Source organism: Tolypothrix sp. VBCCA 56010 (genome assembly GCF_050875635.1).
Classification (GTDB): Bacteria; Cyanobacteriota; Cyanobacteriia; order Cyanobacteriales; family Nostocaceae; genus Hassallia.
This window is the reverse complement of sequence record NZ_JBPAOH010000050.1, coordinates 1-44,855: the sequence shown is the minus strand read 5'-3', so window position 1 is coordinate 44,855 and position 44,855 is coordinate 1. Positions and strand designations below refer to the sequence as shown.

50 protein-coding genes and 1 pseudogene are annotated in these 44,855 nt (G+C 42.0%); 30 read left to right on the top strand and 21 right to left on the bottom strand.

All coding sequences use genetic code 11. The features are described from left to right. Positions 1–1,040 (top strand): annotated as a pseudogene (locus tag AABK37_RS18400) (WD40 repeat domain-containing protein); the annotation flags it as partial. Between the two features lie 24 nt (positions 1,041–1,064). Here the strand turns inward: AABK37_RS18400 and AABK37_RS18395 are convergent. Next, complete coding sequence (locus AABK37_RS18395) at positions 1,065–1,187, bottom strand: hypothetical protein (RefSeq protein ID WP_432552988.1); 123 nt, start codon at positions 1,185–1,187, stop codon at positions 1,065–1,067. 74 nt (positions 1,188–1,261) lie between these two features. Between AABK37_RS18395 and AABK37_RS18390 the strand changes: the two genes are divergently transcribed. The 5 genes from AABK37_RS18390 (at position 1,262) to AABK37_RS18370 (ending at position 3,215) form a co-directional block, all read left to right on the top strand. Further along, a complete protein-coding gene (locus AABK37_RS18390) occupies positions 1,262–1,636 on the top strand; it encodes a hypothetical protein (RefSeq protein ID WP_432552987.1) in 375 nt (124 codons plus the stop codon). Positions 1,637–1,675: 39 nt separating this feature from the next. Further along, positions 1,676–2,125 carry a type II toxin-antitoxin system VapC family toxin gene (locus tag AABK37_RS18385; RefSeq protein WP_432552986.1) on the top strand — a complete coding sequence of 150 codons (450 nt, stop codon included), beginning with the start codon at positions 1,676–1,678 and terminating at the stop codon, positions 2,123–2,125. Positions 2,126–2,138: 13 nt separating this feature from the next. Further along, positions 2,139–2,408 carry a hypothetical protein gene (locus tag AABK37_RS18380; RefSeq protein ID WP_432552985.1) on the top strand — a complete coding sequence of 90 codons (270 nt, stop codon included), beginning with the start codon at positions 2,139–2,141 and terminating at the stop codon, positions 2,406–2,408. Between the two features lie 247 nt (positions 2,409–2,655). Further along, positions 2,656–2,925, top strand: a complete 270-nt coding sequence (locus tag AABK37_RS18375; RefSeq protein WP_432552984.1) for a prevent-host-death protein — start codon at positions 2,656–2,658, stop codon at positions 2,923–2,925. Between the two features lie 8 nt (positions 2,926–2,933). Then, positions 2,934–3,215 carry a type II toxin-antitoxin system RelE family toxin gene (locus AABK37_RS18370; RefSeq protein WP_432552983.1) on the top strand — a complete coding sequence of 94 codons (282 nt, stop codon included), beginning with the start codon at positions 2,934–2,936 and terminating at the stop codon, positions 3,213–3,215. A 226-nt stretch (positions 3,216–3,441) separates the two neighbouring features. On the opposite strand, the gene AABK37_RS18365 is transcribed toward AABK37_RS18370, so the two are convergent. The 6 genes from AABK37_RS18365 to AABK37_RS18340 all read right to left on the bottom strand — a co-directional run bounded on the left by AABK37_RS18365 (position 3,442) and on the right by AABK37_RS18340 (position 9,716). Continuing rightward, complete coding sequence (locus AABK37_RS18365; RefSeq protein WP_432552982.1) at positions 3,442–3,705, bottom strand: BrnA antitoxin family protein; 264 nt, start codon at positions 3,703–3,705, stop codon at positions 3,442–3,444. A 282-nt stretch (positions 3,706–3,987) separates the two neighbouring features. Further along, positions 3,988–5,577 carry a B12-binding domain-containing radical SAM protein gene (locus AABK37_RS18360; protein ID WP_432552981.1) on the bottom strand — a complete coding sequence of 530 codons (1,590 nt, stop codon included), beginning with the start codon at positions 5,575–5,577 and terminating at the stop codon, positions 3,988–3,990. 248 nt (positions 5,578–5,825) lie between these two features. Beyond that, positions 5,826–6,794: an NAD-dependent epimerase/dehydratase family protein gene (locus tag AABK37_RS18355; protein WP_432552980.1), complete on the bottom strand. Its 969-nt coding sequence runs from the start codon at positions 6,792–6,794 to the stop codon at positions 5,826–5,828. Between the two features lie 257 nt (positions 6,795–7,051). Beyond that, positions 7,052–8,062: an NmrA/HSCARG family protein gene (locus AABK37_RS18350; RefSeq protein WP_432552979.1), complete on the bottom strand. Its 1,011-nt coding sequence runs from the start codon at positions 8,060–8,062 to the stop codon at positions 7,052–7,054. A gap of 366 nt (positions 8,063–8,428) precedes the next feature. Beyond that, positions 8,429–9,487: a uroporphyrinogen decarboxylase gene (hemE, locus tag AABK37_RS18345; RefSeq protein ID WP_432552978.1), complete on the bottom strand. Its 1,059-nt coding sequence runs from the start codon at positions 9,485–9,487 to the stop codon at positions 8,429–8,431. Between the two features lie 67 nt (positions 9,488–9,554). After that, a complete protein-coding gene (locus AABK37_RS18340; RefSeq protein ID WP_432552977.1) occupies positions 9,555–9,716 on the bottom strand; it encodes a hypothetical protein in 162 nt (53 codons plus the stop codon). A gap of 23 nt (positions 9,717–9,739) precedes the next feature. Between AABK37_RS18340 and AABK37_RS18335 the strand changes: the two genes are divergently transcribed. From AABK37_RS18335 to AABK37_RS18310, 6 genes are all read left to right on the top strand, one after another. Further along, entirely contained in the window at positions 9,740–10,486 is a 747-nt protein-coding gene (locus AABK37_RS18335) for a hypothetical protein (RefSeq protein ID WP_432552976.1), read from the top strand. Positions 10,487–10,529: 43 nt separating this feature from the next. Further along, positions 10,530–12,596, top strand: coding sequence for a S9 family peptidase (locus AABK37_RS18330; protein ID WP_432552975.1), 2,067 nt, complete (start codon positions 10,530–10,532; stop codon positions 12,594–12,596). Positions 12,597–13,040: 444 nt separating this feature from the next. Beyond that, positions 13,041–13,874: a DUF4058 family protein gene (locus AABK37_RS18325; RefSeq protein WP_432552974.1), complete on the top strand. Its 834-nt coding sequence runs from the start codon at positions 13,041–13,043 to the stop codon at positions 13,872–13,874. 82 nt (positions 13,875–13,956) lie between these two features. Continuing rightward, the gene (locus AABK37_RS18320) at positions 13,957–14,316 is read left to right on the top strand and encodes a hypothetical protein (RefSeq protein WP_432552973.1); all 360 of its coding nucleotides are present in this window, start codon (positions 13,957–13,959) and stop codon (positions 14,314–14,316) included. Beyond that, positions 14,316–14,657 carry an HNH endonuclease gene (locus AABK37_RS18315; RefSeq protein ID WP_432552972.1) on the top strand — a complete coding sequence of 114 codons (342 nt, stop codon included), beginning with the start codon at positions 14,316–14,318 and terminating at the stop codon, positions 14,655–14,657. The genes AABK37_RS18320 and AABK37_RS18315 overlap by 1 nt, the downstream gene beginning before the upstream one ends. Continuing rightward, the gene (locus tag AABK37_RS18310) at positions 14,548–14,880 is read left to right on the top strand and encodes a hypothetical protein (RefSeq protein ID WP_432552994.1); all 333 of its coding nucleotides are present in this window, start codon (positions 14,548–14,550) and stop codon (positions 14,878–14,880) included. Before AABK37_RS18315 ends, AABK37_RS18310 begins: the two co-directional genes overlap by 110 nt. A gap of 2 nt (positions 14,881–14,882) precedes the next feature. Here the strand turns inward: AABK37_RS18310 and AABK37_RS18305 are convergent, their stop codons facing one another. Together AABK37_RS18305 and AABK37_RS18300 are read right to left on the bottom strand one after the other, a co-directional pair. Further along, complete coding sequence (locus AABK37_RS18305) at positions 14,883–15,971, bottom strand: S66 peptidase family protein (RefSeq protein WP_432552971.1); 1,089 nt, start codon at positions 15,969–15,971, stop codon at positions 14,883–14,885. Positions 15,972–16,019: 48 nt separating this feature from the next. Then, complete coding sequence (locus AABK37_RS18300) at positions 16,020–17,084, bottom strand: glycosyltransferase family 4 protein (protein ID WP_432552970.1); 1,065 nt, start codon at positions 17,082–17,084, stop codon at positions 16,020–16,022. Positions 17,085–17,277: 193 nt separating this feature from the next. Here AABK37_RS18300 and AABK37_RS18295 point away from each other — a divergent pair, with 193 nt between their 5' ends. Beyond that, positions 17,278–17,655 carry a VOC family protein gene (locus AABK37_RS18295; RefSeq protein ID WP_432552969.1) on the top strand — a complete coding sequence of 126 codons (378 nt, stop codon included), beginning with the start codon at positions 17,278–17,280 and terminating at the stop codon, positions 17,653–17,655. A gap of 15 nt (positions 17,656–17,670) precedes the next feature. Here the strand turns inward: AABK37_RS18295 and AABK37_RS18290 are convergent, their stop codons facing one another. Both AABK37_RS18290 and AABK37_RS18285 read right to left on the bottom strand, forming a co-directional pair. Next, positions 17,671–18,804 carry a peptidoglycan-binding protein gene (locus tag AABK37_RS18290; RefSeq protein ID WP_432552968.1) on the bottom strand — a complete coding sequence of 378 codons (1,134 nt, stop codon included), beginning with the start codon at positions 18,802–18,804 and terminating at the stop codon, positions 17,671–17,673. A 210-nt stretch (positions 18,805–19,014) separates the two neighbouring features. Beyond that, a complete protein-coding gene (locus AABK37_RS18285) occupies positions 19,015–20,097 on the bottom strand; it encodes a DMT family transporter (protein WP_432552967.1) in 1,083 nt (360 codons plus the stop codon). Between the two features lie 662 nt (positions 20,098–20,759). Between AABK37_RS18285 and AABK37_RS18280 the strand changes: the two genes are divergently transcribed. Next, positions 20,760–21,062 (top strand): hypothetical protein, encoded by a 303-nt coding sequence (locus AABK37_RS18280; RefSeq protein WP_432552966.1) that lies wholly within the window; start codon positions 20,760–20,762, stop codon positions 21,060–21,062. An 88-nt stretch (positions 21,063–21,150) separates the two neighbouring features. Here AABK37_RS18280 and AABK37_RS18275 read toward each other — a convergent pair whose 3' ends face one another. Continuing rightward, entirely contained in the window at positions 21,151–21,567 is a 417-nt protein-coding gene (locus AABK37_RS18275; protein ID WP_432552965.1) for an aspartyl protease family protein, read from the bottom strand. Between the two features lie 503 nt (positions 21,568–22,070). Continuing rightward, entirely contained in the window at positions 22,071–23,717 is a 1,647-nt protein-coding gene (locus AABK37_RS18270) for a Ppx/GppA phosphatase family protein (protein WP_432552964.1), read from the bottom strand. 375 nt (positions 23,718–24,092) lie between these two features. Between AABK37_RS18270 and AABK37_RS18265 the strand changes: the two genes are divergently transcribed. The 6 genes from AABK37_RS18265 to AABK37_RS18240 all read left to right on the top strand — a co-directional run bounded on the left by AABK37_RS18265 (position 24,093) and on the right by AABK37_RS18240 (position 27,049). Beyond that, a complete protein-coding gene (locus AABK37_RS18265) occupies positions 24,093–24,974 on the top strand; it encodes a 4-hydroxybenzoate solanesyltransferase (protein WP_432552963.1) in 882 nt (293 codons plus the stop codon). Positions 24,975–25,184: 210 nt separating this feature from the next. Then, entirely contained in the window at positions 25,185–25,448 is a 264-nt protein-coding gene (locus AABK37_RS18260; RefSeq protein WP_432552962.1) for a DUF3303 domain-containing protein, read from the top strand. Positions 25,449–25,608: 160 nt separating this feature from the next. Next, a complete protein-coding gene (locus tag AABK37_RS18255) occupies positions 25,609–26,019 on the top strand; it encodes a nuclear transport factor 2 family protein (RefSeq protein WP_432552961.1) in 411 nt (136 codons plus the stop codon). Positions 26,020–26,100: 81 nt separating this feature from the next. Continuing rightward, complete coding sequence (locus AABK37_RS18250) at positions 26,101–26,325, top strand: DUF433 domain-containing protein (RefSeq protein ID WP_432552960.1); 225 nt, start codon at positions 26,101–26,103, stop codon at positions 26,323–26,325. 61 nt (positions 26,326–26,386) lie between these two features. Then, a complete protein-coding gene (locus AABK37_RS18245; protein WP_432552959.1) occupies positions 26,387–26,632 on the top strand; it encodes a hypothetical protein in 246 nt (81 codons plus the stop codon). A 90-nt stretch (positions 26,633–26,722) separates the two neighbouring features. Beyond that, the gene (locus tag AABK37_RS18240; RefSeq protein WP_432552958.1) at positions 26,723–27,049 is read left to right on the top strand and encodes a YnfA family protein; all 327 of its coding nucleotides are present in this window, start codon (positions 26,723–26,725) and stop codon (positions 27,047–27,049) included. On the opposite strand, the gene AABK37_RS18235 is transcribed toward AABK37_RS18240, so the two are convergent. Further along, on the bottom strand, positions 27,026–27,166 hold the full coding sequence (locus tag AABK37_RS18235; RefSeq protein WP_432552957.1) for a hypothetical protein: 141 nt from the start codon (positions 27,164–27,166) through the stop codon (positions 27,026–27,028). The two genes, AABK37_RS18240 and AABK37_RS18235, sit on opposite strands and share 24 nt — an antisense overlap. Positions 27,167–27,175: 9 nt before the next feature. Between AABK37_RS18235 and AABK37_RS18230 the strand changes: the two genes are divergently transcribed. Beyond that, positions 27,176–27,664, top strand: a complete 489-nt coding sequence (locus AABK37_RS18230; protein WP_432552956.1) for a TIGR00725 family protein — start codon at positions 27,176–27,178, stop codon at positions 27,662–27,664. Positions 27,665–27,820: 156 nt separating this feature from the next. On the opposite strand, the gene AABK37_RS18225 is transcribed toward AABK37_RS18230, so the two are convergent. Both AABK37_RS18225 and AABK37_RS18220 read right to left on the bottom strand, forming a co-directional pair. Continuing rightward, complete coding sequence (locus AABK37_RS18225; protein WP_432552955.1) at positions 27,821–28,213, bottom strand: hypothetical protein; 393 nt, start codon at positions 28,211–28,213, stop codon at positions 27,821–27,823. 744 nt (positions 28,214–28,957) lie between these two features. Beyond that, positions 28,958–29,638, bottom strand: coding sequence for a Uma2 family endonuclease (locus tag AABK37_RS18220; protein WP_432552993.1), 681 nt, complete (start codon positions 29,636–29,638; stop codon positions 28,958–28,960). A 259-nt stretch (positions 29,639–29,897) separates the two neighbouring features. Between AABK37_RS18220 and AABK37_RS18215 the strand changes: the two genes are divergently transcribed. Then, positions 29,898–30,173: a hypothetical protein gene (locus AABK37_RS18215; RefSeq protein WP_432552954.1), complete on the top strand. Its 276-nt coding sequence runs from the start codon at positions 29,898–29,900 to the stop codon at positions 30,171–30,173. Between the two features lie 285 nt (positions 30,174–30,458). Here the strand turns inward: AABK37_RS18215 and AABK37_RS18210 are convergent, their stop codons facing one another. Both AABK37_RS18210 and nuoB read right to left on the bottom strand, forming a co-directional pair. Further along, positions 30,459–31,511, bottom strand: coding sequence for a class I SAM-dependent methyltransferase (locus tag AABK37_RS18210; protein ID WP_432552953.1), 1,053 nt, complete (start codon positions 31,509–31,511; stop codon positions 30,459–30,461). A gap of 129 nt (positions 31,512–31,640) precedes the next feature. Beyond that, on the bottom strand, positions 31,641–32,333 hold the full coding sequence (gene nuoB, locus AABK37_RS18205) for an NADH-quinone oxidoreductase subunit NuoB (protein WP_432552992.1): 693 nt from the start codon (positions 32,331–32,333) through the stop codon (positions 31,641–31,643). A gap of 408 nt (positions 32,334–32,741) precedes the next feature. On the opposite strand from nuoB, the gene AABK37_RS18200 reads away from it, so the two are divergent. From AABK37_RS18200 to proB, 7 genes are all read left to right on the top strand, one after another. Next, complete coding sequence (locus AABK37_RS18200; RefSeq protein WP_432552952.1) at positions 32,742–32,942, top strand: hypothetical protein; 201 nt, start codon at positions 32,742–32,744, stop codon at positions 32,940–32,942. Between the two features lie 253 nt (positions 32,943–33,195). Further along, positions 33,196–34,449 (top strand): GNAT family N-acetyltransferase, encoded by a 1,254-nt coding sequence (locus AABK37_RS18195; RefSeq protein WP_432552991.1) that lies wholly within the window; start codon positions 33,196–33,198, stop codon positions 34,447–34,449. A gap of 199 nt (positions 34,450–34,648) precedes the next feature. Further along, entirely contained in the window at positions 34,649–35,077 is a 429-nt protein-coding gene (gene ruvX, locus AABK37_RS18190) for a Holliday junction resolvase RuvX (RefSeq protein ID WP_432552990.1), read from the top strand. Between the two features lie 136 nt (positions 35,078–35,213). After that, entirely contained in the window at positions 35,214–35,786 is a 573-nt protein-coding gene (locus AABK37_RS18185) for a DUF3727 domain-containing protein (protein WP_432552951.1), read from the top strand. Between the two features lie 62 nt (positions 35,787–35,848). Beyond that, complete coding sequence (mltG, locus tag AABK37_RS18180) at positions 35,849–36,901, top strand: endolytic transglycosylase MltG (protein WP_432552950.1); 1,053 nt, start codon at positions 35,849–35,851, stop codon at positions 36,899–36,901. Positions 36,902–36,957: 56 nt separating this feature from the next. Then, positions 36,958–37,506: a YqeG family HAD IIIA-type phosphatase gene (locus AABK37_RS18175; RefSeq protein ID WP_432552949.1), complete on the top strand. Its 549-nt coding sequence runs from the start codon at positions 36,958–36,960 to the stop codon at positions 37,504–37,506. Between the two features lie 254 nt (positions 37,507–37,760). Beyond that, complete coding sequence (proB, locus tag AABK37_RS18170) at positions 37,761–38,870, top strand: glutamate 5-kinase (RefSeq protein WP_432552948.1); 1,110 nt, start codon at positions 37,761–37,763, stop codon at positions 38,868–38,870. 110 nt (positions 38,871–38,980) lie between these two features. Here the strand turns inward: proB and AABK37_RS18165 are convergent, their stop codons facing one another. The 3 genes from AABK37_RS18165 to AABK37_RS18155 form a co-directional block, all read right to left on the bottom strand. Next, on the bottom strand, positions 38,981–43,138 hold the full coding sequence (locus AABK37_RS18165) for an AAA domain-containing protein (RefSeq protein ID WP_432552947.1): 4,158 nt from the start codon (positions 43,136–43,138) through the stop codon (positions 38,981–38,983). A gap of 362 nt (positions 43,139–43,500) precedes the next feature. Continuing rightward, on the bottom strand, positions 43,501–43,839 hold the full coding sequence (locus AABK37_RS18160) for a type II toxin-antitoxin system PemK/MazF family toxin (protein ID WP_432552946.1): 339 nt from the start codon (positions 43,837–43,839) through the stop codon (positions 43,501–43,503). Beyond that, positions 43,826–44,050 (bottom strand): CopG family transcriptional regulator, encoded by a 225-nt coding sequence (locus AABK37_RS18155; RefSeq protein WP_432552945.1) that lies wholly within the window; start codon positions 44,048–44,050, stop codon positions 43,826–43,828. The genes AABK37_RS18160 and AABK37_RS18155 overlap by 14 nt, the downstream gene beginning before the upstream one ends. A gap of 161 nt (positions 44,051–44,211) precedes the next feature. On the opposite strand from AABK37_RS18155, the gene AABK37_RS18150 reads away from it, so the two are divergent. Continuing rightward, positions 44,212–44,769, top strand: a complete 558-nt coding sequence (locus AABK37_RS18150) for a helix-turn-helix transcriptional regulator (RefSeq protein ID WP_432552944.1) — start codon at positions 44,212–44,214, stop codon at positions 44,767–44,769. Positions 44,770–44,855: the final 86 nt, after the last annotated feature.

Here is a 44,855-nt window from a genome sequence, read left to right as displayed (position 1 = left end):
GTCCCGACGGCAAAACCTTAGCTTCTGCAAGTAATGACAAGACTATCAAATTGTGGAATCTCGCCACTGGTAAAGAAATTGCCTCTCTGACTGGGCATCAAGAAAGCGTCAGCAGCGTCGTCTTTAGTCCCGACGGCAAAACCTTAGCTTCTGCAAGTTGGGACAACACCATCAAATTGTGGAATCTCGCCACAAGAAAAGAAATTGCCTCTCTGACTGGGCATCAATATTGGTTCAACAGCGTTGCTTTTAGTCCCGACGGCAAAACCTTAGCTTCTGGGATTTGGGACAAGACCATCAAATTGTGGAATCTCGCCACAAGAAAAGAAATTGCCTCCCTGACTGGTCATCAAGAAAGCGTCAACAGCGTCGTCTTTAGTCCCGACAGCAAAACCTTAGCTTCTGCAAGTAATGACAAGACCATCAAATTGTGGAATCTCGCCACAAGAAAAGAAATTGCCTCCCTGACTGGTCATCAAGAAAGCGTCAACAGCGTCGTCTTTAGTCCCGACAGCAAAACCTTAGCTTCTGCAAGTAATGACAAGACCATCAAATTGTGGAATCTCGCCACAAGAAAAGAAATTGCCTCCCTGACTGGTCATCAAAGTTATGTCAACAGCGTCGCTTTTAGTCCCGACGGCAAAACCTTAGCTTCTGCGAGTTGGGACAAGACCATCAAATTGTGGAATGTCGCTACGGGTAAAGAAATTGCCTCCCTGACTGGTCATCAAAGTTATGTCAACAGCGTCGCTTTTAGTCCCGACGGCAAAACCTTAGCTTCTGCGAGTTGGGACAAGACCATCAAATTGTGGAATGTCGCTACGGGTAAAGAAATTGCCTCCCTGACTGGTCATCAAAGTTATGTCAACAGCGTCGCTTTTAGTCCCGACGGCAAAACCTTAGCTTCTGCAAGTTTGGACAAGACCATCAAATTGTGGAGTTTAGATTTAGATGATTTACTAACGCAGGGTTGCAACTATCTCAAAGATTATCTCGCTACCCGCGATCAGGTGCGTCAGGAAATTTGTCCGAATCAATGAAGGAAGGGGAAAGAGTGCGATGGGTCAACCGCCACCTTTGGCGATAAGCGTTTTGGTGTTTTGGTTTGGAATGCGATCGCGTTTGTTGGGTTGATGGGGGAGAGTGCGATCGCATTTGTTAGGGTTTGTGGGAAAGTGCGATCGCATTTGTGATGTTGTGAAAGCGCTACAATAAATGCAACTTCATTTACAATTAAAGAAAATATACGTAAACAATCGTTATGAATTCCTTCTCATCTGTAACACCACAAATTAAAAACCAAGACAATAGCGAAGTATTAGTAAACGTTATTGTTAAACAAGGTAGTGATGGGAGAACAATTGCGATCGTTCCAGGTATACCAGAACTACAAGTAGAAGCAAGCGATAAAGCAACAGCCCTAAGCCAAATTCAGCAACGACTAGAAACCCATTTAGCAGGAGCAGAAATTGTTTCTTTACCTGTAAAATTGCCATCTCTTGAGCGGAAAAATCCTTGGTTAGAAATGGCTGGAGTTTTTAAAGATGACCCACAATTTGAACAAATGCTCGAAGCTATTGAAAACTATCGACACGAATTAGATAAAACTATAGAAGATAATTTATCGCAAGAGTAGGATTATATTTGCTTAGGTATAAATCAGATGACGCGATGGGTGCTTGATACTGATCATATTTCCCTACTACAACGAGGTAATCCAGTTGTTATTAGTAAAATAGCTACTATTAACTCCTTAAAAATATCAGTAACAGTTATAACTATTGTTGAACAAATGTACGGTCGTTTAGATGTTATCAAGCGAGCAAAATCAAAACAAGAATTAGTTACAGCTTATGCTTTATTGAAAGAAACATTTAATCGGTTATGTCAAGGGAATATTCTTGATTTTGATGAAGCCGCATTTGATATTTATAACGAATTACGTGCAGCAAAAATTCGTATTGGTACACAAGACTTAAGAATTGCAGCCATTGCACTTTCTGTCAGTGCTACAGTGGTAACGCGCAACCGTAAAGATTTAGTTCAAAGTTCCTGGTTTGAAAATTGTGGATTGGTCGATACCTTAAGATTTTTCACGATTAGCAACCCAGCTAAGTCAAATTAGGAGTTCTCAAAATATGCAAAAGTCAAAAGTCTTTGTAGATTTCCATAACGCTGATGTTCAAGGTCGCTTACGCCTTAATTGTATTGGTACGATTGAGGATTTAGCTCATCAGAAAATTTGGTTGCAAAATGGTCAAGAAATAACGCTTTATAGCGAAGATTTAGAAGTAGATGGAATTGTTCAATATTCTACAACAGAAAATCTGTGGGTAGCCGTTATTGATTGGGACAACATAAAAGAGAAACAAGATGTGTTGGTAAAAGAAGACGAAGTTGTTATTTAAAAAAAGAGACTCACATTAAACATTATATTCCAGCGCATAAAGCGCTCGCATTTAGGTTAGTTTGGAGAGAATGCGATAAGCTTCGCTTAAGCCTTCGGCTATCGCGTTTAGTAGAAGTTGAAGGATTTATGCGATGCGGAAGCCGCCACCTCCGGTGAACGCGTAAATTTGAATATTTTTTAGCAACTAAAAATATTAATGATGTACTTGTTATAATCACTTGATAAGCATTTAGGAAAGCTTGAAAATGCGCCAATTTCGCCTTGGAGACATCCAAAATCCCCACAGTGATGCTTTAGAACAAGCTGCGACGGAACCAATCGTACTGACAAGTGAATCACAAGCTAGCTATGTAATTATGTCGGTGGAAAATTATGAGCAATTAATAAATCGAATTGCTCAATTAGAAGATTTAATTTTAGGTCAACAAGCACAAATGGCTGTAGCTAATTCTCAAATGGTTGGTTCGGAGATTTTTACCGCAGAACTTGAACGTTTAGCAGCGCTTGATGACTAATTCATAGTATGGCAAAGTTAGACGGTTTAGAGACAGTTCTCGATTTTCTCAAAGGTTTACAACCTAAAATAGCTGCCCAAATAGCGAAAAAAGTAATGTCGCTGAATGTTGACCCCTTACCCGCAGATTATAAAGAATTAACTGGTTATCCAGGATACTATCGCGTAGATTCCGGAGAATACCGTATTGTTTACCGCTTTGATGTAGATGCAGATTTGGTGGAGGTGATTTTAGTCGGTAAACGTAACGACGATGAAGTGTATAAGCAACTCAAACGTTTACTAGGTTAGAGATTTTCAGAGTGAAGCTTGCGCGACGAGAGTCATTCGCGTTTTGGTTGTTTCGGAGAGAATGCGAAGCTTGCGCGACGAAAGTCGTTCGCGTTTTGGTTAGTTTGGTTTGGAGTGCGATGTCTAACGACAAGCCGCTGTGCGTCTACGCATTTTGGTTGTTTTGGAGAGAGTGCGATACGGCTACGCATTTGTGATGTTGGGATTTGTGCGATTATCCTACTCATTAACCCGCATATTTATCTGACTCAATTCTTCGCGCACAACTCGCCGTAAAATTTCCTCGCTCATGTTCCCGACGCTGTTGCACATATTCACGCAACGCATTATTTATCAAAGTCTGATAGTTTCCACCACCCGCAAGATGAACTTGTTCGCGAAACCAGGTCAAAATATCATCATCTAAGCGTATTGTAATCCTTGTTTTACCTTCGGCTGTAGGCTCAATAGCTCCACGTTTACCTTGACTAAAATCATACTCAGTATCCATGATTTATTCCTCTTCCTCATACTGATCATGTTTCGCTTCTCCAATCTGCCTGAGTGCAGTTTTATAATCTTCAAGCGGCATAATATCGTTTCACAGTTCCAATCGTGATGTAAAGTATGGAGGGCGATCGCTCTTTATCGAAAGCATGATTGCGGATAAAATACCCTACAGGCTATAAGCCTGATGCTATACGAACAGAGCTTACCTGCGTGGGCTAAAAATTGTAGCCTGCGGAGGCAGGCTTTGTTTGTATAGCCGCACCCTTCTAGGGTGTCGGTGCTTTTATTTAGATGCTACTGCCTCAACTTTTGCCTCAATCGCCTGATACGGCTTTTCTGCACCTTGGGCTAAATACTCAGCTAACTGAGATTCAATTTGATCGCGCACAATTTGGCGATATTCAAAGAAATGTTCGATATGAGCGCAAGCAGAGAGGTAATGCTCTAAAGCTCTTGGGTTACGCTTGATAATGCTAAACAAATGATGCCAGAATTTCCAGCGAGTTTCGCGTTTGATTCCTTGTCGCCAGATAATAATTAGAAATGCTTTCACAAGCACCAATTCTGGCATCTTCGCAGGTCGTGTCCAACTCGGACCACCCATCATCAGAAAGCAGCGATAGGTGCGGTCTAAATATTTAACAGGGTCGTATAAAGCACAAAACGCTTCAATGTATTCTCTGGCAATATCTTCTAGAGGACGGGTGGCGATAAAGTTCATCAAGGTAGTTTGATTGATGTTGCCGTCTTGGTTTTCGCGCAGTCGTCCTTCTTTTTTCAGGCGATGCCACAAAGCTGTATTGGGTAGCGCTTGCAACATCGCGAAGGTAGTAGAGGGAATCGCCGCTTGTTCGGCAAAACGGACAATGCGATCGCCTGCACCTGCTTTTTCGCCATCAAAGCCGATAATAAACCCAGCCATCGGGCGCAATCCAGCTTTAATAATGGTTTGTACTGCATCAGTTAGCGAACTGCGAGTATTTTGAAACTTTTTCGTTAGTTGCAGACTGTCTTCATCTGGTGTTTCAATTCCCAAAAATACAGCAGCGAAACCGCACTCAACCATCAACTCCATCAATTCTGGATCTTGCGCTAAATCAATTGAAGCTTCGGTGTCAAACGCGAAGGGATACTGATGTTCTGCCATCCAAACTTTTAACTCTTTCAGCAACAATTTAACGTTACGTTTGTTGCCGATAAAGTTGTCATCCACCATGAACACACCACGGCGCCAACCCAACTTATAAAGGTAATCTAATTCTGCTAAAAGTTGTGCTGGTGTTTTAGTACGCGGTTTGCGACCATAAAGAACAATGATGTCACAAAATTCGCATTGAAAAGGGCAACCCCGCGAAAACTGAACTGACATCATGTCATAAGCATCAAATTCTAGTAAATCGAAGCGGGGTATCGGTGTAGATGTTACATCCGGTTTTTCGGTAGCGCGAAAAACGCCTGATGTTTCTCCTCGCTTAATTGCATCGATAAACATTGGCAGAGTAATTTCTCCTTCATCGAGAATGAGAAAATCTGCGCCTACTTTCTCAACTTCGTGGGGTACGGAAGTTGGGTAAGGACCACCCACCGCAACTAATTTACCACGTCTTTTTGCTTCTTGAATTTGGTCGAGTAAATCTGCTTTTTGCACAATCATAGCGGAGAATATTACTATATCCGCCCATGCCCATTCTTCTTCAGTTGCGGTGCGAATGTTGCGATCTACAAGTTTGAATTCCCATTCTTGCGGCAAAATCGCTGCTACTGTTACTAAACCTAAAGGTGGTAATAAAACCTTGCGATTAACTAATTCCAAGATTTTTTCGTATGACCAAAAGGTTTTGGGAAATATAGGATACACTAGTAAAATTCGCATGTAGTAGAAATCCTCACGTTATGGTTATTTTTTTAACTGTAATTAATGTAGCTAAAACTCAGAGTAATTGACTGGTTGTTAGTTTTATTTTGTTTTAACAATGATTTATGAGACGTATTAGCGATCGCCTGGTTCCTTATTTATATATATTGGTATGATTTGTTACTAGTAAAATATTGCTCCCTCAGGCTGGAAGCCTGGGGCTATACGAACCAAGCCTGCGAAGGCAGGCTGAATTGAGATTATTTTTACACAGAATTGGTGTTAGCAGGTTTAACACCACTAATTTTCAAAACATCGCTCATGGTGGCGCAGTAATTTGGTAAGCCGAAAGTAGCGGGATTAATGGCATTTTTGTAAATAAAATGGCGATAATTCATGCAAAATCGACTCCAAGCATCCATTTGAATGCGAAATACAGCGATTATCACATTAGCTAGCGATAAAGATAAGGGAATGCGAAAGATTATTTTTTTACCAAGATAAGCGCAAACATCTTCAATTGCTTTATTTACTGTTAACTGCGTTTGACCTAAAACCAATTTTCGCGATTGATTTTCTTTCGGTGGATTATCTATTAAATATCGCACGACTGTGGCAATATCTCGCCCGTGAATAAAGTGGAAACTACCGTCTACTTGCAAAAAACGAATTAAATCAACATATTTTGTAACTTCTAAAATTCCTGGAGAAATATGAGAATAAGGTTTGTCAGTTTCGCCACCTAAAACTAAAGTCGGAAAAACTGTGGTAACTTTGGGTGCGATCGCTAATTTCGGTACTTTATGTAAACATTCGTATTTAGACTTAACATAATCTATCCCTATTTCCCCAGCTTCCTTTAATGGTTGTTCGTTGCGACCCAAAACGCTAGCGGTAGAAAAATAAATCACCTGTTCGCATCTATCTGGATCTAACAAACTCATTAATTCTAGAGTTTTGTCTACATTAATCTTAAATGTGTTGTCTCCACCCCAAGCCGTCGCCGTTAACACCGCAGTATCAATTGTTTTCAGCAAGTCTGCAAACAAGCTAATTTCTTGCATATCACCTTGCAAAATTGTGATACCAGGACGTGCTTGAGTATCTACTTGCAGTTTACTTGGGTTTCTCACCAGCAAATACAACTCGTGATTCGTCTCTTTAATTAAAGCTTCGCTTAGGTAGTGTCCTACACAGCCACTTGCACCAGTTACTAAAATCCGCTTCTGGCTCATAAATATTTTTTAGATTGTAGTTGTTAAATAGCTTAACTATTTTGAATGCATATCTAGCAATTAACAACTACAACAACTTACTCACCAGGTCGGGACATAATAGACATCGACCACTCTTTTATTATGCGTTATCTGAAATTCTTGTAGAGACGTAGCACTGCTACGTCTCTAGATTACCAATACCGACGTTATAAGTGCCAGCAGTGTTGAAAGTTTGACACTTTAATATAGCCTGTTGCACTTGCAGGGCGATCGCCTTACTTGCTTCCGGTCATGGCATCTTTCTGCACTTGTGATGGTTCACCTCGCCAGCCTGTTTTCTTCACCCACTGCTCAAAAGTCATTAAATCAGGGTGAATTTTTCGCAGCGATTCGCGATCGCGTGGCATTCCGTACTCGATGCAAAAACGCAGCATGTTGATCACATCATGCACATTTGTCAATCCAAGCGCCGCATATTCTTCTAAAGTCATCGGACGGTACTCGGCAGGAACGCCAGATACGCGCTCAAGGGTGGCGGCGATTTCTTGGAATGTCAAACTATCACTACCGATCGGCAGCGTTCGACCACCCCACTCGTCTGGATGGGCAAACACATAAGCAGTAAAGAAGGCAATATCATCGAGTGCCACCATTGACCATTGTGCATCCGCTAAGGGTAGCCGGAAAATAACGCCTTCACGACCATCGCTTAATGTTCCTTGTTCGGGCACAGCAAATTGCTTGACATTCTCGATATAAGGAAGCGTCACAAGCACTGTGACATGTCGCGAATACCAACCATCGGCTTCTTGACGCATAAATTCGTCGGATCGTCGCCAGTTAATTTCATGCTCGACCGCTGCTTTTGCATCAAAGTGGGGAACCGGGATACGACCGTGTGAGAGTGTGACACACGAATCGAGTGAGGAATAGACAAAGTGCTGCACTCCCGCTTGGCGGGCTGCTTCTAGCATTTGTAATCCTTGTTCGCGTTCAGTCGTCACCATGCAATCTTGCCAAAAATTCGTGTTGCAAAATACTCCATAGATTCCTGACATTGCGGCTGCAACACTGGCGGGATCGTTGGTATCTCCTTTGACGAGTTCAACTCGGTTTCCGTTCGCTCCCATTTCTAAAAGTTCTTGAGCATGAGAGCTTTCGGGGTTTCGAGTCAAGGCACGGATGCGCCAGTTGTTTTCATCCGCTAGCAGACGGCGAACAATCGGGCGTCCCATCGCTCCTGTAGCTCCAATAACAAGAATTGTGCGTGCTGTTTGTTCAGGCATAATAATTTTTATTTCGCTTTTATGTGAAATTCTTAATTCTTGGTACAGACGTTCCGGCGGAACGTCTCTACAAAGGCGGGTTTTAATGTTATAATAATTTGTCAAAATTTACAATTTATACTTCAAATCAGCAACGCCAGAATTTTTATTGGTAACTTTATTCTGCAAAAAAGCTTTATAGGTCTTGAATCAATGCTTTAGATTATTCTTCGGTAGTGAAATGTTTACAGAAGCGCCATTAATTAGATTAATTGACCGAAGATTCTAGCAATAGTAATTAGTGAAGATAATCGCTAATGGATAATCGTTAATAACTAATCGCATCACCATTAGTCATTAACAATTACCCATTAGCGACAAAGAACGTTAAGTAACCGCTGTTAAACTCAGTTGTTTTGCTGTTTCAAAGAAGAAAGCGACATTTTCTTCTGGGGTTGTGGGTAGCACACCATGACCAAGGTTGAGAATATGACCCCAATTACCAGCTTTGCGAACGGTATCATAAATGCGATCGCGAATAAATGCTTTGGAACCAAACAGCACACCCGGATCGAGATTTCCTTGCACTTTGACTTCTTTGCCCAATCTTGCCCGTGCATCTGCCATGTCTACTGCCCAGTCTACAGTGACAATATCCGCACCGGATTTTCCCATTCTTTCCAGCACACCTGCACTACCGCTAACTAGCAGAATTAATGGTGTATCTGGATGAGTTTGCTTGACTTGCTCAAACACTCTTTGTTGATAGGGCAAAGCAAAAACGTCATAATCTTGGGGGCTGAGTTGACCCGCCCAAGAATCGAACATTTGTACTACTTGAGCGCCGCAGTCAATTTGGTAGCGGGCATAAATAGCGATCGCATCCGCAAATTTTGCCAGCAATTGATGCAAAACTGTGGGATCGGAGAACGCCATATTTTTAATTACGGAATAGGTTTTAGAACCTTTTCCTTCCACAGCATAAGCTGCTAAAGTCCACGGTGCTCCGACAAAGCCCAACACCGTTGATTGATTGTTGACTTCAGCACGCAACGCCTGCAAAATTGTTTTAATAAATGGCAGGGATGCTTCTGGTTCTAAAGGACGCAATTGATCGATTTGGGCTTGAGAGCGCAGGGGTGATTGAATAATTGGACCTTTGCCTTCTGCAATGTCCATTTCAATACCCAAACCAGGTAGAGGCGTGACAATATCGGAAAATAGAATTACTCCATCGGGCTGGAAAGCTCGCCAAGGTTGTAAAGAAATTTCAATCGCTACTTCGGGAATTTCCGAGCGATCGCGAAACGAAGGATACTTTTCGCGTAAATCTCGATACGCTTTCATATATCGTCCAGCTTGACGCATCATCCATACTGGAGGACGATCTAACACTTCACCACGAGCAGCTCGTAGGAGATGAGGAGCGCTTAAGGAAACACCCATTTAACACTTCATCCTAAGTCGTTTTTTTATGCCACTGTTTAGCTTATCATTCTCGGATTACGCTTTTTCAGGAGCTTGCCGGAAAAGAGGAGGGGGGGAGGGGGAGATGGGGAGAGGGGGAGTGGGGAGTGGGGAGTGGGGAATGGGGAGTAGAATAAATTTTTCCACCTGTAGGGGTGGGGTTCCCCCACCCTTCCCCATTACCCATTACCAATTCCCAATTCCCCATTCCCAATTCCCAATTCCCCAGATATGCAAACGGATAATTCTGATTTTACCTTGACTTCAAACGATTCTCAGCGGCAATTGCTTTTGATACCGCGATCGCAGCGCCAAAGCTTCTTTATCCAATTTTCGATTTTGACGCTTTTAGGATGGGTGGTAGGTGGAATTGCCAGCATTGCTTTAGAAAAAACTATTGTCGAAAGGATACCACCAAGCATTTTCCAGCAACATCTGACGTGGTATTCTTTGGGTAAAAGCTTCAGCAGTGATTTAATTTTTGCCTTAATTTTTGGCGCAGATCAAGCGATCGTCGTGCGGCAATATGTATCCGGTTGGTTGTGGCTGCTGGCTACCAGTTTCGGTTGGCTGATTGCCAATAGCGTTTCTACAGCGTGGATAAGCTACATTAGTGCGATCGCTGCATCGTCAAATTTAATATCTCCTAATCAAACTGTTATTTTGGGCATTTTGTCAACTTTTTTATATATTCTTTCTGGCATTTGGCTGGGGTTTTGCCAATTTCTTGTATTGCGACGTTACACAAAAGATGCTTGGTGGTGGACTTTTTTACCCTCAGTTTCATTTTTCTTCATCAGTATCTCGATTTGGTTGCTAACGAAAGTGCAAGATTTTATTCCCGAAGCAAACCAGACTCAGATATTGTATTTGAGTGGACAAGGGTTAACTGCGGTGATTCTGGGAGTTGTACCTGCCATTGGGTTGTGTCGGCTGAAAAAATCGCGCCACACTAATGGTATTTCTAGTTCATCATAACTAGGAGTGTAATTGCTGCACATTGAGATCGAGGTAAAAAAATATGAATAAAGATAACCGTTTACAACATATTGTGAACCCACCGATTGCTGAGAAACAACCGCAAGTTTTGGAGTTACACGGCGATCGGCGAATTGACGATTACTTTTGGCTGCGCGATATCGACAACAATAAGGCGATCGCTTATCTGGAAGCCGAAAACGCTTATACTGAAAGCATGATGCAACATACTGAAGCTTTGCAAACAAAGCTTTATGATGAGATGTTGGCGCGGATTCAAGAAACTGACTTATCAGTGCCATTCCGCAAAGATGATTATTACTATTATTCTCGCACCGAAGAAGGAAAAGCTTACCCGATTCACTGTCGCAAAAAAGGTAGTCTCGACGCAACAGAAGAAGTGCTTCTAGACCAAAATGAACTAGCACAAGGGCATGAATTTTTCAGCTTAGGTGTATTTCAAATCAGTCCCAATCATCAAATCTTAGCTTATTCAACTGATACTAGCGGTTCGGAACAATACACCCTTTTCTTTCTTGACTTGAACACATTTGAGTTGTATTCCGAAACTATACCGGAAACTTACTTCTCTTTAACTTGGGGAAACGATAACCAGACAGTATTTTACACCAAAATCAACGCGGCAAATCGTCCTTATCAACTATTTCGCCATACTTTACAAACACCGACAACTGAAGATGTTTTAATTTACCACGAGCCTGATGATACTTACAATTTAGACTTGGGAAAAACCCGAAGTGAAGCATACATCTTGATGATTTTGCATAGCAGCATCACCACGGAAATTCATTATTTAGATGCGAATAATCCTACAGGTTATTTTCAGATAATTCATCCACGCACTACAGGCATGGAATACGATGTTGAACATCACAGCGATTATTTTTACATCGTTACTAACGATGAAGCAACCAACTTTAAATTGGTGAAAACCCCCATAGCAACGCCGAATAAAGAAAATTGGCAAACTGTAATTCCCCATCGCGAAGATGTGATGCTATCAGGAGTAAGTTTGTTTGCCAATCATTTGGTAATTTCTGAAAGAAAAGCGGGATTGCAAACTGCAAGAGTGCAAAACTTATCTACAAGTAGGGAAAGTAATATTACTTTTCCAGAACCTACATATACCTTTTATGAAGGAAATAACCCAGAATTTAACACAAATATTCTCCGCTTCAATTACACATCTTTAATCACACCGTTATCTGTGTTTGATTACGACATGGAAACAGATAAGCGAGAGTTGAAAAAAGAAACGGAAGTTCTCGGTGGATATGATAAAAGCCACTATAAAAGTGAGTGGCTGATGGCTACGGCGAAAGATGGAACGCAAATCCCCATATCTATTGTTTATAAACAAGGAATCAACAAAGATGGGCAAAATCCCTTGTTTCTTACAGGATATGGTTCTTACGGTTATTCTTACCCGGTAACGTTTTCATCAACTCGATTAACGCTGCTAGATCGGGGAATGGTGTATGCGATCGCTCATATTCGCGGTGGCGAAGAAATGGGACGAAAATGGTATGAAGACGGTAAATTTTTGCAGAAAAAAAATACCTTTACAGATTTTATCGCCTGTGCAGAATATTTGATTGGCGAAAAATGGACACAAAGCGATCGCCTAGTTATTTCCGGGGGTAGCGCAGGTGGTTTATTGATGGGTGCAGTCATAAATATGCGTCCCGATCTTTTCAAGGTAGTAGTTGCTGATGTCCCATTTGTAGATGTCGTGACTACTATTTTAGATACTTCATTGCCTCTTTCGGCGATGGAATGGGAAGAATGGGGCAATCCCAACGACAAAGTTTATTACGACTACATGAAATCTTACTCGCCTTATGATAACGTTGAGGCGAAAGATTACCCAGATATACTCATCACTGCGGGCTTAAATGATTCTCGCGTGAAATATTGGGAACCAGCCAAATGGACAGCAAAATTAAGAGAATTGAAGACAGATAACAATATTCTCTTACTCAAAACTAACATGAGCGCCGGACATGGCGGTGCATCTGGGCGTTATGAAAGCTTAAAAGAATTAGCTTTTGATTACGCCTTTATTTTGGATAGGTTGGGATTGGGATAGAAAGACAAGGAGGACAAGGAGGACAAGGAGGACAAGGAGGACAGGGAGACAAGGAGACAAGGGGACAAGGGGAGCCAGCGCGTTGCGGAGGTCCCCTCCGTTGTAGCGACTGGCGTGGACAAGGGGACAAAAAGAATAATTCTTTCTCCCCATCTCCCCCTCTCCCCATCCCCCCCTCTCCCCATCTCCCTTGTCTCCCTCATCTCCCCCATCTCCCCCTCAGTGTAGTTGCACAAACTGGTTTGGATATAATTAGTTAGTACCCTAGTAGTCTGGCAAGTCAACTTTGACGGGTAAATCAATTTTTCAATCTCTCTTCTTTTCCTCTTACTTCGTGTACTTCGCGTCTTTGCGGTTCGTTCTTTTACCCCTCAAACTTAGTCTGCCAGACTACTAGCACCCCTATGTATTCTCGGTAGGGTGTAATTTTTTTGAGGTGCTGTAATGGCTTCATTCTCCGAGTTCGATAGTCCCCTATCTCCGGAAACCGTTAATACGAGGGCTGTTTCACCATTTCCAGGAATGAACCCATATTTAGAAAATCCACTATTTTGGTCAGAAATTCATAATCTTCTCATAGCAGCAATTTTCCGGAAACTGAATCCTCAATTGCGCCCAAAGTACAAAGTTGCGATTGAAAAGCGAGTATATCAAACAACAGATGAAGATTTGCTTTTGGTAGGTGTTGCAGATGTAGCACAGAATATAAAAATGCCGTTACCAGAATTAGCGAGTGTTGCTGTTGCATCTCCAGTGGTGGAAGCTGTGACAGTCGATGTTACGATGCCGGAAACAGTTAAAGAGACTTACTTAGAAGTGCGAGATGTAGCGACGCAAGAAGTCGTAACTGTAATTGAAATCCTTTCTCCTAAAAATAAACGTTCCGGAGAAGGACGAAATGCCTATGTAAAAAAACGGTTACAGGTGTTAGGAAGTTATACGAATTTAGTTGAAGTTGATTTGCTGCGAGATAGTAAGCCACAGCAACTACAAAATAATATTCAAACTGACTATAGGATTTTGGTTAGCCGTGCATCCAAGCGTCCCAAAGCAGATTTATACGCCTTTAATTTGCCAAATCCGATACCTTCTTTTCCCTTACCTTTACGTGAAGGCGATACAGAACCATTACTTGAAATACAAACATTAATTAGTGAATTATACAACGAAGGTAACTATGATTTGGTAATTGACTACGCTCATGAACCTGTACCTGCCATGTCAGTAAACAGTGCAGCTTGGGTCGATGAGCTTTTGAAACAGAAAGGATTAAGGTAAGTCCTAATACAATACCATCAAATATTTCATCCTATTAGCTACAGTTATACAATTGAGAAACAAGCGACTTTGAAATCAGAACATGACAAAAGTAGCAATATTACCTATATTTGATGCTAGCGGTGAAAGGTCTTATCGTGCGATCGCAAAAGACAAGGAATCTATTGGCAAAACTCCGGGTCAAGCCTTAGATGCTTTAACTGCTCAATTAGGTGAAACTGAATTTAGTGCTTTACTTTTGCTTCAAAGCTTTCATCCTGACGAGTTCTTCAGTGTCGAGCAGCAAAAACGTTTATCTGAGCTAATGGATTTATGGCGGAAAGCACGCGATGAAGGACAGTCACTCTCGCAAAAACTGCAAACTGAGTTAGATGGTCTTGTCGAAGCTGAACTGAATGCTGCTACAGCCCGAACAGCATCTTTAATGGAATCAGCAAGTTAATGAACCGTTACTACACGTTGGTTGCAGACTGTGCTAATCATCGCTGTGAATATTGTCATGCACCCGAACTTGTGTTTAACTTTCCATTTGAAGTCGAGCATATCATACCAATTAGTAGGCAAGGCGCAGATTCTGAATTTAATTTAGCTCTTGCTTGTCGCTCGTGTAATCTACTTAAGCTCATCCCACCCCGCGCGTGGAGTGGGATTTCGCGGGCATGGGGAATGGGGCATGGGGCATGGGGAAAAATACCAATGCCCAATGCCCAATGCCCAAAATCGGCGGACGACGGTTCATCCCACCCCGCGCGTGGAGTGGGCTTTCCCGCCGATTTTCTGTAAAGGAAATCGTGTTAGTGAAATAGATCCTGACTCGAATATCGAAGTTCGTTTTTTCCATCCAAGACAAGACCAATGGGATAATCATTTCCAAGTAGATACTACATCTGCGATGATTGTGGGTACAACTGAAAAAGGAAGAATAACTGTTGATTGTTTAGAGATGAACAGTCAGCCACAGATGATGGCGCGACAACTATGGATTCGTTTGAACTTGTTTCCGTAATCTTAATCTGTTACCGATGCTTTTACACTTAAAATACCTTCATCTGCATCCAAAGTTGCCATAACCCCGACTGGTAAAGCAGCGTTCGGTGCTTCGTGACCGAATGGTAAATTAGAGACAACCGGAATATTTAAATCGCTCAAGCGATCGCGCAAAACTTCCTCTACACTCAAGCTAGGAACATCAGCCGGTGCTTCACATTTCGTAAAGCTACCCAATGCAATTCCACTAACTTTTGATAAAGCTCCACTCATCCGCCATTGTGTCAGCATTCTATCAATGCGGTAAGGTGCTTCTGTCACATCTTCAAACGCCAAAATCACATTATTCAAATTCGGTTGAAATGGCGTATTTAATAGATGAGTTGCTACCGTCAAATTAGCCGGTAATAAAATTCCACTTTTCACACCCCCACCCCATCCAGAACCTTTTAAAGAATCAATAGAACGACCTTCCACCCAATCGAACAACCGCTGAATTGACCAATCTGGCTCTGATGATAAAGTTGTCAGCACAGGTGCATGAACGCCGGAAATTCCCGCTTTCTCCAAGCTCCACAATAGCGCAGTGATGTCAGAAAAGCCGATTAGCCACTTGGGAGGAGTGGGGGATGGGGGGAGGGGGGGAGTGGGGGGAGATGAGGGAGATGGGGGAGATGAGGGAGATGGGGGAGACAAGGGAGATAAAGAAAAATTGCTTCCTTGTCCTCCCTGTCCCCCTTGTCCCCCTGTCCCCCTGTCCCCCTGTCCCCCTGTCTCCATCTCCCCTACTCCCCAATTCCAATTTTCCAAAATGCGGGTGCTACCGAAACCACCTCTAGCGCAAAGGATACCGCGACATTCTGGATCTTGCCATGCTGCTGCTAATTGCTGGCGGCGGGTTTCGTCTTTACCTGCTAAATAGCCCCATTTATCATCTATCTGGGGAGATATTTCTACTTTGTAACCACGCGATCGCCAAATTTCCACCCCGCGTTCAAAGGTCGCAAATTCTCGCAAAGCACCGCTAGGCGCAATTACTCGCAGTAAATCACCAGGTTTGAGAAAAGGCGGAACAATTTTAGATTTAGAATTTTCGATTTGAGATTGCATTAATAATTATCTAGTTGTCAACAACAAAGAGCAATTACCTATTACCTATTACCTATTACCTAAAATCGTCTTGAACCATTTTTCAAAGCGCGAACCTAAAGCTTCTAAAGAAAATTCAGCTTCTGCGTCAGCGCGACAAGCTTGACGGTCAATTTCACCGATACGCTGTGTAGCATTTACTAACTCAGAAATGCTATCCGGTTCTACCAAAAAGCCAGTTTTGCCATCTTGGATAATTTCCGCTGGTCCACCGCGACGGTAGGATATTACAGGCACTCCACAAGCTAAACTTTCAATTACGACATTGCCGAAAGCTTCTTCCCAATGGGGTGTCATTAATAATGCCTTACACTCACGTAATACCTGCTGCATTTCATTCGTTGATAAAAATCCCAGATATTCAAAGATATCATTTGGGTAATTTTCACGAATCTGCTGCCAGTATAATTCATCTTGAATTTTACCCATAATTTTTAAGGGAATTTGGGTAATTTGCGCGACTGCGACTGCATCTTCTAAACCTTTTTCCGGGGAAATGCGACCTAACCAGGCTAACTGTTGTTTGGGGCGTAAGCAAAACTGATAAAGCCCTAAATCAATACCACTACTCAAGTAATGTAAGGGTGGGGTTAACTGAGAAAAAGTGATAGCTTGAGAGGCAGTATAAAAGCCAATAGTGCCAGGAAACTGCTTTGCCACTTGTACAATCATTTGGTCAAGGGCATCGGAGAGTGAACCCATGCTGACAAAGTGAGCAATAGGACGATTGAAAAAAGGTGTCAGGTAAAATGGCAACCAATCGTAAGCAAAATTTACAATCAAGTCATAATCAGTTTGAACCTGACGAGCATAATCCCACATATTTGCCAAAACAGGATTTTCTGGCATGATAATCGGGTCTGTGCGTTCTTGGCTTTGGGCAATAATCTGTAAATTACCAGGAATTTGCACTAAAGGTAGATTATCCCATGTCGAACCTGCGGGAGCGACAATTTGCACTTCATGACCCCGCTGAATCATTTGTTGAGATATATTATACAGGGTTAATTCCACACCACCGCCCAGTCCAGTGCCAAGGGGTCCAACGGAAGTGGAAACGAAAAGTAATTTCATGGGTTTGGTAGAAGCATTTAACCTAATTAATAATTATTAATTCATAATTCACGCATTAAAGAGGGTTTGTACCCGATGCGGTTTATTTTTGCAAAGTATTTTTCATAAATAGGAGCGAGGATTGTTATATATAATTTCATTACACAACTTTGATGAAAATCCTTCAGCATAGCTGCTTTTATAGTGAAGATTTATGTTTGACCATCTATCCCTCGGAGTCAGTAATTTACAGCGCAGCATCAATTTTTATAACGTTGTACTTGCACCATTAGGCATTAAATGCTTATTTAACTTGCCTTATGTTGCAGCTTATGGTATAGATCGCCCGATGTTTTGGATTGGTAATCGAGGTGAATTAACCGAGATTTGCCCCTCGTCAGGTTTTCATTTGGCATTTGTGGCAAGCGATCGCGCAGAAGTAGACGCTTTCTATGCAGCAGCAATGGAAATTGGAGGTAAAGACGATGGCAAACCTGGATTGCGTCCGCAATACCACCCCAATTATTATGCAGCATTTGTGATTGATCCTGATGGTTATCGCATCGAAGCCGTATGTCACAATCCGCAGTAGAATAAATTTTGAGCGTTACTCTTGCGAATCCTCCTCTTCACTCTCTTCACCAGATGACAAAGTGCGGATACGATTCATTTGTGAAAGAGCATAACGCGCTGTTGCTTGCACCTCAGCATTCGAGTCTTCCGTTGCCAAACACAACATCTGACTAATTTGAGCCATCATATCATAAACGCGAGTCAAGTCACGGATGGCATTTTGCCGCACTTCTGGACTTTCATCTTGCAGTGAAATTGCTAAAGCACGATTCATCGGTTTAAGTGTGCGCGTACCAATTTCTGCCAAAGCTGCTAAAATTAAACTGCGTTGTTGAGAATCAGCGTCAATCATCACCTCCATCAGTGGCTGAATTGCGCGGGAATCTCCCTGCTGTCCCAAATCCCAGATAGCTTTGCGTCGTTTCGTCAAGTCTGGACTGCGTAAGTCTTTCATCAATTCCTCAACGATGTTAACTTTCGCCAAACGGGAAGTTTTTTCTAGTGGTAGTACTTCTGTAGCAGGTGGTGCAGTTGCTTCTTCTGCATTGGTTATATCTGCTGTGCTGTCCAACGGTAACAAACCAGGAACCGGCTTTGTCTGAGATGGTGTCAAAACTTCAAAATGAAAGTTTTCCGATTGAACTTGTTTGACTTTTCTCGATTTCTTAAGCAAATAAAGCACTGCACCAAGACTGCCTAAAATTCCCACACCAACCAGCGACCACCATAATAAATCTTTTTGCGGAGATGCCTTGGTACTTGCTTTCTCATTTTTTGGGGTAGGAGTGGTAGCAGCAAGGGATAATGATTGCTTTTGCTTAACTGCTGTCAGCAGACTTTGTTTAGTTGTCGCACCAGCAATACCATCTGTTATCAAGTTTTTTGCTTTCTGAAATTTAGAGACGGCAAGTTCAGTGCTTTCGCCATAATCTCCATTTACCACACCGTTGTAATATCCTAACTCTTTCAGTTGTTTTTGCAGTGCCTCGACTTCTGCGCCTGTACTGCCAAGTGCGAGAATAGAAGAATTGGCTGTCTGTGTGGAATTGGTTTGAGACAGTTTAAATTCCGGTGCTTGGTTAGGTGGAACTGTGCTTGCGGGATTGGTGTCAAATGCCAAGCAAGTCAAACAGGTAATTACCAGGATGGAGGAATGGCGTAGCCTCATATCGAACATTCGCAGCCAGAAGATACATTGGAAGTTATGGATATAACAATAACTTGGGCTTGGCTTAATGTTAACTTTTATCTTGACAAAAATATCTTGAAGAAGCTTTAAAGGTGATGAAAATTATGATAAGTCAGGAATTCGCCTATTTTCCCCGGTTAGTGGTCAGCATTCAGATAACAGTATAATTGCTGCTACAGTCTTCCTTAATTAGGGCATAATTTCTGGTTCAGATTCTCTCAATGGTAGAGTTACGAGGTTGAGCTTTTTCGCAGATGCTTCCGGAAGCGATCGCTCATCTTGTGTATTGTTTTGTTCTGTCACTGCAACCTTCTGATTTGTTTGCGCTAAGGTGTCACGTTGGTTGATCAGATAGATGCTGACTAAAGTCAAAAAGACTCCTACCCACTGTACGGGGCTGAGGACTTCGTTGAGCAACAAGTTGCCAAATAGCAGGGCAAATACGGGTGTGAGGAAGGTGAGAGAACTGAGACTGGTGAGACTGCCGCTAGAAGCAAAATAGAAAAATAATCCGTAGGCGATCGCACTCCCAAAGACTGTGGCATATAACAGCGCCATCCAATCAGATACTACAAGATTTTGCAAGGAGTGCGATTCGCTAAAAAATGAAATTCCCCACAAAGGCAATCCACCTATAATCATGTGCCATCCTGTAGCGCTTACCGGATCGGCATATCGACATACATACCTAATCAACACCGTTCCCACTGCCATTGACAGCGCAGCCAACAACATCAACCACTCGCCGCTTTCTAAGAAGGAGAGGGGGAGGGGGAGAGTGGGAGAGGGGGGGAATGAATGATTTGAGAAAAGACTCAAAATTAATTCGTCGGGTAAACCAATTAAACTAATACCTGTGACTCCTAATGCTAGTCCCAGCCATCCCCACAAACCAATATGTTCTTGAAATAGCCACAACGACATTAAAGCAACTGCCAACGGTTGAGAGTCAATCATTACAGACCCCAACCCCGCACCAGTTCTGACTAATCCCTCTGCCAAAAAGCCTTGAAATAACGTCCCATCCACCAACGCAAATAAGGCAATCCACAACCATGCTGCCCAACTTTTAGGCTGAGGTCTACCCATGAATGCAGTTGCGATTAAGATTAGCACCCCAGCAGGCACTAGACGCACTCCTGCCATAAATAGCGGCGTGGTATGGGGAATTACTTGTTTCATTGCTACCATTGCCGTACCCCACAAGAAAAAGGGCGCGATTAACAGTAGCGGGGCAAAGGGAAGTTTGGATGCACGCTCGTTCATTTGCATGGAATAGAAAAATGCCTTTGTTTCACTAACGCAGAAATTACTTTACCTAATTTTACCTAATTATGTCGTTTTGTGAAGTAAAGAATACTCATTTATAGGCGAATTTACTTTTGTCGGTGAATAAAAATGAGTAATAAACCCGCTTCATTTTTCCTAGACAAAAACGGACAACCTTGGCATTTTGAGGCGGTTGATCTGTTTGGTTCCAATCGCATGTCGTCAAGAACCGCCTCAAAATGCTCCGAGATCATCGTTTTTAGTGAGGTATTGAGCTTTATGTTGTCCGTTTTTGTCCGGGTTCATCCCAACCCCATCAAAAGCAAATGCCCTCAGGGGTTGTTGCTAATGGTGGGGAGGTTTTAATCATTGCCTGAAAGCTTAAGCAAAAACGGGAATGAGTAAGTAGCGATAATTCATGAATTATCGCACTCGTAAAGGAACTACGCCGGTTTAAAGCGTAAGTCCGAAAAAAATAGCTGAATCTTCCCTAGTTTTTCTCGATCGATCGCTACTGTAAAAACATCAGGCAATGAGCCTACAGGAAAATTACCAAAAACAAATACTTTTCTCGTGATCAAATTGGAATAAATCTGATTTTTTTACAGAAAAAATTGTCTTTAGGCGTTTCAATTAATTTTTTGAAGAAAATCAGGAGTAATTTTATGAAAGATAACCAAATTTGTTTTAAATCAGAAAACACAGAAGCTACTAGTTTTCTAACTTCCTCATCTTATAATAAGTTTTTACATGATTTATGGCAAAGATTGGTAGATACGCTATTAACCAATTCTCAGGAATTACAAGTTTGGCAAAAAGTTGACCGTTACGGTAATATTTATTGGAAAGCTTACGATCCTGTAACCGGAAAATCTTTCATGTCAGGTTCTGAAGGTGATATACGTATGTGGATTGAACAGCTTTATCAGTCTTCAAAATATGGCAAGTCTGATTTTGGTAATTGGTAACGTGGTAATTGGTAATTGGGCATTGGTAATAATTCTTTTCCTTTTCCCTTTTCCCTTTCCCCATTACCCATTACCCATTCCCGATTCGCTACTTAATTTGCATTACTGCATAGTCAGGATTTGCCGGGTTTGGAATTAATCGCTGGTTCTTACAATCCACTAAGAAGTCTAACTTTTCTAATACAACCTGACCAATAAGAACTTCATCACCAGTTACCAGGGCATCTTCAATAGTTTCACGTCCTGCACACTCAATTATCACAGGTTCGGTGACTCCCACACTTTCCTGGCGTCCGTCAGCATATTGCGCTACCCGTTGTCCGCGAATTCGCAAGCCTAGCTGCTGTACTATTGCTGCGGGAATTACTAAAGTGACTGCACCTGTGTCTACTAAAGCTTCAGTTTCATGTTCGCGCAGAAGATGAGGTGCAAGTAATCCCCGATTTACTAGCGCCTCATCTATTGCGTTTGTTAGCTTTACTTTAATGTGAACTGCTCCCATCATTTGCATATTTTAACTTATAGCGATCGCCTATCACACCAAAAAGTAAATAAATCAGCGAATATCTATCTTTAATAAGTTTGCAGTCAGGAATGAGCGTCCTCTCTTATATTCCTGACTGCAAAGATGTTTGATTATCGGTAATTCAACGGTTATGATATGACTTTTTAAGGCTTCTTAGGCACATTTGATGCTTGGATTGTACAGGGTTTAATATTGCACTGTTGCTCGTAATACCATTTCTCTATGAAGATGCGCCTAATTTAGCCCACGCAGGTGGGCTTCGTTCGTTTAGCCCCAGGCTTGCAGCCTCAGGGCGTTATGTGCAGCCTCACATAGAATTGGTATAAAGCTTTTGAAGAACTGTAGGGTGCGTTACTGCGAATGGCGCACCCTACGTTTCTCAGATAATCATGGTATGGAGTCATTACCGAGGAGGGAGAAAGGGGAAAGGGAAAGCCTCTTTTTCACAGGGTGCGCCATTCGCGGTAACGCACCCTACGTTTCTAGCTAACTGTAACAGCACTTTCCAAAGTAGTTACTAATTTCAACTGAAATTCTGCTTCAAACACCTCTTTTTTCAAATCTACACTCCAGAGTTCTAAAGCGCAGTCGTCATCAGGATGAGATGGAAAGATATGCAGTTGTAATTCCTGAGAATCTGGATTGTATTCACACTGCACTCGTGCGATCGCGCCAATTTGTCTTCTATCAAGGGCAACTGCTAATCTAACAAAAGCACTCAATTTGCTGACAATTTGCCTGTCTTCTTTGTGCAGTAGATTGGCGTAATTTTCATGCTTTTTCTTCGGTGCTGATTTGCGATGATAACGCGCTAAATTAGCAATGATTTCTATTTCTGTTTCTGTATAACCGAGTAACTCACCATTGCGAATTAGATAGTAAGAGTGCTTGTGGTGAGCATTATGGCTAACATAATGACCGCAATTGTGTAATATCGTCGCTGCCCATAATAATTGTCTTTCTTCTGCACCCCAGTTGTGTAATTTACCTTGAGTTTGGTTAAATAACGAGAGGGCAAATTTGGCAACGCGATCGCTATGTTCTAAATTGACGTTGTACTTTTTCGCTTGTTTGAGGACACTCCGTTCCCTTACCGAACCTTGGTAGCGCAGTTTATCTTCAATTAAACCGTGGGTCAACATCCAGTCTACAATCACACCTTCCCGCAGCGATCGCTCGCACACTGTCAGCGAATCAACGCCCAAAATGGTCATTGCTTCCTGTAATATTACGGCTCCCGCAAGTATCACTTCTGACCGTCTATCTGGCATTCCCGGAATCTCTGCCCGTTCTGAGTAATTCAGTTTCCGCAAGCGATTGACCAACTCGCGCAAATCTTTTAAACTAAACTCGTAGCGGTTGAGTGTTGCCGGGACAGAACCGGACTTTTCCCGTGCGTGAATCAGCGCTAAAGTTTCAATTGTGCCGGCAGTTCCTACCAAACGGGGAGTTTCTCCCGTCTGTATGTTCGCTTGCACTTCTTCTACAGAACGTTCCAATGTACCGCGTGCGTAAGCTTGCAAGTACTGAAACTCGGCATTGCTGATGGGGTCGGTGGTAATTAATTCGCTCGTTAGTCGCACTGCACCGACTTTAGTACTGGTGAGAACTCGCGCTTCATGACTATCGCCTAAAATTATTTCTGTGGAACCGCCGCCAATATCAATGATAATGTGAGGCTGGTCGTTAAATTCCATCCCCGACAGTACACCCAAGTAGATTTGCCGCGCTTCTTCTTGACCAGAAATCAAGTCAACGCTTAAACTCAACTCATCTTCTACTCTTTGCAAAAAATCTTTACCATTGGGTGCTTCGCGCACAGCGCTAGTTGCTACCGCAATAGTTGTTTCCGCATTGAGAGTTTTCGCAACTTCTTGAAAGCGTCCCAAGGCAGCGATCGCTTTTTCCATTATCTCTGGTTTTAGTTCTCCAGTTTTAGTATCGCGATCGCCCAGTCTAACAGTTTCTTTTTCTCTGGCAATAATGCTAAAAGATGGTAATGTTGGTTCAATCCGCACAATTACCATATGCAGAGAATTTGTCCCTAAGTCAATCGCAGCAATAATCCGGTGTTGCTCAACTGTTTGAGTTGGAGTACTCTCCCAGCTAGCTGAAATTGAATCCAGCATCTATTTTTCTCTCACTTAAGGATGGTAAAAGGGATTGGGGATTAGGTACTAGGGACTAGGGACGCTTGGATAAGGAAAGAATCGATCTGTTTGCACCCAGTTATCAGTTCCCAGTACCTAGTGGTCTGTTTCATAAATTATGAAGGGTATTAGTTAGTAGTAAGGACTTTAGTCCTTGATTTGAGCGCTCTCTGCGCTCACCCTTCGGGTTCGCCAGTCGCTCATGGGGGAGACCCCCAAGACCGCGCTGGCTCACTACGAACCTCACCTACTAATCCCTAGTTCCCAAGTTGTAATTTTACAAATAGCAAATAAAGCTATTCTATAGATGTAAAGATGTATTAACTCATCTACCTCTAGTTATTTTTGCTCTTTATGCTGAGGACACCAGAAAGCAACACCGAACCGATGTGGCTTGTGATTATCCGACTACTGCGATGGCACAAACCAGAAGGACGGTTAATCTTGATGATTCCTGCTCTTTGGGCTGTGTTTTTGGCAGCTTCAGGGAAACCACCTTTACCGCTAGTTGGTGTCATTGCTTTAGGAACGATCGCCACAAGTGCAGCTGGATGTATTGTGAATGATTTGTGGGATCGAGACATCGATCCGCAGGTGGAAAGAACTCGTTCGCGTCCTCTTGCTTCTCGTGCCTTATCTGTAAAAGTGGGTATTGTTGTCGCAATTGTGGCGATGTTTTGTGCAGCAGTTCTTGCCTTTTATCTTAACCCGCTTTCTTTTTGGTTGTGTGTGGCAGCAGTACCAGTAATCTTGCTTTATCCTGGTGCGAAAAGAGTGTTTCCTGTACCGCAGTTAGTGCTTTCCATCGCTTGGGGTTTTGGTGTATTAATTAGTTGGAGTGCGGTGACGCAAAACCTCTCGCAACCGACTTGGTTACTTTGGGGTGCGACTGTGATGTGGACATTGGGATTTGATACTGTTTACGCGATGAGCGATCGCGAAGATGATCGGCGTATTAATGTTAATTCTAGCGCTTTGTTTTTTGGCGATCGCGCACCTCTAGCAATTGGAATTTTCTTTGCTGCAACCATCTTTTTTCTTACTTGGCTAGGTATCTTAATGCATCTAAAGTATGCATTTTGGATTACCCTGGCAATTGCTGCTGTTGGCTGGGTTTGGCAATATCTTCAATTAATTAAGAAAGACCTTCCCAACCCTGTTTACGCGCAAATGTTTAAACAAAATGTTTGGATTGGTTTTATCGTCCTTGCAGGAATGATTGCCGGGTCTTTTTAGTCTGTCAACAAGAAGGGTGTGGGATTGCATGGTTAGGGTGTAGGGGAAAAGACAGCATTGGTCGAGGCGTATGATTCCCCGACCAATGCAATCGTCCTGAAGGACGGGGCGTATGTTTCCCACTGGTTGTTGGGGCTATCTCTCTCCCCACACCCTACACCCCGCCCCAACGGGGCTTGGTCACAAGAGTGAGGCAAGAGAATGCTATTCATGGTAATTGAGCGATTTAATAATCGCGATCCAAAAGAGATATATCGTCGATTTCGAGAAAAAGGGCGTATGATGCCTGAGGGGTTAAATTATGTAGATAGTTGGGTTGAAGCCAACTTTGACCGCTGCTTTCAACTTATGGAGTGCAACGACCCACGCTTATTTCAGGAGTGGATATTACAGTGGCACGATCTTGGTGAATTCGAGATAGTTCCCGTTGTTTCATCAAAACAGACGGCAGAGGTAGTTAATAAAATGCTTTAAACCTCAAGCCGAAAATGCAAACATTTGTCTTATTCTTAGTTTTTCTCGCACACAAACGCTCTGCATGAGAGCATCTATTCATAGAGGCTGTGCCTCCAGATATTTTTGTGTCGAGGCAGCAGCCCACATAAATGCATTTTGTAGTAACACGTCTAGTATTATGAGAACCGATAAGCTTAGAATTAATCAGCTTTCACAACAGACCTACGAGTGGTATCTCGCTTACTTGCACGCTATTGACAGCAAGAACCTTGAACTGTACAGTACTTTCCTAGCAGATGATTGTGTTATGCAATCTAACAACAATGCTCCTGTTCAGGGTAAGGCTGCTATTGTAGAGTTTCTCTCTGATTACTGGACTAGTTTTGCTAGCTTGGAACACGACTTGCTAAATATTTACGGCAGCGATTCGTCTTTTGTTCTCGAAGCTTTGAATCATTATAAACGAAATGACGGGCAAGCTGTAACAATTAGAGCCGTAGCTTTTAGCGATCGCAACAAAAACGGTTTAGCAGCTTCTGTCAGATTCTACACAGATACAACACCCTTGTTTGCACCCATCGCAGCTTAACACTTCCTCAAGATTAAGCAGGAATTGAGAGGACTCTGGGTTAGGATCAAAGAAATATTAATGTCAGTAGGCTAGATTGTTATGGCATCCACATCGCGTGTTGTTCATAGCGACCCTGATATCCTGGGGGGAACTCCTGTTTTTGTTGGGACTCGCGTACCAATGAAAACATTGCTTGATTATCTTGAAGCAGGTAACTCACTTGACGAGTTTTTAGACCATTTTCCCAGTGTCAGCCGCGAGCAGGCGATCGCAACTCTCGAATTAGCAAAACAAATGTTGATTGCTTATGCGAATCCTGCTTGACGAATGCGTTCCAAGACCTCTAAAGTGTGAAAATGATTACGAGATACGGACAGTTGTAGAGATGGGATGGTCGGGTAAAAACAACGGTGAGTTACTGCAACTCATGTCTCAAGAGGGTTTTGCAATTTTGCTGACCACCGATCAAAATCTACAATATCAGCAAAACTTACAGCAAGCAGCAGTTGCAGTCGTTGTTCTCGTAGCACCCAGCAACCGCCTTCCCGATTTAGTTCCACTGATACCAGAAGTACGCAACGTACTGGGTGCGATCGCTCCGGGTAAAGTCATTGAAGTTGGAAGCTCTTAAAAAGTGGACGTGTTACAAGACTGTTCGATAAAACCTATAGTAAATGCCTTTGTTAGGTAGAGTTTTGTACTTCAGAGGTCATTTATAATAATGCAAACATTTGTCTTATTCTTAGTTGCTGCACTAGGCGAAATCTCCGGTTGTTACGCTTTTTGGGCGACTTTCAGACTGGGAAAAAGTATACTTTTAATTATTCCCGGTATCTTAGCTTTAATTATCTTCGCTTTTACCCTAACTAAAATAGATGCCTCAAACGCTGGTAGAGTATATGCTGCTTATGGTGGTATTTACATTCTCTCATCTTTGATTTGGTTATGGTTAGTTGAAGGTGTAAAACCAGATAAGTATGATTTACTTGGCGTGACAATTTCCTTAATCGGAACAGTTGTAATTTTATTCAGTCCGCATCGCTGGTAAAAAACGATGTTGGTGGATAGTTGTTGGTGTATAGTTGTTGGTGGATAGTTGTTGGTGGATAGTTGTTGGTGGATAGTTGTTGGTGGTTGGTTGTTGAGTTGATGCGATCGCTTTCATTTTTTATCTATGCGAAAAATCATTATTGGTGTGATGGGACCCGGTGAAAAGGCAACAGCAAAGGATTTGCAAAATGCTTATGAACTTGGTAAACTAATAGCCCAACAACAATGGATTTTGCTGACTGGTGGTAGAAATGTCGGCGTGATGGATGCAGCGAGTAAGGGTGCAAAGTCTACCAATGGTTTAGTTGTAGGGATTCTTCCCGATGATAGTAAAAGAGGCATTTCTTTATCTGTTGATATTGCCATTTTTACTGATATGGGAAATGCTCGCAATAATATTAATGTACTTTCCAGCGATTTGCTGATTGCTTGTGGTATGGGTGCAGGAACAGCGTCAGAAATTGCTTTGGCTTTAAAAGCAAACAAGCAAGTGATTTTGTTGAGTGACGATGTAGAAAGTAAAGTTTTCTTTCAAAAAATCTCGCCGAACAATATTTATGTTGTGGAGAAGGTGGAAGAGGCGATCGCTACCGCTCAAACTATTTTAAAATGATTTCCACGCATCTGTTGCGCTTATAATTTGCATTTGCGTTAAATTTCACTTCCTTTGCCTCAAACTTCCCCCCCCTCTCCCTTGTCCCCCCCTCTCCCCTCTCCCTTGTCCCCCCCCTCTCCCTTGTCCCCCCCTCTCCCCTCCCCCCCTCTCCCCCTACGCGGGTTGAGTGTGGCTGGATGCTTTCTGTGCAGCAGTTTTCAAGCGGGTTGCTCTACTTTTGCGGATACGTTCACTTTTACGAACACCACCTGCCATCTCATATTCCTGACTGTCTTTGCCGTACTTAAAAGCAATCCCAATCAGCATCTTCTCACAGAGATTGCCCAAGGTTTGTTCTAACTGTTCAATCTGTGTTTTGGAAGAGTCAATAGCGGTTATAGCAGTGTTATGAGCATCTATCTTAGTGCGTAACTCCTCAATTAGTTGTGTTAGGTTTTTCAAGTTGCAAGCATCCCCAAGATCCAGATTGAGATCGATAGCTTTCAGTGCAGCGGATCTTAACTCAGCATTTTCTAGAACGCGAGATGTACGTTTTCTCAGAGACATAAATTTACTTCCAAGGTAAGGTTGATAAAGTTACTATGTCTTACTGCAACTACATTCTGGTTCAGCAAAATCCACAAAAAGTTGTATTTTAAGTTACATAATTATTAGTAAATTTTCGTAATTGATTTGAAGCGTCTAACTTGATCGCACAAGAAGCTGTATTAACCACAGAAGAAGCTGTATTAAGCACAGCTTCATCATCTATAACTACAGAATAAGCTGCGTTAACTACAGCTTCTGTGTTTACTTATAGTATCAAAAGTAAGTATAATTAATCCTAATAGCGCATTAACTACAGCTTTAAGTTTAATTATAGTATTACGATCTGAATTAAACACAGATGAAACTGTGTTAGCTACGGCTTGAACTTTACTTAAAATGGAAACGACTCCCACCGCAAGGCACGGTTTGCTATTTTGCCGGGGATAGATTATCCCCTCCCTCCTGTTGATGTAATACTAGGAACTTTGGTGTGGATGGTAACTTGTGCTAACTAGATAATTTCTCAACAAAACTTTATCGCATGGTAAGGCAAATCTCATCGCACGCTTTGAAAAGTCAAGCGATCGCACTCTATTCGCGCTTTAACTTTTAGGGCGATCGCAGTAAGCATTACTTGTTTTATTTCTGCTAACCATAAGTTAATTCGCATTTTAGCTTAACAAACTGGGGAGTTTGAGTGTTTGACTCCATCAGAATTTGTAAGCAAGTACCTGAATTCCTGACTGTGGATGGTAACTGGTGCTAACTAGATAATTTATCAACAAAAGTTTGATGTTCTGGTGTAGATAATCCCTGCTGCAAAACAACTAATACTTTCGCTAAGTCTTTTGATAATAACGCTGATTTTGCTAACCACAACCCCGGAAAAAATTGAGAGCAAACTATATCATATGGATTTTGTTCAAGTTGAATATACTCGCCTTCATTTAACCTAAACCAATCAAATTCACGGTCATAAACTCGCCAAACTAAATATTCTTGAACTTGATTGCGACGATAAACTTTGAGTTTTTCATGCAAATCATAAGAAGCAGTAGAAGCAGCGATTTCTACAATTAATTCTGGCGCACCTTCTAAGTAATCATCCTCATTAATTCGGGATTGTCCGCCTTGTTCTATTCTTAATAAAGCATCTGGTTGCGGTTCGTTATCCGCATCTAATAAAACTGTGGTATTATCAGCCAACCCCACGCCTGGTGTAGCTGCTGTGTATACTCCCAACCAAGTCATAATGCAAGCATGGGGTTCTCCATGACTTTTGATTCTCAATGGGGATGCCACGTAAACAACTCCTTCAATCAATTCTGCTTTTTTCAGATTAGGCATAGCATCGTAGCGTCGCTCAAATTCAGCACGAGTGAGCTTATCGCCATTTTCCAAAGGCGGAATTGTCAACAGTTCAGAAGTTGTGTCAGCAATCATAATTTTCAATTTGGATGGCGAAATACTGACATTGTAATACAAGTTAATTTGTAGGGTGCGCCATTCGTAGTAACGCACCCAGATTGATATCATCTATTGGGCGTGCGCTCTTTCAAAGAGCGCATAACGCACCCTACTCTACTATTTTTACAATCCAAAATAGAATTAGAATAATCTTGAACGTTGAATTCTCAATTTAACACCGTACAAGCCATGTTTGCATTAGTCTCACCTGATAAAATTCAGTAACGATCCTCCTTTGGATTTAGTTCTGGAAATTGATGTTACCAGCTATTCTGATGTGAATGATTACCTCCCATTACAAGTACCAGAAGTTTGGCTGTACCGCAAACAACAACTGTATATTTATCAGTTGCAGAATACAGAATACATCGCTCAAACTCAAAGCCAATATTTTTCAGATATCAACCTCCAGGATATAGTTGCGAGGTGTTTTGAAGTTGCCTATGAGCGGAATACCAGTGCTGCAATTCGTGAACTCAAACAACGCTTACAGCATTTTTCCAGTGATTGAACACTTTTCACAGAAGCAGTATTATCACGCTCAACTATCGCATGACTGTGGGGCAAATCTCATATAAGGGACAAAAGACAACAAAGCGATCGCGCTGCGTGTTATACTAAGTAAATAGCCGTGCGATCGCCTTCTTAATAAAAGCATCCCAATTTTTTCAAAACACAAATAGCTCTAATTCTGACTTTGCTACCTTGTGCGTATACCTTAGCGCTACGCCATATTGGCAGAGGGCACAGAACCGGACATATGGCTCCACTTTGCGTTTAAAAATAAACTCAAACATTAAGGACGCGCTTCTAATATCAGGTTGAATGGAGTCTGTGTAGCGCGGCGAAATCGACTAAAACCGGCTTGCGACATAACGTGATTCAGCCTTGAGAAGCCAGCTTGCGCTCCCAATCCTAACCCGACCTCTTGTGACAAAGAATTAGGCGTACAAATCGCAGTTGAACCTGCATAAAATAGCCGACCTACAGGATTAAGGTTATCCTCCACATTATTACCAGCAAAAGGCTCTACCAGCAGCATAGTTCCATCGGCAGCTAATACTTCCCTAGTGTGTTTGGCTGCACCCACCGGATCTCCTAAGTCGTGGAGACAATCCATAAAGCAAACTAAATCGTAGTCAGAACCAGGGAAATCCTTCGCAGCAGCAACCTCGAATCTAACTCGGTCTGCAACGCCGACTTCAGATGCTCGTTGACGTGCAACTTCAATAGACTTGTCATGGAAATCGAAACCCCAAAAGCTGGAATTAGGATACATCTGAGCCATGATGATGGTCGATGCACCATGACCGCAACCCACATCGGCTACTTTTGCCCCTGCTCTTAATTTTTCCTCAACACCCTCTAATGCAGGAATCCATTCAGTTGTTAGGTGAGCGCGATAGCCGGTTTTAAAGAATGCTTCAACTCCACAAAACAACCGAGGATGATGCTCATGCCAACCGATACCCTTGCCAGAGCGGAAAGCATTTAAAATCAGATCCTCATCTAACCACATCGAAGCAACAGTTTCCAAGCCAGGAGCCATAAACACCGGACTGGCTTCGTTAGCTAGCACCATCGCATGTTCTTCGGGTAACTCGTAGGTGCGCTCAATCGGATCGTAGGTAACGTAACCACCAGCTGCTTGGTTGTTCAGCCACTCCAACACATACCGCTGATGGATTCCCGTCTTTAAAGCTAGCTCGGCAGGTGTCAGCGGACCAGCACCAGCCATTAGTTTATATAAACCAAGCTTGTGACCAATATTTGTCATCACACCTGACATACTTGCCCCCATGTCAGTGACGAATTGTCCTAAGAATGCTTGCAGTTTTTTTTCATCCATAAAATATCCTCCTTTGACAAAAGTCAGTTTTGCTACTTCTTCATGTCTTTTATAGTTAAAAATTTCAGCAACTTATGCAAGGCTTTATGTCTGTTTTAACTGGTAAGTAAATGCAAAGATCGCATAGAATCACGAATTTTGCAGACTACGAGTCTCTTGCAGTGCCAAAGGTAATGGCAACCCTGATGCTGCGGCAATTTCTAAAGGTTGAGTTTGCTCTTCTAAACTTTGCAAATATCGCCCATCGTGAATGGGAGACACAACTTTCATGCTATGGGGAATGCTATAGTAACGGTGAGTTTGTTTAATTTGCTGGCGTTCTTGGATGCTCTCATTGGCAATTTTCTTGCGTAGTTTAATAATCGCATCTAAAACAGCTTCCGGTCTAGGGGGACATCCGGGTATGTAAACATCAACCGGAATTAACTTATCTACACCCCGAACTGCCGAGGACGAATCTACACTAAACATCCCACCTGTAATCGTGCAAGCTCCCATCGCAATTACGTACTTTGGTTCTGGCATTTGCTCGTAAAGTCGCACCAAGTTAGGAGCATACTTCATCGTGATTGTACCTGCGGTAATCATCAAATCTGCTTGTCGGGGAGTCGCACGGGGAATCATTCCGTAGCGCTCCATATCAAAGCGAGAAGCATAAGCAGCCATAAATTCCATGAAACAGCAAGCTGTACCAAACATCATCGGATACAGACTTGACATTTTTGCCCAGTTGTACAGGTCATCTACAGTGGTGAGGATGATATTCTCCGATAATTGTTGCGTTACTTGCGGACTTTCAACCGGATTGATAATTGAAGTCATGAGTTGATTACCCCAATAATTAATATTGATAACTACAGTTTGCGATCGCCCACTTCCCAATAGCAGTAAAGATAAGTTTTGTGAAGAGTAACGTCGTTTTTCCTGGTAGCTCAATACTTTCGGCTTGTAGTTAGCGCTATCAAGGGCGTATGGTGACTTAAGATTTTATCACTCACGACTTCCTTGTTATTGGTGACTGAAGCCAGCGGCAAAGTGATGGTATTTGTTTTTTGCCCTCAGACAGAACTAACTTCAATACATCCCCAATCATTGAAAACGCACTTCTTGCGATCGCCTTGCCAAAAAAAACCGTTAAACTTCATTGCGAAATAATAAAGATAAGTAGAACGACGTGATAAGTATTAATGATGTAAAGAGACAGCACCGACCAAGGAGAACACAGTGGCAATGGAATCAAATTTATTAACGAGCACAACTCCAATCCAAGAAGATTTCAGCGAATACGTTGCCCACCTACAGCTTCACATGGCTTTGCAAGCTCGCAATCTGGTTCCAACTCTTAAGCAAAAGCTCGAAGACAGTCGGGAAGAACTACTTCATCAAACTCAAGCCAATTTTGAAAAGCTTATATCTCGCCAAGCGCTGTAGAAGATACAAAAATTAAGCAAAATTAACATAAAATAAAAGCAGACTTTGTTGGGTAAACCCTTATTGGTGTCTCCATCAAGTCTGCTTTTTAAGTATAAAGTTACGAAAATCACTATGATTGGAACTACGGCAACAAGTAGAAAGCCGTTAAGATAATTGCATTACTTTCCTCACCATGCAGGGTTAGGCTGTTTGACGGGACGAATCGCTTCGCCGCCAACTGCCTCACCAAAAGCAGTTAGTTAAGGCGCTCATCGCGGCTCGAATCAAAATGACTTCATTAATTCCTCGAAATCTTAGCGTAGTTATCCGACCAGTACAACACCGGGACTTGGACGGACTAGAACGCTTATCTCAAGAATCATTCGCGGAACACACCCCGAAAAAAGCTAATTTTGCCATAAACCAAATGCAATGGCTGCGCCGGTGGTATGGTTTGCTGAAATTTTTGAGTTTGTTTCCCAACCCGCTGAAATATCGCCTTTGTGCTTATGTAGCAGAGCAAGGGCGGACACTTCTGGGTATGATTCAAGTGTCACCGTTTAACCGCACGCGCAGTACTTGGCGTGTGGAACGAGTGATGCTCGATCGCACTGCCGATAAGCAAGGAATTGGCTCACAACTTCTGCGTCACTGCTTTGAGTCCATTTTAGAGGCTCGGACTTGGATACTCGAAGTCAATATCAATGACAAAGAAGCGCTGGCACTTTATCGGCAAAATGGATTTCAGCGTCTGGCAGAAATGACTTACTGGGAAATTGCACCTTCTTTGCTGGAAGAATTGGCATCTTCAGAGCCAGATTTGCCAAATTTATTGCCGGTGAGCAATGCTGATGCTCAGTTACTATATCAATTAGATACGGCTTCAATGCCGCCTTTGGTGCGACAAGTATTCGATCGCCAAACCCAAGATTTTAAAACGAGTTTGTTCGGCGCTTTAATTGACGCGGTGAAGCAATGGGTAAGCAAAACTGAAGTAGTCAGCGGCTATTTATTTGAACCGCAACGCAAAGCAGCGATCGGTTATTTTCAACTTTCACTAGATCGTAAAGGTCAACAACCCCACGTAGCCACGCTGACTGTTCACCCAGCATACACTTGGCTGTATCCAGAGTTGCTGTCTCAGTTGGCTCGCATCGCTCAGGATGTCCCCAAACAACCGTTGCAGTTGGCTTCCGCAGACTATCAACCAGAAGGAGAAGAGTATTTAGAGCAAATCGGCGCCAGTCGTCGAGAACACACTTTAATTATGTCGCGCTCAGTCTGGCATAAAGTTCGCGAGTCGAAATTTGTCTCTCTAGAAGGAATTCAACTGCCAGAAGTACTCCAAGGATTGCAACCCGCACGCAAACCCATACCGGGTGGGATGTCATGGGAGCAACCAAGAAAGCCGCAATTGCCAGAAAGAAAACTAAAAACTTCTGGTGAATCGATTTCTTTTTCACGCAACAACTGCAACGTAGAACCACCCTCGAAGCCGGAATCAACAGATGCAAAGCCGGAGTGAGTTTGGGGATTTGGGCATGGGGCATGGGGCATTGGGCATGGGGCATGGGGCATTGGGCATGGGGCATGGGGCATTGGGGAGGCAGTGCGTTGGACGGGTTCCCCGGCTTGAAGCACCTGCCGTCATTGGGCAAGAGTCTCTCCATCCCCCCATCTCCCCATCCCCCCCTCCCCCCCTCTCCCCATCTCCCCCTGCCCCCATCTCGGCTTTAGGCTTGGATGTTGGTAGTAAGCGTATTGGTGTGGCAGGATGCGATCGCACTGGTTTGATTGCTAGTGGCATTATTACCATAGAACGTAAATATTTGCAAGAAGATATAGAGCAAATACGACAACTGGTAAATGAACGCGAAGTAAATGTTCTGGTGGTCGGTTTACCTTATTCTATGGATGGTTCTTTGGGATCTCAGGCGCGACAAATACAAAAGTTTGCCAAAAGGCTGTCTAAAGCTCTCAACTTGCCTGTGGAATATGTAGATGAACGATTAACTTCATATCAGGCAGAGCAAATGTTAATCGCCCAAAACCGCTCTCCATCCCGCAATAAAGGCTTAATCGATCGCTTGGCGGCATGTTTGATTTTACAACAATGGTTGGATGTTAGGCGTAAGCACTCGACAATGCAGTAGGGCAGCCCTTGAGTATTGATACTTTGAACGTGATATTCTGAAGTCTGTTAGCCAGCACTTGATATACTGCGAAAGCTATTTGATAGTTAAGCGATTTCTACAGTGGCTGGGAATTAGAAAGCTCCACACCTCGGCTATGTTTTCCTCACCATTTCCTGAAGAAAATGACAACGCTCGTGCCGGTTCGATCACTTTGACGGATGACAAAGAGCGATCGCTCTCTTGTTACATTGAGCATTCGCTCTCTGTAGATGAGCAAGAGTATGTTTTACTTCTTCCTGTTGACTCACCTGTGGAAATTTTTGCTTGGCAAGGTGACGGCGAGGAAGAAGAAGCCATTCTCGTAGAAGATGATACGACGATTGACGAAATTTTTGCTACGGCTCAAGCTGTACTATCTGAGCAAAATTTGCAACTCAAAAATACTGCTTACGCTCTCACGGTAGCAGGTGAGTTGCCCCCTGTCGAAGAGTCAGAACTCTTTACTTTAGAAATTGAAGATGAAGACGAAGATTTAGAGCCAGAGCAATTACAACTTCTAGCCAGCTTCTACTATGAAGACCAGGAGTACGCAATTTACACCCCCCTCGATCCACTGCTGTTTTTTGCACGGATCTCGGCAACCGGTACACCTGAATTACTCTCTCCTGAAGAGTTTCGCAAAGTCCAACCACTGCTAGAGGAACATTTGTTTAATGAAGTTGAATAATTAAAATTAAAAATTAAGAATTAATTTGATTTTTGATTTTTAATTATTTCATGGCAACAAACATGAAAGTTCAGCAAAAATTTTGGCAGCGCTCATTAATTTGGAGTCTGCTGCCATTAACTTTAGTAATTGCAACTTGGCGTTCTTTGGCGTGGTGGAGTTGGGCAACTGCGCCAACCCAACCAACTAAAGCCAAATTGGTACAAATTCAGATTCCCTCAGGAACCGCAGCGCAGCAAATTGGACGCAACTTAGAAAAAGCAGGTTTGATTCGTTCTCAGTTTGCCTGGAATTTATGGGCGCGATATTTAGCTTGGCAAAATCCCAAAGGTGACTTCAAAGCCGGAACCTACGAATTGTCACCCTCACAGCCATTATCATTGATAGCTGAAAAAATTTGGCTTGGGGAAGTAGTGCAAGCTAGTTTCACCATCCCCGAAGGTTGGTCACTGCGGCAAATGGCAGCTTACTTTCAAGCAAAAGGCTTTTTTCCCGCTCAAGAGTTTATCGCTGCCGCAAATCAAATTGACCGCCAACAGTTTCCCTGGATACCTGCCGATTTACCTAATCTAGAAGGTTTTTTATACCCAGACACTTACAAAATAGCCAGCGGGGAAATTACGGCACAAGCTTTAGTTAAACAAATGCTGAAGCAATTTGAGCAAGTAGCTTTGCCAGTGTATCAAAAAGAACGAAATAAAACTAATCTCAACCTGAAGCAGTGGGTAACTCTTGCTAGTATCGTAGAAAAAGAGGCGGCAGTGCCTAGTGAGCGATCGCGTATTGCTGGTGTTTTCACCTCTAGGCTACAAAAGGGAATGCGTCTAGAAAGCGATCCCACAGTCGAATACGCTTTGGGAATCCGGCAAACAGCAGATAAACCACTGACTTTCGCGCAAGTAAAAATTGCGTCTCCTTACAACACCTATCTCAATCCAGGCTTACCACCAGGACCGATTGCTGCACCAGGTTTGGCTTCTTTATCAGCAACTCTAAATCCCGAAAAAACCGATTACTTGTATTTTGTAGCACGTTACGATGGCACTCATGTGTTCACCCGCACCCTAAAAGAACACTTGGCAGCTGTTGCTAAAATCCGCCAAGAACGACAATAGCCTTTCGTACAGACGTTCCATTGGAACGTCTCTACCGCTCCTCCTCACTATTGATTATGACTTGGAACAAACTCTTACAGCCTGATTTGATTTTGGAAGGTTCAGTGTTGAACCTCACACCAGACATTATCCAAAAATATCAACTTAAAGGGCTGGTGTTGGATGTAGATGAAACTTTGGTTCCGGTGAGAGTTGGAACAGCTTCGCCAGAACTGCAACAATGGGTAGCGCAAATTCGCCCTTTTACATCACTGTGGTTGGTAAGCAATAACTTGAGTGAAGCCCGCATCGGTGGAATTGCTCGTTCTCTGAATTTACCTTACTATTTGGGCGCTGCCAAACCCTCGCGACGCAAGATTAGAGCTGCACTCAGAGAGATGGATCTGCCAGTGCAGCAAGTGGCAATGGTAGGCGATCGCTTGTTCACAGACGTGTTAGCTGGTAATCGCTTAGGGATGTTCACCATCTTAGTTGAACCAATTGTTCATCCAGATGCCGTCTTGCGATCGCATCCCATACGCAACTTTGAAGTTTTAGTCTCGGAAATTCTCGGAGCCACTATTACTCCCAAGAAACAAAGAGTTACAAAGCGTCACAAAGGTTGATGAATCGTCAGGAAACTAAATCTAAAGAAATAATAAAGAAATCGGGGATCGCTGCAAAAATCGAAGATTATTAGTATTAATAACACGGGATCAGCCAAATATAGATCCAAGTCCATACAAAATAAGTATATTTGTAAAGCGTCAACCTTCACTTATAGAAGGATTGGCGCTTTACAATTTCGGTTAAAAGTTAGTCCTTCATGAGTTATAAGTTAAAATTCATAACTCCTAACTCCTAACTCCTAACTTATTCAATGCCTTTAACAATTGTCGTAAAAATTGGAACTTCCAGTCTCACCCAACCCGAAACCGGACTATTAGCGCTTTCTAGTATTGCAAGTGTGGCGGAAACTCTTTCACAGTTGCGACGTGAAGGACATCGCGTAATTTTGGTTTCCTCTGGTGCTGTGGGGGTGGGTTGTGCGCGGTTGGGTTTAACCGAACGTCCGAAAGCGATCGCTCTCAAACAAGCCGTAGCCGCAGTTGGACAAGGTAGATTGATGCGTGTCTACGATGATTTATTTACTGCTTTGCAACAGCCAATTGCTCAAGTTTTGCTGACTCGCAGCGATTTAGTACAGCGCAGCCGTTATTTAAATATCCTCAACACCTTCAAGGAATTACTGGAATTAGGGGTGATTCCGGTGGTGAATGAAAATGACACCGTAGCTGTAGAAGAATTGAAATTTGGTGATAATGACACTTTATCAGCTTTAGTTGCCAGTTTAGTTAAAGCAGATTGGCTATTTTTGCTAACTGATGTCGATCGCCTTTACACTGCCGATCCCCGTTCTGTACCCGATGCGAAAGCGATCGCTTTAGTTGATAGCATCGAAGAATTAAATAAATTACAAGTGCAAACAGGTACTCAAGGTTCTCAATGGGGTACTGGGGGGATGGTGACAAAAATTTCCGCTGCCAGAATTGCTACTACAGCGGGTGTTCGCACCGTAATTACTCAGGGAAAATATCCGAAAAATATAGAAAAAATATTACAAGGTGAGTTAATTGGGACTCACTTTACACCGCAACCAGAACCAACGAGTGCCCGCAAACGCTGGATAGCTTATGGGCTTGTGCCTGCGGGAAAATTGTATTTAGATGCGGGAGCGATCGCCGCAATTTCTCAAAGTGGTAAATCGTTATTAGCCGCTGGTATAAAAACAGTAGAAGGTCAGTTTGACACTCAAGCAGCCGTGCAATTATGCGACAGCCAGGGTAACGAAATCGCCAGAGGACTAGTGAACTACAGCAGCGACGAACTACAAAAAATTCGCGGGTATCATTCGCGGGAAATTTCCACGATTTTGGGTTATGTCGGTGCTGAAACCGTCGTGCATCGCGATAATTTGGTTTTGACGTAGCATTAAGATTAGATCAACTCCGTGACTATTAATCACTGGGGAGGAAAGTTGATTTTCTCGTTGCGGTAATTTTTGAGCGATCGCCTACCTTATACAAAAGCTTTGCTTGTTTAAATTTGACTAACATCATCTAAAGGAGGCGTCAATACCTCTACTATATGCCCATTAATATTTTCAGTAAAAATAAGCTGTGAACATTCAGAACGTAAAGCTTTCCAAAGTATTGCTTCTTCATAGTTCTCAAGCTCTGTAGGAATATAATCTAGGATAGTTTTGGAGCAAACTACTATTAAACGCTTCTTAACCCTTGAAAATGCCACATTTGAGCGATTTAGACTAAGAATAAACTCCACATTCTTGCCAATTGCGGATGGATTACTTGCTGTTGCAGAAACAATCACATTGTCACGCTCACCACCTTGCACTTTTTCGACCGTATCAATTACATCTACAGCATTTCCGTAGTATTTTTCTAATTCTGTTTTTAGTAGCGATCTTTGAGCGCGATGGGGTGTGAGAATTGCAGTAGAACCATCAGATAGTTCTCCACCTGCATCAAGAATATTTTTGATTATTTCTACTTCAAGTTGATTGCTACGTTTTGATTCACGTTCAGAATGTAGTACGAGATAAAGACCTCTATTTCCTTGTAAAAGTTTTTCCCAAGTTCCTTGAATTTCATGTTCTTCTAGGTCTTTATGTTTGTTTCGTCCCTGTAATTCAATGTTATCTAACTTATAAAGACGTGCAATAAGTTCACGAATTACTGGTGGTAAACGGAAAGTAAAACTTAAAGCGGAACGTAAGATTTTGTCATCAGTAACTTCAATATCTAAGTTATCTTTAAGATTTTGAATTGCTTGATATGCACTAACATAAGGTTGGTAAAGCAAAACAGGAGGGCGATCTTCATTTTCCCAGTCATGGGTAATAATAGGAGCAAGTTGTCGATGATCTCCTGCTAACATGATTTCACCGTCATTTCTGACTAACGTAGCTAAAGCAAGAAAATGGGGAAATACCATCATGCTTGCTTCATCAACGATTAGAGTATTTGTTTGAAAACCTTGAGGATATTTCTTGGTAAACGTCGTTTTACTATTTAATTCATCTACCATCTTTAAAATTGCACTGGTTGTTCCTCCAATAACTAATACAGAATTAGAAAGCATTTGAGTGACTTTTTTAACACAAGATTTAGAAGAAAAGTCTTGTATCGTGCCACCTGTAGACTGAATTTCTGAAGAATGTACTTTACTCAACTGAATTGTTGATCTAGTAAGTCCAGAGTTAGCTGAATGCTGGTTTAAAATAGGTAAAAGACTGTCTAAACGTGAAAGCAATTCATTTACAGCCGTATGAGTATGAGCCGTAATAAGAACGATATCGCCAGCACAACGACGTGCCAAGATTCTGAAAAAAGTAGCGATCGCAGTTGTTTCTGTTTTACCTGTACCTGGTGGTCCTTGTAAAAGTTGAATTCTGGTTTTGAGTCCGTCTATTGCTGCTGCGATTTGTTTCTCATCTAGTTGTTTACTGTCAGGTAGTGGTAAAGTCTGGAGTAGATTACGATATTGTTCTAAATCACTTGCTGAAAGAGCAGTTTGTGGTGGAATTTGAGGATTTTGCGGAGCTAACCACTGACAAACATGATTTCCTTGACTGCTTTGTAGTTTCTGATCAACTCTTCCAGCTACAAAATCTGAAGGACTTTCATCAATAGTGGCACAATCATAAATATATTCTTCATTTGAGAAAAAACGACCACGAAGTTGATAACGATCTGGACTGTTTGTTTGTCTAACTGCAAGTTCAATCTCTCCATTATCCCAGTCGATTGCTTCTACAAAACAGGTACTTCCACCAGCAAAAAGTTGATTGATTGTTTGACCTTGATGTGGATCATCAAAACCAAGACTAAGCCTGATGCAAGAACCTACATCAATTGTGCAGTTAGCTTGCAAAACTTCATAAGTGATATTGTATCTATCAAGGTTAATCTCTGCTTTTAGCCTATTATTACCCTGTGACACTACATTTTTGACAGGTATTGTTCGCCCCAAAGAAACACGATAGATAGGTGGGACTAAATGACTTGCAATCCAATCTGTTACCCTAACGTGCTGATCTAAACGTAAAAAATCAATACCTGCTTGAGCAGCATCATCTACACCTAGACTGAAATCCGGTAAATCAGCAATAGTCAAAGATTCTTTAGTTATTTCTCGATTCTTAAACCGAATCCCTTCTTCAACCCATCTGATAGCATGAGTACGAGCGCGAAAATACTCTTTTAAATAATTTGGTTTTTGTGCTTGATTGTAACGTTCAATCGATTTTTTTAATTTGGATGTAAGTGTTTGGTCATTAGGATCGGGGAGTTTTCGCCAGGAAGCACGCCAATAAGCTGCACTTAGAGAATTAAAGTATCTTAGTCTAACTTCAAACTGATGTTTACGGACATTTTGAGAATTTGACGATGCCCATTGATTATTATTATCTATTTCTAAATTTGTTTTAAAATCAAAGACATCTTGAGAAAAAGCCTGATCTAAATTCACTAATTGCCCTGAAATCTTTCTTTGCCAGTGGTAACTTCTTCCATACCACTGGAGAGAGGTTACAACCGCTAAATCTCTCCCTGTCCATCCTAAAGCATAACGACGATCTACTTCATCATGAAGACAAGAGTAAATTAGTTGTTCTAAACTTTCACGACAACCAAGTAATTCTCGTAGATGACTGAGTAGTTGGGAACTAACACGAGAACAGCCCTCAACCAGTTGGGTCATTTCTTGACGCGACCAAACATAAAAATGAATTGGGGCTTTTTCTGTTTCTGCGACTTCAGCGATCGCACCAACTAATTCTAATAGAAATCCTTGTATTAGCTCTTTTTCAGAACCATTATTTTCTTTATAATCTCCCGTCCATGCTGATGTTTTAAACTTAATTACATCTTCGCCTTCAAGTTCTTTTGGTTTATAAATAGATTTATCGTTATCATCGTGTCCTTCCTCTACATATTCTTTTATTTTCGGGTCTGGTTGCCATTTGCCATCTTTATCTTTCTCAAATTTAGGATCTAATTTTCCTTCACTTTTAGTTACATGAGCAGCTAGCGCACCTATTCGATTTTCAACATAATCATACTCAACAGAAAGATAAACACGGATGAGAGGTTCCCCATTAATTGTATGTTCGGGAAGTTGACTTTGACCTGAATAGTTTGGAAGTTGTTGTACTTCATAAGTATCTGGATTACAATCTCCATTGGGAAGGGTACTTATACGAGTTTTTCCCTTTAATTTAAGAAGTTCTAAATTCTCCGTAAAACTTATATCTTGTTGTATTTGAGCAACTTGATTTCCGGCTAAATCGAGGTTGGCTAAATCATCAATAGTATTAACACCTGCTTTATGCAATCCAGTAACAATTGATGAATCTATTCCTAATAATTCTAAACGACGTTCTCTTGCACTCTCAGCTAAACAATGAACACTCAATGTACAGTCACTACATTTTTGATCTAACTGATAATCTAAATCAGCTAAGTCAGTTTCAACAATCCGCTTTAATGCACCATCATAGGCTATTAGACGATTAATATCAGCTTCTATGGTATCCAGATTTAGGGCTTCAGATTGAATAATGTCCTGACTTATATTGGTATTTTCATCAATACGGACAACAACACATTCGATATTTTCAGGCTTGAGATTTATTCCATTAATAGTAATTGGACTATCTTTTATAAATTGACGCACCAGCATCCGATATAAAGCAACCTGTACTCGATGGTAAGTTCTATCTTTTCGAGAAGCCTTACTTTCAACTAAGCGTAATTTAGGTTGATTGTTTTCCCATAACACAACTACAAAATCAATTTGTCCTTTAATATTAAATTCTCCAAGATTACCTTCTATGGAAATTTCTCGTCCATAAGCTTTTTGCTCTACTGGCAAATTTTGCAGTTTTTCAACCAAGTCATTCCAGTCAGTTGCTTTGTCTTGCTCTGATTTCTGACTAATTTTAGTTAGGTCAAGCAAACCGTATCTTTGAAGCGAAGTTTCCCATTCTTTCTCTCTTCTTCGACCTTCTTCTTCCAATACTGGATCTAAGGAAGTCGCAAAAATTAACTCAGAGAAGGGAACTTGTTTAGCAATTTCGTAATTATTAAATTTTAACTTAAATCGGCGTTCGCAGGATTGATAACGAATATATTCAGCAATGTCGGTAACTCTAACTGATGATCTTGTTGTTGACATGATAATATCAATTATATGTATGTATCATTTTTGAGGTCTACAGAGTCAATTTTGCCTCTAGAAAATATCTACAGCATCCCAGAGGTGCTTTTTTAGTTGGTGCTGGGTCATTTTACTGACGTATGTTAGGGCTATGGCGTTGGATAATCCTGCTGCTTCGGTTTGCAATACTTTGTGACTCGCTCTATGGAACTGTCGTTTAAAGTAATCCGGTTTATTATTGATAACTCTAAATCTGTCCGAAATATAAATAAGGTACAAAAAGTGGTAGAAAAACGTAATATATATTTACCACTGAGATTAAAAATATGTATTGTGCTTAATTATATCAAATGTATCTATCTGTTGAAGCGCAGCTATATTTAATCCAACCATAAATGTAGCTTCAGTGCAGCATCAATTAATTGCATCAACTCCTCGCTTAAACTACCCAGCACTTCTCCAATAATCCGTTGTTTAGAAATTGTTCGCACCTGTTGCGCTTGCACCTTAGAAGGTTTGGGTAAACCGCTGTCCTCTAAATTCAGCAAAACCTCGAAGGGATAAACACGACTTACATTAGACGTTATTGGTAAAATCGTTACCGTACTAGCAGCATGGTTATTCGCATTATTGCTTACCACCAGCACTCTTCCGCGTTTGTTTATTTGAGATCCCACCGCAGGGCTAAGGTTGGCATAGTAAATTTCACCACGTTTCATCTGTCAACCCATCGGCAAGCGTCACATCCCAATCTGCATCAATTTCCTTAGATGCCTCGCGGTAGGCTTCTTCTAGTTCCTGAAATCGCAACAATTCTAACGCTACCTCAATCACCTGACAGCGAGATTTACACCCTTTAGCTAGTTTGTAATTCTCAACAAACTGTACCAGAGACAGTGGTAAAAAAATCGATAACTTTTCCAAGTGCATGGTATTACCAATTGGTAATCATAAATATTCTTACTAAAAATTAGCACTCTAGATGGCTGAAGCGATCGCATCTTGCCCCCTTCCCCAATCATTAAGTTATATTAACGATATATCGCGATATGTCTATAATGAAATTACAAGCACTTTGAGAGAAAACTAGTATGTTTTTAGGACTTCATAGACACCGCCACTTTTTTGAGTCTGGATACGACGATATGCCACCAAAAGGACGGCATCATCACCACGGTCGCGGTAAAAGACGAGATTGGGGAGATGAGCGGCGGACTCCGCGTGGTGACATTAAATACATTTTGCTGGAGTTACTTGCAGAGTCACCCCGGCATGGATACGAGTTGATTAAAGAATTAGAAGCGCGTTACGGTGGCTTCTGGAAACCAAGCCCAGGCTCAGTTTACCCGACTCTGCAACTACTTGAAGAAGGAGGTTATCTTACCTCTGAACAGATAGAAGGAAGGAAAGTATATACAATTACTGACACGGGCAGAGAATTACTTAGCGAACGTGGCGATCGCGCACCTTGGATGGACAGGGGAAACAGACCCCAACAGCTAATCGAATTAAAAGAGGCGATCGCTGATGTCGGTGCAGCAGTAATGCAAGTAGCTCGCAGTAACAACGCCGATAAAGTGACCAGAGTACGCGAAACTCTCAACCGAGTCAAACGCGAAATTTACAGCATCTTAGCAGAACAAGAGTAAAAAGTTAGGAGGCGCGGAGTGAGAAGTTAGGAGTTGTAGAGAGGAGACAGGTCGCGTCTCTACAACTTTGCACCTTTTCAAGTGCT

Coding starts and splice junctions, on each gene's coding strand:
- AABK37_RS18395 (WP_432552988.1), bottom strand. CDS start 1,187: ATGCGATCGCACTTTCCCACAAACCCTAACAAATGCGATCGCACTCTC.
- AABK37_RS18390 (WP_432552987.1), top strand. CDS start 1,262: ATGAATTCCTTCTCATCTGTAACACCACAAATTAAAAACCAAGACAAT.
- AABK37_RS18380 (WP_432552985.1), top strand. CDS start 2,139: ATGCAAAAGTCAAAAGTCTTTGTAGATTTCCATAACGCTGATGTTCAA.
- AABK37_RS18375 (WP_432552984.1), top strand. CDS start 2,656: ATGCGCCAATTTCGCCTTGGAGACATCCAAAATCCCCACAGTGATGCT.
- AABK37_RS18370 (WP_432552983.1), top strand. CDS start 2,934: ATGGCAAAGTTAGACGGTTTAGAGACAGTTCTCGATTTTCTCAAAGGT.
- AABK37_RS18365 (WP_432552982.1), bottom strand. CDS start 3,705: ATGGATACTGAGTATGATTTTAGTCAAGGTAAACGTGGAGCTATTGAG.
- AABK37_RS18360 (WP_432552981.1), bottom strand. CDS start 5,577: ATGCGAATTTTACTAGTGTATCCTATATTTCCCAAAACCTTTTGGTCA.
- AABK37_RS18355 (WP_432552980.1), bottom strand. CDS start 6,794: ATGAGCCAGAAGCGGATTTTAGTAACTGGTGCAAGTGGCTGTGTAGGA.
- AABK37_RS18350 (WP_432552979.1), bottom strand. CDS start 8,062: ATGCCTGAACAAACAGCACGCACAATTCTTGTTATTGGAGCTACAGGA.
- hemE (WP_432552978.1), bottom strand. CDS start 9,487: ATGGGTGTTTCCTTAAGCGCTCCTCATCTCCTACGAGCTGCTCGTGGT.
- AABK37_RS18340 (WP_432552977.1), bottom strand. CDS start 9,716: ATGGGGAATTGGGAATTGGTAATGGGTAATGGGGAAGGGTGGGGGAAC.
- AABK37_RS18335 (WP_432552976.1), top strand. CDS start 9,740: ATGCAAACGGATAATTCTGATTTTACCTTGACTTCAAACGATTCTCAG.
- AABK37_RS18330 (WP_432552975.1), top strand. CDS start 10,530: ATGAATAAAGATAACCGTTTACAACATATTGTGAACCCACCGATTGCT.
- AABK37_RS18325 (WP_432552974.1), top strand. CDS start 13,041: ATGGCTTCATTCTCCGAGTTCGATAGTCCCCTATCTCCGGAAACCGTT.
- AABK37_RS18320 (WP_432552973.1), top strand. CDS start 13,957: ATGACAAAAGTAGCAATATTACCTATATTTGATGCTAGCGGTGAAAGG.
- AABK37_RS18315 (WP_432552972.1), top strand. CDS start 14,316: ATGAACCGTTACTACACGTTGGTTGCAGACTGTGCTAATCATCGCTGT.
- AABK37_RS18310 (WP_432552994.1), top strand. CDS start 14,548: ATGGGGCATGGGGAAAAATACCAATGCCCAATGCCCAATGCCCAAAAT.
- AABK37_RS18305 (WP_432552971.1), bottom strand. CDS start 15,971: ATGCAATCTCAAATCGAAAATTCTAAATCTAAAATTGTTCCGCCTTTT.
- AABK37_RS18300 (WP_432552970.1), bottom strand. CDS start 17,084: ATGAAATTACTTTTCGTTTCCACTTCCGTTGGACCCCTTGGCACTGGA.
- AABK37_RS18295 (WP_432552969.1), top strand. CDS start 17,278: ATGTTTGACCATCTATCCCTCGGAGTCAGTAATTTACAGCGCAGCATC.
- AABK37_RS18290 (WP_432552968.1), bottom strand. CDS start 18,804: ATGAGGCTACGCCATTCCTCCATCCTGGTAATTACCTGTTTGACTTGC.
- AABK37_RS18285 (WP_432552967.1), bottom strand. CDS start 20,097: ATGCAAATGAACGAGCGTGCATCCAAACTTCCCTTTGCCCCGCTACTG.
- AABK37_RS18280 (WP_432552966.1), top strand. CDS start 20,760: ATGAAAGATAACCAAATTTGTTTTAAATCAGAAAACACAGAAGCTACT.
- AABK37_RS18275 (WP_432552965.1), bottom strand. CDS start 21,567: ATGATGGGAGCAGTTCACATTAAAGTAAAGCTAACAAACGCAATAGAT.
- AABK37_RS18270 (WP_432552964.1), bottom strand. CDS start 23,717: ATGCTGGATTCAATTTCAGCTAGCTGGGAGAGTACTCCAACTCAAACA.
- AABK37_RS18265 (WP_432552963.1), top strand. CDS start 24,093: ATGCTGAGGACACCAGAAAGCAACACCGAACCGATGTGGCTTGTGATT.
- AABK37_RS18260 (WP_432552962.1), top strand. CDS start 25,185: ATGGTAATTGAGCGATTTAATAATCGCGATCCAAAAGAGATATATCGT.
- AABK37_RS18255 (WP_432552961.1), top strand. CDS start 25,609: ATGAGAACCGATAAGCTTAGAATTAATCAGCTTTCACAACAGACCTAC.
- AABK37_RS18250 (WP_432552960.1), top strand. CDS start 26,101: ATGGCATCCACATCGCGTGTTGTTCATAGCGACCCTGATATCCTGGGG.
- AABK37_RS18245 (WP_432552959.1), top strand. CDS start 26,387: ATGGGATGGTCGGGTAAAAACAACGGTGAGTTACTGCAACTCATGTCT.
- AABK37_RS18240 (WP_432552958.1), top strand. CDS start 26,723: ATGCAAACATTTGTCTTATTCTTAGTTGCTGCACTAGGCGAAATCTCC.
- AABK37_RS18235 (WP_432552957.1), bottom strand. CDS start 27,166: ATGAAAGCGATCGCATCAACTCAACAACCAACCACCAACAACTATCCA.
- AABK37_RS18230 (WP_432552956.1), top strand. CDS start 27,176: ATGCGAAAAATCATTATTGGTGTGATGGGACCCGGTGAAAAGGCAACA.
- AABK37_RS18225 (WP_432552955.1), bottom strand. CDS start 28,213: ATGTCTCTGAGAAAACGTACATCTCGCGTTCTAGAAAATGCTGAGTTA.
- AABK37_RS18220 (WP_432552993.1), bottom strand. CDS start 29,638: ATGATTGCTGACACAACTTCTGAACTGTTGACAATTCCGCCTTTGGAA.
- AABK37_RS18210 (WP_432552953.1), bottom strand. CDS start 31,511: ATGGATGAAAAAAAACTGCAAGCATTCTTAGGACAATTCGTCACTGAC.
- nuoB (WP_432552992.1), bottom strand. CDS start 32,333: ATGACTTCAATTATCAATCCGGTTGAAAGTCCGCAAGTAACGCAACAA.
- AABK37_RS18200 (WP_432552952.1), top strand. CDS start 32,742: ATGGAATCAAATTTATTAACGAGCACAACTCCAATCCAAGAAGATTTC.
- AABK37_RS18185 (WP_432552951.1), top strand. CDS start 35,214: ATGTTTTCCTCACCATTTCCTGAAGAAAATGACAACGCTCGTGCCGGT.
- mltG (WP_432552950.1), top strand. CDS start 35,849: ATGAAAGTTCAGCAAAAATTTTGGCAGCGCTCATTAATTTGGAGTCTG.
- AABK37_RS18175 (WP_432552949.1), top strand. CDS start 36,958: ATGACTTGGAACAAACTCTTACAGCCTGATTTGATTTTGGAAGGTTCA.
- proB (WP_432552948.1), top strand. CDS start 37,761: ATGCCTTTAACAATTGTCGTAAAAATTGGAACTTCCAGTCTCACCCAA.
- AABK37_RS18165 (WP_432552947.1), bottom strand. CDS start 43,138: ATGTCAACAACAAGATCATCAGTTAGAGTTACCGACATTGCTGAATAT.
- AABK37_RS18160 (WP_432552946.1), bottom strand. CDS start 43,839: ATGAAACGTGGTGAAATTTACTATGCCAACCTTAGCCCTGCGGTGGGA.
- AABK37_RS18155 (WP_432552945.1), bottom strand. CDS start 44,050: ATGCACTTGGAAAAGTTATCGATTTTTTTACCACTGTCTCTGGTACAG.
- AABK37_RS18150 (WP_432552944.1), top strand. CDS start 44,212: ATGTTTTTAGGACTTCATAGACACCGCCACTTTTTTGAGTCTGGATAC.